Source organism: Paraburkholderia elongata (assembly GCF_013177735.1).
Taxonomy (GTDB): Bacteria; Pseudomonadota; Gammaproteobacteria; order Burkholderiales; family Burkholderiaceae; genus Paraburkholderia; species Paraburkholderia elongata.
The window spans coordinates 57,209-113,863 of sequence record NZ_WOEZ01000086.1; the positions used below are offsets into that span (position 1 = coordinate 57,209).

Below are 56,655 nucleotides of genomic sequence, written 5' to 3' on the forward strand. Positions count from 1 at the left end.
TACGGCTCGCGGGAGCACCAGCCAGGTCGTAGCCGACTGGCATCGCATCCGCAGTGGCCGGCGCCATCTGCGTTACCGGCGCGACGGGTTGCGTCGTGGCGGCCACGTTACCGGCGTCGCCGGTCAGGCGAGCGACACCGTCGGCGTCCACGTCTGCGTAGCCAAGCGCGCGCACGACGGATGACGTTTCGTCCAGATCGAGCTGCGCGACATATAGGTGCCAGGCATCCGCATTGACCGCAGGCGCGACGGCGAGCAAGCCGCGCGCGCCGCGCAGCAACGATTCTCCGGTGACGAATTCGCGCTGCAGATCAGCGGTGATTTGCGCAGTGCGCTGATCGAAGCGGCTGTTGGCGGCGCGTAGTGACTGCTCGCCGACCCAGCGCCACGCGCCGAGCGCAGCCACAAGAACGACAGCAAATGTGACCGCCGCGACAAGCACGGGACGCCGCTCAGGTGGGACAACACGCGTGGGCGAAAGCGATTTTTTGGCGAAGGGCGTCTTACCGCGAAAGAGCATGTGCGCCTCATTGGATAGTGGGCAATCCGCAGCGCTGGCTGATGGCGCAGGCGCGGATCGGGGAACGTCACTATGATTTTCTTTGTTTGCGACCAACCGGTATAACGCGTGCGTTGCCTATTGTGCGCGATCCGCACGGATCGTGCCAGCATGCCGCGAATTCACCATGGGAGTCGCGCCGTACACGAAGGTGGGCAGGCAGCAAGCCGTCGGCACTTGATGATCGCCAAGCATATTCCGCGCTGCGAACCGCAGACTGAAAGTTCGTCGCCGCCCAAATAGCCGTGGCCGTTCAGGACAGCGGCGAATTCAAGGAGAAGGTCATGTACAAACGTGTAGCAGAAGAATGTGAAGCCGATCTCGTTGTAATGGGCACGCATGGGCGGCGAGGCATCGGCCGGCTGTTTCTCGGCAGTGTCGCCGAGGCGTTTGTGCGGCGTGCGGAGATGCCCGTTCTACTGGTTCCGCGCGAACGTGATGCGGACGAAATACCGTCGAACCTATAATTGTGCGGTGGTGCGCCGGGGGAACCGAGGCTCCCAAAAAGTAGCGCCCTGAAAACCGGGCGCTTTAATTTGCGCGAGGGTTTTTTTCGCGCAATTCCTGAATTGTCAGATCAGTGCGACATCAGCACCGGCACGGTCATCGATTCAAGCATGGTCCGTGTGACGCCGCCGAGCAGCAGTTCCTGTGCGCGTGCATGCCCGTATGCGCCCATCACCAGCAGATCGATATGACGATCGGCCACCATGTTCAGCAGCATCGCGCCTGTAGGGACGCCGGCCACCTTGGGCACGGCCGAAAATCCCGCCTGGATGTTGTGCCGTTCGAGCCGCGCGGCGACCTCGATGCCGGCTGGCGCTTCGCTACCCTCGTGTCGCTGCACGGTCATCAAGGTGACGAATTTCGCACGTTTGATCACCGGTAAGGCATCGGCCATGGCCCTGGCGCTTTCGCGGCTGCCGTCCCACGCGATCAGCACGTTTTCGGCGAACGAACGGATAGTCCCGGCATAGGGCAGCACAATGCCGGGGCGGCCCGAGCTCATCAGCACGTCCTCGACAAAGTGGCGTGCAATGTAGGATGAAGGGTCGTCCGGATCGTATTGGCCGAGAATCAGGAGGTCGGCGTGGCGCGCGTGCAGGACCGCCGTTTCCACAGCCGGTCCTGTCGGCGCCCGCCATTCCACGCTGCGCCCGGCTCGTTCGGCCGCCGCCAGGAAGCGCGCTTGCGCGCCTTTGAGGTTGTTATCGCGCTGCGCCTCGCGAGTCGCGACCCACGGGCGTTCGCCGTGAAGAAACATCGGCTGCGTTAGATCCTGACAAACCATGTACAGTCCGATCAGATGCGCGTCGTGCCGGCTGGCCATTTCAAACGCGAATTCGATTCGCGCAGCGCTATGGGTGCTGTCGTCGAGATGCACCAGCAGGGTTTTGCAGGTCATGACGGCTCCTTGATGGATTCTGTTGCTTGTGCGCCGCTTGTCACGGGTTTGCCGCCGTGCGCCGAGATCATCAGCACCGGGCACTGCGCAATGCGCAGAAAACGTTCGGCGACACTGCCGAGCACCAACCGCCGGAAACCCCGCCGCCCGTGCGTGCCCATCACCACCACGTCGGCCTTGAATTCGCTTGCCGCGCGCAGTATGCAATGGGCAATGTCGTTGCCCGCCAGGTCGGTTTCGACGATGCGCGGCGTGCCCTGCACGCCGGCTCGCTTCATGCTCGCGACAGCGTCGTCCATCACATGTCTGCCTTGCTCCAATAGTGCATTGCGGGCATGGGTCAGGTCGGAACCGGGCAAGTCATATACCAGCAACGGGACGTCCACGACAAAAAGGGGCTGCAGTTTTGCGCCGGCGTCGTGCGCGAACTGCAACGCTGCGTCGAGGGCGCGCGTGGACGTTTCACTGCCCTCGACGGCGACCAGAATCTGCTGATACATGGCGAACTCTCCTGAATGGAACTGACCCGGTGCTTCCGTTCATCAATGCGACATCAGTACCGGCACGGTCATCGATTGCAGGATCGTGCGGGTCGCTCCGCCCATCACCAGCTCCTGCCAGCGAGCATGGCCATAGCCGCCCATCACGAGCAGATCCGCACCGATCCCGGACGCCTGCGACAGCAGCGCGTCGCCGATCGACGCGCCAGTGCCGGCTTCGATCTCCTTGACCTCGACGTTGACGCCATGCCGGGCGATGAGCGTCGCGATGTCCGCGCCCGGAATGCGTGGGCGCGGCTCGCCACGCGCGCCGTTGACGGTGACGACCGTGGTGGTTTTCGCCGCGCGCATGAACGGCAGCGCATCGTGGACCGCGCGGGTGGCTTCGCGGCTGCCGTCCCAGCAGACCATCACGTGTGTGCCGGGCGACGTGACGCTACTGGCGTAAGGCATCAGCAACACGGGACGGCCCGAGGACATGATCAGGTTTTCAGGAAAATAGTCGCCGACATACGACTCCGGATCGTTCGGGTCGTCCTGGCCGGCGATGATCAGATCGGCGCACCGGCCGCGATACGGCACGGCGAGGTTTGCCGGGGCCTCGACGGCAATCCACTCGCCGGCGACCTGCGCGCGGCTCAACTCCGCATGAAAGAGCCGCTCGAGCGCGCCGCGGCGTTCCGCGCGCAACTGCTCGTGCGTGCCGTAGTATTCGGCGGTTCCGGCCATCACGTAGAGCGAGCGCGGATCGGGCGTGAACACCGCAAACACGCCAGTCAGATGGGCACCGAACTGCCTGGCGAGCCGCAGCGCGAGTTCGAACCGGGGATGCGCGTGCTGACTCATATCCAGATGGACGACGATGGTCTTGTAGGTCATTGCAACGCTCCAGAAGTGGACGAGTGGCGCATGAACGCGTGATCTGAGTCTATGAGTTGGGTGGCCGGCGACGTTGATTCAGATCAACGGTGCGCTAGCGCCCGATTAGCGCCCGATACTTGATCTGCGTTGCGCCGAGCGCAATCCGCTGTCAGGCCACCACGTGAAAGCCCGCGTCCGTGTAAACCGTCGAGCCGGTCAGCGTCATGCCTGCCTCGCTCGCGAGCACGGCAGCGATCCGGCCGATTTCCTCGATCGTGACGAGGTGCTGTGCCGGCGTTCGCGCGCGGACCTCATCGAGCAATCCGTCGAAGTGGTCGATACCCGACGCGGCACGTGTTTTCACCGCGCCGGCGGAGATCGCGTGGACATGAATGCGGCGCGCGGCCAGATCGGCGGCCAGATAGCGGACGCTCGACTCGAGCGCCGCCTTCGCCGGTCCCATCACGTTGTAGTGATCGACTGCGCGCTCGGCGCCATAAAAACTCACGGTCATCAGGCTGCCACCGCCGGACATCAGCGGTAGCGCGAGCTTCGTCATGCGGATAAACGAGTGGCACGACACATCCATCGCGAGTGCGAAGCCGTCGGCGGAGCAATCGACGAGGCTCGCGTGCAGGTCGTCGCCGGGCGCGAACGCGATCGAATGAAGTACAAAATCAAGTCGTCCCCAATCGTTCGAGATATGCTCGAACACCGCTTCCAGTTGCCCGGCAACACGTACGTCGCAAGGCATCACAATTGCGGCCTCGAGCGCCTCGGCGACCGGCCGGACAAAAGGTTCGGCCTTTTCGTTCAGGTAGGTCACGGCCAGTTCCGCGCCGGCCTCGCGAAACGACGCCGCGCGGCCGGCGGCGATACTGTGCTCGTTGGCAATGCCGACAACGAGTCCGCGCTTGCCCGACAGATCGATGATTGGCTTCATGACTTGATCTCCTCCCGGTGGTGCACCGCGACAGCCTCATCGGCGATGATCTGCTCCTCGTCGGTGGGCAGCACGAGAACGGTGACCCGGCTGCACGCGCTGCTGATGACGCGGGCATTGCTGCCGTTGGCGTGCGGGTCGAGATCGACGCCGAGCCATGCAAGCCGCTCGCATATCGCGGCGCGTACTTCAGGCTGGTGTTCGCCGATGCCGGCCGTGAACACGAAACTGTCCAGACCGCCCAGCGTGGCGGCAAGCCGCGCCGTCTCGCCGGCAATGCGGAACGTAAAGAGATCGCGTGCTTCGCGAGCCTCGGGACGCTCGCTCGCGAGCAGTTCACGACTGTCCGCACTGATACCGGAAACGCCGAGCAGGCCGGACTGCTCATACAGCATCGTCTCGACTTTCTTGACGTCGAGGGCCTTTTGGTCGAGCAGATGGAGCACGACACCGGCATCGAGCACGCCGCAGCGGGTCGACATCGGGATGCCGTCGAGCGTCGAAAAGCCCATGCTGGAGTCGCGACTCATCCCCGCCTCTAACGCACACAGACTTGCGCCGCTGCCCAGGTGCGCGGCGATGACCTTGCCGCGCGCGCGGCGCGGGAACTGACGCGCGAACTCGCCAATGACGAACTGATAGGAGAGACCGTGAAAGCCGTAGCGCTTGATGCCCTGGTCGAAGAGCGGGCGCGGAATCGCAAAGCGCCGTACGAGATCGGTCTGGGTGCGGTGAAATGCCGTGTCGAACGACGCCGTCTGCAGAAGATACGGCCGCAGATGCCGGATGGCCCGGATGAGTCGCACGCTCTGCGGCTGGTGCAGTGGGGCGAGCGGCACGAGCGCGGCGATGGCCGCGAGCGTTGCGTCGTCGATCGCCGCGGGCCCGGCAAAACGATCGCCGCCGTGCACCACGCGATGGCCGACGCAAACCAGATCGTCGAGAGGAAAGTGCGCAGCGAACCGTCCGAGCGTCTCGTCGAGGACTTCGTGAAGGTCGTCGGTGACGGCCGCTTTGAGCGGAATGTCGTTCGCCCCGTCGCCGTGGACGAGATGAAGGCGCAACGGCTGATGCCGCAAATCGATTAAGCCATGACCGATTCTCGACGCCGCGCTGTCCAGTACGCTGTATAAGCCGATCTTGATGGTTGATGAGCCGGGATTGACCGTCAGCAGGGGTGGGGCGATCACGGTCGCCGTGCCTAGCAACACCACGTCGGCCGCCTGACTCGTGCAACAGGTGTCGAGCCGGACGATCCGCTTGTCGCAAAGCTACCGGCAGGTTCGTCAGGATGAGATCACGGCCGATATCGTGGAGCTCGCGGCGGGCGCCGTGGCAGGCGTCTGAACGTACAACCGTGCCGCGCGGTTCCAACAGGACGCGGCACGGTGACCACTAGCGGTCACCGAACGTCGAAAACGCCTTGTACACGATTCGCGGATCATGCTGGCCTTTGTAGACATCCGGTGCTGCAAGATCGAGCCCGAGCAGCGCGTACACCGCATTCTGCGCGGAGCGTACCGAGTATTCGACGGTGAAGACGACATCGTTGGGCAACTCGCAGAACTGTCCCGTGAACGCCAGATTTTGCCAGCCGTCCGGCACCACGTGCGGCCGGTCGCCTTTGCTGCGCCGCAGGAACTGGCTCGTGATGAATGGCATCATGCATGGAATGCAGTTGGCGTGCTCGAGAATGCGGGATGCCTCTGCGTCGATCCGCAAGTGGCCAAGGATTTCGGTCAGAATTTCGCGGCCGGTACATGCCGACATCGGCTTCCCCACGAAATCGCCGGGCTGGTCGACCCGCAAGCCGTAGCCCCACAGCACCTGCACGTCCGCGGGTTGGCCGATGAAATGCGGCTGATGCGGCACCACGATAGAGGCAAGCCAGCTCGACTCCGCAAACGTAATCAGGCCGCCTTCACCTGGCGTATTTCCCGTCATGTCGCGGATCAGCCGGAACAGCGTCGGGTCGCGCAACGTCACCGTGAACGACAGCCACTTCGACTCGTCGATATGATCCGCGAAAACGGAAGGGTGGCCGAACTCGGGGCGGCCCGCTGCGATCGTCTTCCACAGGTGCCAGGCGCCCGTGCTGTCGACAGTATTCAAAGGCGCCGGGTGATCCATGCCGCCCAGGCTGGAGCTGGCGGTCATCGATCCGAGCGTGACGATGACCTTGTCTGCCGCTCCGACCGGTATCTCGAGGCGCCGACGCGCGGTTTCGCAAACGATGCCGCGGACCCGGTTTTCCACGCCAGTTTCGTCGACCAACAGATCGGTGATCCGGGTGTTCGGCTGGAACGCAACGCCGTGGTCATCCAGCCAGCGGCGCAGCGGCCGGACCATCGAGTCGTACTGGTTATAGACGGTGCGCATGATGCCGTGCAGCTGGTTGAATCCGGAGGACATATGCGCGAAGCGCAGCAGATAGCGCCGGAATTCGACCACGCTATGCCACGGCTGGAAAGCAAACGTCGTACACCACATCAACCAGAAATTGGTCTCGAAGAAAGACGAATCGAAGTGATCGGAAATCCGGCTGTTACCGAGCATGATTTCGGGTTCGATCGACAGACGGCCCAGCGTCAGCAGGTGGTGTTCATCCAGTCCGTAAGCGGGAGAATCCTCGCGTTTGCCGTTCCTGAGGAGCCGCGACCTTGACGAGGTTCTGATGGTTTCGTTCCAGTCGAAGATCTCCTGTGTCACGCTTTTGCTGCCGTTCAGAGCCGGTATCGACGAGAACAGGTCATAGGTGCACAGATACTTGCTTTCGAGCATGCGGCCGCCGCGCACGACGTAGCCGCTTTCCGCAGAACCCGAACCGTCGAGGCTGCCGCCCGGCTTGTCGAGCGCTTCCAGAATGGTGATGTCACAGCCGCGCACATGCCCATCGCGGATCAGGAAGGCAGCCGCAGCTAACGAAGCGATGCCGCCGCCGACGAGGTAGAACTTGGCGTCCTCTGCGTGGTTGCGGTCAACTTCAGCGGTAAGGGATCGTTCGGGAAGCTGATCAGAGTTTTGCACGTCGATATTCCTTTTCATGTTCGTCGCCATCCGAATGCAACCGGGCCGCCCGGAGGCGCACGGCAGATGTTGATCCACCATACCCGCGGCGCCGGCGTACCGATTGAGTTGGATCAAGCACCGATCACGAGCACGCGCGCTTGATTGCCCCGATATCGCGCGATCGGGTTCATGCTCTGCTGCGGCCAATTGCCGGCTCGGATTCGGCATATCTCGTAACTTCATGATCCGTGTCAAAGCCGGCCGGGGTCGCGCCCATACGATGGCTCAGCAGGTCGCGTTATCCCGCTTACCGAAGCGGCGGCTTAGTGAACAGACGCTGGCCGGGATCAGCATTGCAATTCAGCGTCGTAACCTCGGATGCGGTGGCGAAATGAACGATAGTGTTCGCATAGCCGGCCTGGGCGGTGTCGATCCGCGTGACAACGCACGGGCTGTGCGCACATGGCGTTGGCTCCAGTGGGTGCTGTTCGGCTTCAGCCTGCTCGCCATTCCCGCCTTTTATTTCGAACTGGCCGTTGGCTCGCCTTCGCTTCATCAGGCGGGCCGGGCGCTATACGTATGCATGGTGGCCGGTTTCGTTGCTTCTCTGGGCTGGATGACGCATCTGAGCCGCAAACCCAGGCGGTTTCTCATGCGAAACCGCTGCGACGTTCTGATCGCGGCCGGCGCGGGGGCCAGTGTCGCGTGGGGCGTCTCCACCTGGTCGTCATTCGAGTGGGTTCTGCGCATGCTGTTCATGGGGCTGGTGGCGGTGCGAATAGCGGTATCGCTGCGCGGATTCTTCTCGCCCAACCGATTGCTTCTGTTGCTCGCAGCGGCCGCAGCCCTGCTTGCGTCGGCGGGCGCCGGGTTTTACTGGCTCGAACCAAGCGTGCATACCTATGCCGAGGGTGTCTGGCTCGCGTTCGAAAGCAGCGCGACAGTCGGGTACGGAGACATGGCGCCGACGACCCCGGCATCGCGCGTCTTTGCCGCTTTCGTCGTATTGCTCGGCTACGGTCTGCTATCGCTCGTGTTCGCCAGCATTGCAGCCATCTTCGTCGAACAGGAAGAACGTCTGCTGCGCCGTGAGATGCATCGCGACATCAAGACGTTGCAAGCGGAAATCGCTTCGCTGCGAAGAGAAGTATGCAGCCTGGGCGTCAAAGTGCATGTCGATGAAGATTCCGTCGGACAAGATCGGCCTTCCGGTGCGCGCGACTGATCCATGTGTGCCAGTCCAGCGCGCAGCTAGCCAATGCCTTGACACAAGTCAATTGCCTCATGCCGTTCGCGCCGATGATTCAATCATGCCGCCAGTCGTACGCCGCTACCGCGGAGACCTGACTGCGCAGGGAGAAGAGCTCGACCGCCCACGCACATCCTGCGAATGAATCTGAAGTTCCACAAAAAACGCTGGAATCGGCAGCACCGTCGGACCCTGCCGGCAACGAAGTACTGCCGATCTTCCTGTAGTCGCGAAAGAAGCCGGCCTCACCAGAGAAATCGCGCCATGTATGGGAGAACACTGATGGGTGTCTGCATGCAAATCGTCTATCTCGGCTTTGCCGGGACCTCGCAGATCGAAGGCGAGGCGGCTACGCAACTGGTGCGCCTCGAACGGTTCAGCAAGTCGATCGCGGGTTGCCACCTGGCGATCGAGGCTATTCGTGAACGGCCTAAAGGAGCTGGAACCAGCGCGCCTGCCGCTGACATCCGCAGTCCGGTTTTCGACGCGCGGCTCGACCTGATCATGCGCAACGGGGAGCTCGTGCCGATCGAGCATTGCTTGAACGCCGATCCAGACATAGCGGTACGGGCCGCATTCGATGTCGCTGAGCGGAAACTCGACCGACGCCCGATTTGAACGCGGTGCGAGGCAAGCTTGCGTCCGTTGCGGCGTTGTGCCTGTTTTTTCAACGCTCCATGAGGAGGGAGTCATGTACGCAAATATTCTGGTTTGCCGCCGCGCGTCGTACGCTTGATACACGTCAACCGGCCTCTGAGCGCGTCGCCTACATTGAACGCACTGCTGCCGCGAACACGACTGCGAGATAGCCGTGCGGGGCGTACGCCATTCATCTGGACACGACTGGAGGGGCACCATGACTACTGAAGCCACCACACCGCTTGATGTATATCGAGCGAACCTGGAGCTCGCGCTCCGGATGCTGAGCTGCGGCCACAAAGCCCGGCAACAGGCATGCGAGTTCGCGATGCAGCGCGTCAAACGCGACCTCACCGCAATAAATACCACTCGCGAAGCAGCGGCAGGCGCGCACGACTGGAACGATTTCGGCGAGAGTTGCCAGGTGATGCTGCGCGATTACATCGAGGCCACGACGAATCTCTGGCAACAGGGTTGGGTCTCGGCGCTGCGGCAACAGAGCGCGTACAGCGACGGAATACGCGAAGCGCTCGCGAACTGGCAATCGACGTGGACTGATCAATGGAAGAAAAGCATCGGCATGAATCCCGCGGCGATACCTATGCAGGAATGGACGCAACATTTCGAGCAGGCGCTCGGGGGCGTACTGGAAGGGCGCGCGCCGGTCGCGGTGCCGCCGTTTGCGACGCTCGACGATTCAGCACAGGGAGAACGACATGTCGGCTAAGCGAGTTGCTTTCATCACTGGCGGTATGGGCGGGCTCGGCGCCGCCATCAGCCGGCGCTTGCATGATGCCGGCATGGTTGTCGCCATGTCGCATTCCGAGCGCAACGATCACGTCGCCACGTGGCTCATGCACGAACGCGATGCCGGCCGCCGTTTTCATGCGTACGAGGCGGATGTGACCAGCTTCGAATCGTGCGCGCATTGCGCTGAACGCGTGCTCAAAGAGTTTGGCTCTGTCGACGTGCTCGTCAACAATGCGGGTATCACGCGCGATTCGACCTTCGCCAAGATGAACAAAGACAATTGGGATGCGGTGCTGCGCACCGATCTCGATTCACTGTTCAATATGACCAAGCCGTTACTAAACGGGATGGTCGAGCAAAAGTTCGGACGTATCGTCAACATCGGCTCGGTGAACGGCGCTCGCGGCGCGTTCGGTCAGACCAACTATGCGGCGGCCAAGGCCGGCATTCACGGCTTCACGATGTCGCTTGCGCTGGAGGTCGCAAAACATGGCGTGACGGTCAACACAGTGTCGCCAGGCTATCTGGCGACTGCGATGACCGCCGCGATTCCCAAGGACGTCATGGACGCCAGAATCCTCCCGCAAATACCCGTCGGCCGGCTCGGTCAACCTGACGAGATCGCGGCGCTCGTTGCGTTTCTCTGTTCGGACGACGCGGGTTTCGTCACAGGTGCGGACTTCGCGATTAACGGCGGCATGCATATGCGGTGACAGCCGGAGTTGGCTGGGGTCACACTTTCCGCCGCGCTTTGGACGACGAGTATCGCTTGATACATTTCAATCGTCGCGTCGTCCGTCATCCTGAAGTCTGTCATACAGCAGGTTCGTTTCGATCAACGGAGGCAGTAGATGAAAGCACTTGTTTATCACGGTCCCGGCAAGAAATCGCTCGACGAAAGGCCCGTTCCCACGCTCGCCGCGGCGACCGACGCGATCGTCAAGATGACGCGTACGACGATTTGTGGCACCGATCTTCACATTCTGAAAGGCGATGTGCCGAGCTGTGAGCCGGGGCGCATCCTCGGCCATGAGGGGGTTGGCATCGTGCAGCAGGTCGGCTCGGCGGTGTCGTCGTTCAAGTCGGGCGACCGGGTATTGATTTCATGCATTTCGTCGTGTGGCAAATGCGATTATTGCCGGCGTGGCATGTATTCACACTGCACCACCGGCGGCTGGATTCTCGGCCACAAGATCGACGGCACCCAGGCCGAATATGTGCGCATTCCGCACGCCGACACGAGCCTGTACCCGATTCCCGCCGGCGCCGACGAAGAGGCGCTGGTGATGCTGTCGGACATCCTGCCGACCGGCTTCGAATGTGGTGTTCTGAACGGAGGGTACAGCCCGGCAGCACGGTGGCAATCGTCGGTGCCGGACCGATTGGGCTCGCCGTGCTCCTGACCGCGCAGTTTTATTCGCCTGCGCAGATCCTGATGATCGATCGTGATCCGAACCGCCTTGAAGTGGCGCGCCGATTCGGGGCTACCGGGTGTATCGACATCGGCCGGGCGGATCCGGTCGCCGAAGTCATGAAGTTGACCGAACAAACGGGCGTCGATTGTGCGATCGAGGCGGTCGGCATACCCGCAACGTTCGAGCTGTGCGAAGCGATAGTCGCGCCCGGCGGCGTGATCGCGAATGTCGGCGTGCACGGCGTAAAGGCCGATCTGCACCTCGAAAAGCTTTGGGATCGCAACATCGCGATTACGACGCGCCTTGTCGATACCGTCAGCACGCCGATGCTGCTCAAGACGGTTCGCGCCGGCCGCATAGATCCCGCGAAACTCATTACACACCGTTTCCAACTCTCGGATGTTGTCGGCGCTTACGACACGTTCGGCCGCGCGGCCGAGACGCATGCGCTGAAGGTAATCATCGAGGTCGCGTAGAAAGCGCCCGTTGCGCGGACAGATCCGACGGGCTGTTCCGGAGAGTGGCGAGGCCGGGTGAGCAATGCGGCAGAGCCACTCAATCCAGTCCAAAGTCCATGACGTTCATGGATGAATCAAGGAGGTACACGATGAGCAACTTGACCCGTTTTGACCCGTTTCCGCTCGAACCCATGTCGGAACTATTTCAGGGCCTGTTCCGTCCGCTGCGCGGCGCGGGCGGCGATGCGCCATTGGCCGACATCAAGGTCGACGTAACGGAAAGCGACACGGCATACGCAGTGAAGGCCGAACTGCCGGGCGTCGAAAAAAACGATATCGACGTGAAAATCGACGGCAACCTCGTATCGATCAGCGCCAAGGTGGAACGCGATCAGGAACTGAAGGAGGGCGAGCGCGTGATACGGCGCGAGCGGTATTCCGGCGCGGTCAGCCGGTCGTTTTCGCTCGCGAGCGAGATCGACGAAGCCACGGCGGCTGCGGAGTACAAGGACGGCGTCCTTTCGTTGACGCTGCCCAAGAAGGCGGCGTCCGAGCGCAAGCGTCTGCCGATCGCGTGATTGACCCCGCGCCGGGCTGGTGGCTGCACGTCCGGTGCGCGGCGGCATCTTTGCATGCCATCAAGGAGCGGGCAATGAAATCGGACATGGAACTGAAACGTCAGGTCGAGGACGAGCTGGCGTGGGATCCTGCGGTCGACATCACGGACATCGGCGTCGAGGTGCGCGACCGTGTAGTGACGCTCTCCGGGCACCCGGCCAGCTACGCCGAGAAACTCGCGGCGGAACAGGCGGCACAACGGGTGGCGGGCGTGAAGGCGGTCGTCGTGGAAATGGACGTTCGCCTTCTGCATACAGACGTACGAACCGATGAAGACATCGCCAACGCCGTTCGCACGATCCTGCGCTGGACCGTCGCTCTTTCCGAGGACTCCGTCAAGGTGCAGGTCGAAAAGGGCTGGGTGACATTGAGCGGAGAGGTGGACTGGGCTTATCGGAGCCACGTTGCAATGCGCATCGTCGCGCACATGCGGGGCGTCACGGGTGTGTCGAACATGATCCGGATAGGCGGCGACGCGGCCGCCCAGGATATCGGCGATCAGATTAGCAAGGCATTGCAACGGCACGCCGAACGTGAAGCGAGACACATCGAGATCAAGGTGCACGAAGGTACCGTCACGTTGACCGGCAAGGTCGACTCCGCCGCCGAGCGATCGGCCGCGCGCGGAGCGGCATGGTCGGCGCCGGGCGTGCACGCGGTCGTCGACAATCTGACGATAGGCTGACTTACGCTTCGGGGCCGGGTGCGCTTCTTTGGGGCGGCTTCGGCTTTGCGCGGCGGAAGAAATCAGGAGGCACTCATGGCACTTTCGGGTAACGTCTGCGACAACGATTGGTCAGTGTCGGTGGTAACGCATCAGACGGCTGGCGGCTTCTATTGCGCGATCCAGCTCAGCCACAATTCGCCGGAAGGCGTTTTCCATCACGAGTTCACGCACAGCAGTATTTTCCCGACCGAGCGTGAAGCAGTGCTCGCGGGGTTGCGCGAAGGCATGGTCTGGGTGCACCTCAAGATGTCGAAGACGCTGTCGGTTTAGGGCGGTAAATGGCGTGCGGAAAACACCGCAACCATCGTTCGGACAAGAGGGTTCGTCGCAATGAACGAGGGTCGTGCGGTGTGTTGCGGCTCGCCACCACGGTTGCTATCTCGTGCTGAGCGAGCTGTCGCCATTGCGAGGTTGCACAACACAGACGCACGCCCCTGGTGCGTCGCTGGTTGATCCGCATCAAATGCTGGCGATCGAAGCTGCAAATGAGTCGTCGACGACATCGCGTTCGTGGCCGCCGCCGAGGGTCCTCAGTTGTTTTTTGAGGCTGATGATCCGCTCGTTGACGTATAGTCCCACCATACGTTCCGACGTCCACGGTGAGGAACGAGCATAGGATGACCAGGTTTTGCAGGAAACGATATATGACTGACGCATTTGAACGCCGAGCTCTGTTGATCCACCTCGGAGACGTGCTTGAGGCGATGAACTCCCTGCTAGAGCGCGGTAAGGACCGCGCGATCGTCCGCGAACTGGCGGCAGAAAACGAGTCGCTGGCAGGCCGGCTGCTGCTTATGCAGATAGCGCCGCAGATGACTTCGCGGGAGTTTTTTACGCGGGCTGTCCGTGCGTTTTCCATATGGCCGCAGGCGCTGCTTGATGCCGATCTGGATGAAGAGCGCCTCGTCACTTCAGTTCAAGAAAATCTTTTCCCTGACAACCCGGACGGATGGCTCGCCTATGTCGCCGCCATGCAGACTGAAGTGCCGTGGTTCGGAAAGTACGCTTATTCCGATCGCACACAAGATGAAGCTTCAGCTGGCTTAGCGGCTAACGATCTCGACAGCGCCACGGAAGACCAGGCCGAGCGGACAGTCGATGTCGAACGTAACGGTGCTCAAGCCGAGGTTCGACGAGAAAGCGTTGAAAGCACTGTGCCGATCTATCCTTCATGGCCGTGGAAGACACGGCCCTAGCTCGCTGCAAGCGCGGATCCTATTGCCGGTAATCGGCGTCGGAATGCAGCGCGACGCGCGCCGGTCGCGGGGATGATCCAAGTCAAATCGCAGGACCCCTGCCACGCATAATCTGAAGACATGCGAGGCCAGATCGCTTGCTGATTGCCACGCCGCTTGCACTAGGCACCCTCGAAAGTGCGGTGCGTATGGCAATGGTCCGGCCTCGTAGGGAAACAGGGAATGGACAGTTAAGGAGACTTGTCATGCGTGCATCCGATGTAATGACCAGCAACGTGATATCCGTCATGTCCGACATGACTGTACGCGAAGTTGCGAAGATTTTTGTCGATAAAGGAATCAGCGGCGCGCCGGTTATAGATACGGAAGGCCATGTCGCAGGCATGATCAGCGAAGGCGACTTGCTGCGCCGGGTGGAACTTGGCACAGACGCGCATCGGCGTGCGTCGTGGCTTGAGTTCTTTTCATCGGGCGATGACGCGAGGGACTACATTAAGACGCATGGGCCGAAAGTTCGAGACGTGATGACTGCCGAAGTCGTTTCTGTGAGCGAAGACACGCCTCTGAGCGAAGTAGCCAGCATTCTGGAAACACGGCGTATCAAGCGGGTTCCCGTGACAAGGGCGGGTCAGCTTGTCGGTATCGTGAGCCGTGCCAATCTTGTTCAGGCGTTGGCCAGCATTCCCGAAGAGCCAGTGGCGGATGTGGCCCTCTCGGATGGGGATATCCGTGCGACCCTAATGGGTGAGCTGGCCGGCCATAAGTGGGCCTTCGCCGGACGAAACATTGTCGTGAACGATGGTGTCGTGCATCTGTGGGGTATCTTTCACTCGATGGAAGCAGTCGAGGCAGTTCGCGTCGCGGCAGAAAGTATTCCCGGAGTGAAACGGGTGGAAGACCATACCGAACCTTACCCGGTGATGCCGGGTATATAAAAGATCAAACGCGAAGCGTCTCGATCCGGAGTTTTGTGATTGAATCGCGCGATTCTTGGGGCACAAGATCATGTACCGCAAGATCGCATTGGCCGTCGACGGAAGTGACGCGTCGAAGCGCGCGTTGGGCGAAGCGCTCGACATCGCAGCGCTCGCTCAAGAGCGGCTTCATGCCGTATATATCGACCCATGGTGCGTTTCGCCGTACGGCGGCTATTACGACTCGGACACACTGCACAAAATTGTTTCTCCGTCCGACGATGGGCCGGCAGATTGCGCGATGAGGGCGCCGCGATGGCCGTGGCGCAATGTATCGAGCGCGATTTTGCAACGTGCAGGGCATGGCTAATAGGATTTCAGAGGACCGCTGCTCGGCCGTTGCGGCCATTGCCCCTGCCTCACTCGTGACTGCCAGTGAATGACCGCTTCCGCGTAAAGCCAACGTCCTGCATCGACCTAATGCCGGCCTCGCCCCCGAGACTCACCCTGGTCAGGACGAAGGCGCTCAGCCTCCTAATGCCGGAACGGCGTTCTGCAAGATCGCTTCGATCCTTTTCCATACGTTGTTACTCAGCAGTGTTCGGGGCATTCCGTCTCACGCGCAAAAAGCAGTGTGCAAACACATTTCAGCGAATGCAATCAGAACCTCCAGAAGAGGAAGTGTCGATGCCGTCGCGCATGGACCGTGCGGGGTGGCCAGGTCTCGGGGCCGAACCGCGCATCCGGATCAATGACCCTCGCGCGCAGCGCCATGTCGTAGAACGCGCCCACCATCGGTAAGGCGCTGTGCGCGCCCTCGCCCCAATAGTCGTTGCCGAGCGTCACACGTGCATCGTCGAAACCCACCCATGCGCCTGCAACCAGTTGCGAATGCATCAGGATGAACCAGCTATCCGTGTTGTCCTGCGTCGTGCCCGTCTTGCCGGCCACATCGGCGCGAATCCCGAAGCGCGTCCGGATGCCTGCGCCGGTGCCCCGGTTAACGACGTCGCGCATCACGTCGACGAGCGTTTGCGCGGCGCCAGCGGGCAGTGCCTGTTCCGGCGATGTGCTCGCGAATTCGGCGAGCACCTTGCCGTCGTGATCCTCGATGCGCGTGACCATGCGCGGTTCGAGATAGGCGCCGCGGTTCGCGATCGTGCTGTACGCCGAGACCATTTCCTTGAGCGTGACGGGGCTCGTGCCGAGCGCGAGCGACGGCACCGCTTCGAGCGGACTCTCGCGCACGCCCATCGCACGCGCGAGCTGTGCGACCTTTTCGGGGCCTTCCTTTTGCATGAGCTGGGCGGTGACACGGTTGCGCGAATACACCAGCGCATCGCGCAGCGTCATCGGTCGGCCAGTGGGCGGTTCCGCGTCGCTAGGCCGCCAGCTCGCATGCCCGGTCAGCGGAATGGCGACGTTCCGGTCGACGAACGTATCGTCCGGCCGCGCGCCGTCCGCAAAAGCCGCGCCGTAGACGAACGGCTTGAACGTCGAACCTGGCTGGCGCCGCGCCTGCTGCACGTGATCGAACGGCTCATCACGGAAGTCGCGGCTGCCGACCCATGCCTTGATATCTCCGTTGCGCGGATCGATCGCGACAAACCCCGCCTGGATCTGCGTCTTGCTCCGGCAGAGCGCGCGGACGAACGTGGGGTTCGTGCCGAGCTTCCTGAGCGCGGCCGGATCCGATTGACCAGCATCGCGTGCGGCGCGGTAATCGGGCGTCTGCCGGATGAATGTCTGGAACAGGTCGTTGCCCGGCCAGCAGCCCGTGCGTTCGTTCCATGCGTCGTTTGCGATCGATTGCAACTGGTTCGTCTGCCAGTCCATCGCCTGCGTCGCCATCGCCTGCAGTCGGGAATCGATGGTCGTGCGCACGACCAGCCCGTCGGCATAGATGTTGTAGCCATTGCGATCGGCCCACGCGATCAGCCACTTGCGCAACTGCGCCGAGAAATGAGGCGCGGCGCCCGGTAGCGCGGTCTGCAACTCGAAATCGACGTTGAGCGGTTGTCGCTTCAACCAGCTGTAGGCGTCGGGCTTGAGCTTCCCATACTTGTTCATCTGCCCGAGCACTGTGTTACGCCGCTGCAACGCGCGCTCGGGATTGAGCACAGGGTTGTAGGCACTGTTGGCCTTCAGCATGCCGACGAGCGTCGCGCTTTCGAGGATGTCGAGCTGATCGGCCGATTTGCCGAAGTAGGTGCGTGCGGCCATTTCCACGCCGTAGGCGTTGTACAGGAACGGCACCGTGTTCAGGTACGTCTCGAGGATCTGATCCTTGCTGTACACGGCTTCGATCTTGAACGCCGTGATCGCTTCCTTAAGCTTGCGCGTGAGGGTCGGCGCGCGGCCGATTTCGTCGGGATACAGGTTGCGCGCGAGCTGCTGCGTGATCGTCGAGCCTCCTTGGCGGTCGCCGGAGAACGTATGCAGCGCGGCCGACGCGGTGCGCTTCCAGTCGATGCCGTGATGCTCGTAGAAGCGGCGGTCTTCGGTCGCTATCAGTGCATCCACCATGTACGGCGAGATCTGTTTGAGCGACACCCACTCGCGATTGACCGGCTTGAATTCCTCGAGTAGTTTGCCGTCGGCCGAGAGAATCTGGGCCGGCTGCTCGATTTTCGCCTTGCGGATGTCGCCGATGCTGGGGGTGAACGGGATCAGGGCCAGGACATACACGAGGAAGAGCGCCGGGATGGCGGCGCAGGCCCATGCCGCGCCGCGCAGCGTGGGATGGCGCAGGTGCCATAGGGCCCGGGCGACGGGTTGGTTCGCCAGGGTTAGCCCTTTTTCTAGGGTCTGTAGGAATTTGGGGATCAGGCGCTTCACTCGGGGGTACCGTTCTGCTTAACGAAGGCAGCATCGTATCAAGATGCTGAGGGGGCCTGGTCGGCGGGTTTCGGTTGTGTACCTACGGCGTTGGGCTTTCCTTGATCTGTTTGCCTGCTCGGCGCTTTTTTCTGTGCGCTTACGGTGTTGGCCTTTCCTTGCTTTGTTAGTGGTTTATTAGCGTTCGCCCCTGTGCGGGGCAGGCACTTACTTTCTTTGCCGCCGCAAAGAAAGTAAGCAAAGAAAGCGGCTCCAACCGCTAATTCTTAAGCGGGTCCCCTGGCTTGGAGGAGGTAGTGGTGCATCTGGAATCCGTGCCCTCGCACATTCCGCGTTAGTGACAAAGGGCTCATCAGTTCCCACTCCGCACTGCGTGCGTCGCGGATGGGTATACCTGGCAAACCAGGGGCTTCGGTTCAGCGCAGTGAGGGCCATCGCAAAACGTGAGGGCCAAAACGCAGCGAGCGGTCTTATGGAGTGCTCTTCGGCGCGCGCAGCGCCGCCGGAAGTATGACTGCCTTGTCACCAGGGCTGAATGTGCGAGGGCACGGATTCCAGATGTTCCACTACCGCTACTGTGCGAGAGACCCGCTTAGCAGGGGGTTCGAGCCGCTTTCTTTTGCCTACTTTTCTTTGCGGCAGGCAAAGAAAAGTAGGTGCCTGCCCCGCACAGGGGCGACGCTAATAAACCAATATCAATTCAAGGAAAGGCCAACGCCGCAGGCAAACAGACAAAAAGCGCCGCGAAGGCAAAAAAAACCCATTTCACTACACCTTCTAAGAATCAACCAAATACTTAGTTGCTAGCAACCCAGCCCCTCCCTTACCGTTCTCAAATTGCGCCCGGCGCCCCGCGCCACTCCGCCCCGCATTGGAGAACTCATGCCAGCACCTGAATCGCACCAAAACCCAAATCACCCAACCGCGGACGCGGCTCAACTCTTCGACGAAGACGCCCTAACCCACCGCTTCGCACCCATTTTCGCCCGCATCGCCGAAGGCGCCGTCCACCGCGAACAGAACCGCGAACTTCCCTACGCCCCTGTGGAATGGTTACGCGAAGCCGGCTACACCAAACTGCGCGTGCCAAAGCGCTACGGCGGCGAAGGCGTCACGCTGACAGCATTCCTCGCCTTAGTCACGCGCCTCGGCGAAGCAGACTCGAACCTTCCGCAAATCCTGCGCGTCCACGGCGGCTTCATCGAATCGCTACTGGAAAATGACGACGAACCGCTGCGCGATCGCTGGCTCACGCGTATCGCACAAGGCCAAATCATCGGCGGCGCCGTATCCGACCGCTCCAGCGTCACCAACAACAGCGTGCGCCTCACGCAAACCAACGGCGCGTGGCATCTCGACGGCGAGAAGTACTACACCACCGGCACGCTCTACGCAGACTGGGTCGACGTCACCGCACACGACGGGCAAAGCGACGTGCGCGTACTCGTCAAAAGCGATGCGCCCGGCCTCGCCCGGATCGACGATTGGGATGGCTTCGGGCAGCGTCTCACCGGCAGCGGCACGGCGCGTTTCGAGCACGTGCCGGTCTCGCTCGACAATCTGTACCGCCGGTATAGCGCCGCAGAACCTCGCCGTAACAGTCTGCTTACCGCGTACTACCAGGCGCTGCACGTCGCGAACCTGGCAGGTATCAGCCGCGCGGCGCTGCGCGATGCCGTGGCGTTCACGCAAGGCAAAACGAGAACCTTCGGTATCCCGGGTGAATCGAGCCCGCGCGACAATCCACTGGTCCATCGCGTCGTCGGCCGCCTCGCGAGCCTGGCTTATTCCACACAGAGCATCAGCGCGTCGCTCGCCCGCGCGATCGATGCAGTGTCAGTGGCGCGGCAGGAAGGTCGCACCAACGAGCAAACCTATATTCACCTGGACATCCAGACGTTCCAGGCGCAGCAGATCGTCATCGAGCAGACGCTGCAAGCGGCCACGCTGCTGTTCGAAGTGGGCGGCGCATCGGCAACCAGCGAGACGCGCCGCTTCGATCGCTACTGGCGCAATGCGCGCGTGCTGGCGTCGCACAATCCGGCGATCATCCGCGAAGCTGCAATCGGTGACTTCTATCTGAATGGCAACGCGCATAACGAGCGGTTTGGTGTGGCGAGGCACCCGGCCGCGGAAACACTAGCTGCGGAATCTTGAAGTTCTACTGTGACCGGTGAAGCAGCGGTCGGGGCGCAGCGAAAGGCATTCCGCGCGTGCGCCGCCAGTTCGCGCGATTCGGCGCGGCTGCCAGCGCGTTCAGGTGATCGCCCTCATGTGGCACAGTATCGTCAGACGCATGCGCTACGCTTGCGACACTGGACAGCCCTGACGAGCGACATGAAGAACCTGACTGCCTACGAGCCCCCGGTCGACGAAGACCAGCTTCTGCTGAAGTGGATCCGGCGCGCGCGTGAATCCCAGATGAGCCATTACGACATGGCCGACCTGCTATCGGCGCGAGACCGCAGCGTCGGCTGGCTAGTCACCGCATTGACTGCCTTTGTGGGCACGGCAGTGTTCGCGTCGTTGAGTTCGACCTCCTTCTCGCCGGCGCTCAGGATCTTCGTGGGCTTCGTGAGCGTGGCGGCGGCGGTCTCCGCCGCGCTGCAAACTTTCCTCAGATACGCGGAGCGCGCGGAAAAGCATCGCGCGGCCGGTGCGCGCTATGGCGCTGTGCGACGCAGGCTGGAAGCGATCTTCGCCGGTGACGCCGATGCACGCGACGGCCACTATCTCACCGCAATCCGCGACGAGCTCGACCGGCTCGCTGAAGATTCACCGAACGTGCCGCCGCGCGTCTTCTATCGCACGCAGCGAACCCTTTCCGACGAACCGCGGCGAAGTCGCGATGCATAAGACCCTATTGGCTGGCGTCGCGGAAGAATGTGGGGTCGTCGTAAATGTTCTGTGTCATTTGTAAATGGCATTAACTTCAATTGAAGCAACGGGGCCGCCTGAGGTATATGTGTGGAACCCGGCGGCGTGTCATATGCCCATGCAGTTTCGATAGCAGTGCCCGACCACGGCTCCGGGCAAGCTGGCTGAAGGTCCGGTAGAAGCCGCTTTCCGCCATTTAAGCGTTACTTAAGCGTCGCCTAAGCTTCACTTAAGCGCACCGCCTGCACAATACACGCCGGTGAGAATACCCCTATTCGAGGACATGTCTTTCCATCAGACATTCGAACCACGATATCCCCGCCCGGCCTTCCGGTACTTACATTTCTACGGGCCTTTGCTTCTGCCCGATTATGGTATTGTCCGACCTGCGCTTTAAAGCGCATTGCCACACTCAATCGGGAAGCGCAATCGCTCCCCAAAAAAAAGATTATGGAAGTCCAAAACGCCCGTCGTTGGGCACCACGGGGAACACGCGTCTGGCTCACCGCGGCCGCCGCATTGGCGATCGCCAGTGGCGTGCGCATGTTGCTCCATCCGTTTCTCGGACCGATCATGCCGGGCACCGCGTTCTGTATCGCGGCGGCGCTGGTCGAGTATTTTTGCGGGCTGGCTCCGGCGCTCACGGTCATGCTGCTCGGCATGGGTATTGCCGACTATCTGTTCGTCCCGCCCTACGGAGCCATCGCCGTATTCGATCGCGCCGACCTGGTCCTGCTGATCTCGTATCCGTTGGTGACGCTGCTCGTCATCATGCTGATGGAACGCCTGCGCCGCTCGCAGTTTCGGGCGGAACTGATCGCGTCGGTTGCGCAGTCGCGCTATGAAATGCTGCTGCGTCACGACAACGAACGCTTGCTCGCACGCCGCGCAGTCGACGAAACGCACCGGCTGCTGCGCCATCTTTCGCATCATCACAAGACCTTCATTTTTATTCAGGCGCTCGAGCGCAACGCGCTGCAACCGGCGGACGACGTCAAGCCGCAAGGTGTGCTGCCCCGTCTGCCCAACGAAATTGCGCCAGGCCCGCGCTTTGCCGATGTCGATCCCGAAGACATCCAGCGGCTTAGCAAGGCGCTGTGGCCCGGTAGTCATCGCGTGCGCCTGAAAAGCGGCGATGGCGCGTCGAAGCTGACCGAGTGCGTGTGCGAACGGTTCACCACCCATGCCGGCGAGTTCCTCGTGCTGCGGATCGGGGCCTGATCCATGAGCCAGCCGACGAGTCTCCTCTTACCCGGCGACGATCATGCCGTGCTGATGCTGCACGGCCTGTCGAGCTCGCCGCTCGAATTACGTTTTCTAGCACGCTATCTGAACGCCGAGGGCTTCACCGCCTGCGCACCGGTCTTGCCGGGCTATAGCGCAGGCTCCGAAGAAGCGGCCATGGAACTATGGCTCGAGGCCGCCGTGCGCGAGTACGACGCGCTGGCCGCGCGCTTTGCACGTGTTTCGATCTGCGGGCTGTCGATCGGCGCGGCGTTAGCGCTGGCGCTGGCGCATCGCCGTCCAGCGGCGCAGTCGCTCGTGTTGTTGTCGCTGACGCTCTCATACGACGGCTGGGCGATCCCCTGGTATCGTTTCCTGCTCAACTGGGCGTACTTCACGCCGATGCGCAAACGCTGGCGCTACCGCGAGGAAGCGCCGTTCGGCTTGCGCAACGAAGCGCTCAGAGCGAAGATCGCCCGCGCGATGCAGCGCAGCGACTTCAGCGAAGTCGGTCCGTCGACGATTTCATTGCCGGCCTTGCACCAGGCGAGCCGTCTCGCCGCGAGCGTGCGCACGCAGGTGCGCGACATCAAGACCGATTGCCTGATTGTCCATGCGATCGACGACGAGACGTCGAGCCCCCGCACCGCCCGTTTTGTCGCCGCGAATATCGGCGCTGCCTTCTTACGCACAATCTGGCTGGATGATTCGTATCACATGATTACGTCGGACAACGAGCGCGAAATCGTCGCGCGCGAAACCGCGCTATTTTTGCGCGAGAGCGAAGTTGCCCACAGCGGCGACGACGGCGGCAAGCAGCAGGTCGTCTCGAAGGCCCTGGCGCGGCGCCTCAGGCAACTCGCAGCGCTTGGCAAGGAGCGCGCATGACGGCGCATACCACGCGGAGAAACGACCACCCCGTGCGCGCGACACTGCACACCCCGCTCAGGTTCGGCAAACCCGCACACATGTCACTGCTGTTCGCCGCTGCGCTCGGCCTTTGCACAGCGCGCGCTGCCTACGCGGACGATGCAAGTCCGAACGCGACGACTGACGCGAGCACCGGCGCGGCCACCGACAGCAAATGGAAAATCGGCGTAGGGCCTGGCGTGGTGATCACGCCCAAGTACCCGGGATCGCGACAGTTGAGCGTATTCCCGTTCCCTGCGCTGGACATCTCATACGACGACCGGATTTTCTCGCAGGGCCCTGACGTGCTCGGCGTCAACGTGCTGCGCGGTCCTGCCTATCACGTGGGCGCGGCGTTGAGTTTCGACTTCCAGACGCGCAAGGAGTCCGACGACCCGCGGCTGCATGGACTTGGCAATGTGGATGGCGGGCCGAAACTGAAGCTTTTCGCTGATTACACGTGGTGGGCGTTTACTGGGTCGGTGGCGTTGTACCAGGATATCGCCGGGCATCACCAGGGAACGACGGTCAGCACGGATCTCGTGGCTTCCGCGCCTGTTGGCGGCTGGTTGTTCTCGGTGGGCCCAGGCTTTACCTGGGCGAATGGGACCTATACGCGGACGTTCTTCGGCGTGAACGGGCAGCAGAGCGCTGCGTCAGGATTGCCGACGTATAGCACCAGTGCGGGTGTGCGGGACGTCCATATGAACGCCATGGTGACTTACGACTTTTCCAAACACTGGAATGGGTCGGTTTCCGCTACGTTCGGACGACTGGAGCACGACGCGGCAAATAGCCCGATTACCGAAAAAAGATTCGAGCTCAATACACTCGCTTCGGTGAACTACAAGTTCTAGCTTCTGGCTTCTGGCTTCTGGCTTCTGGCTTCTGGCTTCTGGCTTCTGGCTTCTGGCTTCTGGCTTCTGGCTTCTGGCTTCTGGCTTCTGGCTTCTGGCTTCTGGCTTCTCGCGCGCTTGCAGCGCGCGAGAAGCCAATAACGCTTCAATCCCCCGTGCCAAGCTCTCCAGCTTCGATTCCCAATTCAGCGGCCATGCGCCGTACTACTACCTGAAGCCGGCTCACCTCATTGGCAAGCCGCTTCTGTTCAGCTTTAACCGCCTCGAACGCCGACAGCGGCACAAGCTCATCTTCCCCGTCCGCCGGTGCAAGATCACTTGCGCTGACTTCGCCGCATAGCAGATGCGCCCAGCGATTTTCGCGCTCGCCCGGCGTGCGAGCCAGCTTCACCACCCGCGCCGGATCGTTGGCAGCCAGCTCGTCGAGAAACGCCTCGACTGACGAGATGTCGGCAAATCCATGCAGGCGCGCGCTGTTCAAGCGCAACTCGGCCGCGGTCTGCGGACCGCGCAGCAGCAACGTGGTCAGCAACGCAGCCGACTGACTCGGCAAGCCCAATACCCGATTCATGTTGTGCTCGAAGCGCGGCACGCGACTGCTGCTGCCCTCCATCACCAGGCTCAGGCGCTTCAACCCGTCGATGGCGGTCAGCACCTCGGCTTCGGTCGCATTCATCACGGGTGCGCGGCCGGTCTTCTGATTGCAGCCCAAGGTCAGCGCGTTCAGCGAAAGCGGATAACTGTCCGGCACTGTGTGCTGCTTTTCGACTAGCACGCCGAGCACGCGCCCTTCGAGCAAGGTCAAAGCGCGGATGGAGGGACGGGAAACAGCGTGGGGAGTGGAGTTCATAGAGGATGTCGCGGCATGCGCCGCCGGGTCTCGTGGATGGTGTGCCTTAGCGTTGCACAGCCGGGCGGCGGGTTTTAGTTTGTGGGCACTATGATAAACGCCCCGACCGCTCGCGGTGCACGAATCTCCGCGATGACGGGGCGCGTGCCGAACGCGTCCGCACCCCTCCAGGCACATTTTTGTTTCGTTGACGATTTTCCATATTCGAGATAATTTCTCAGATATGGAAAACACACACGCCGACGACAACGCCATCGACCGCCGCATCGCTCAGCGTCTGCGAGGGCTGCGCGCCGAACGCAACTGGTCACTCGACGATCTCGCAAAGCTCAGCAACGTCAGCCGCGCCACCCTGTCGCGCCTCGAAAACGCCGCCGTGAGCCCCACAGCAAGCGTGCTGGGCAAGCTCTGCGTCGCTTACGGCTTGCCGATGTCGCGCCTCATGCACATGGTCGAAGAAGACTTCGCGCCGCTGGTGCCGCGCGAGGTGCAGGCGGTCTGGACCGACGCGAGTGTCGGCTTCCGGCGCCGTTCGGTGTCGCCACCGGCACAAGCGCTGAACGGCGAGGCGCTGGAATGCGAGCTCGATGCCGGCGTGCGGATCAGTTACGACGCATCGCCGAGAGGCGGCCTCGAACATCATCTGATCCTGCTCGAAGGGCAATTGCAGATCACCGTCGACGGCCGAAGTCACGACCTGCAACCCGGCGACTGTCTGCGCTATCAGCTATTCGGTCCGAGTGCTTTCGTCACGCCCGCGCACAGCGCGGCCCGCTACATCCTTTTCATCGTCTGAGTTCGAGCCACCATGAGCGCGACCACCATCACGACATTTTCCGCCGACGACCTCGTTCGCCATCTGCCCGAACTCGGCGCGCTGCTACGTGCCTGCGTCCACGATGGCGCGAGCGTCGGATTTGTACTGCCGTATAGCGTGGAAGAGAGTGAGGCGTTCTGGAGCGGCAAGGTGCTTCCGTCGCTGCGCGCGGGCGCGCTTGTGCTGTTCGTCGCTCGCCATGGCGAGTCGATCGCCGGCACCGTGCAACTGGATTACGACACGATGCCGAACCAGCGTCATCGCGCCGAGGTCCGCAAGCTGCTGGTCCACCCCGCGTTTCGCCGCCAGGGCATCGCCAAAGCGCTGATGACGGAACTGGAACGCCGTGCGCACCAGTTACAGCGCAGCCTGCTGACGCTCGATACGCGCACCGGCGACAAGGCCGAGCCGCTCTATGCCGCGCTGGGTTATCAGACGGCCGGTGTGATCCCGCAGTTTTGCCGCGACACTGTGGAGGAGCGGTTTGATTCGACCACAATCATGTACAAAACGTTATGAGCGTAACGCCAGCGGGCCGCCCGTGATGCACGCTCAAGGTGAGCGATACGCAGTCAGGAAGCCCGCGATGAAGACTCAGGCGAGTCTTCAAGGTGCGCTTTAACGGCGCGCGTCGAACGCGATCCGCACGGCCAGACCGGCGAGCACGGTACCCATCAGCCAGCGTTGCACCAGCAGCCACATCGGCCGCCCGGCGAGAAACGCGGAGATCGAACCCGCCATGCTCGCAATCAGCGCGTTGATCGTGACGGCGATGACGATCTGCACGCAGCCCAGCGCGATCGACTGCGTGAGTACGCTGCCGTGCTCCGGTGAAATGAATTGCGGCAGCAGCGACAGATACATCACCGCGATCTTCGGATTCGCGAGATTCGTGACGAGGCCCATCGTGAAGAGCTTGCGGCGGCTGTCGTGCGGCAGGTCGCGCACCTGGAACGGCGAGCGGCCGCCGGGCTTGACCGCCTGCCACGCCAGATACAGCAGGTAAAGCGCGCCGCCGAAACGCAGCGCGTCGTACGCGTAAGGCACCGTCAACAGCAGCGCCGTGATACCGAACGCCGCGCAAAACATGTAGAACACGTAGCCGAGCGCGACGCCGCCGAGTGACACAAGCCCTGCGCGCCGCCCCTGGCAGAGCGATCGCGAGATCAGATAAATCATGTTCGGGCCGGGCGTAAGAACCATGCCGAGTGAAACCAGGGCGAAGGCGAGCAGGGTTGTGACAGCGGGCACGGCGGTCTCCTCTGTGAATTGAAGTCGGGCAATGTCGCCAAATATAGCCGATGTCGCGGATTCAAGCCCTCAATCGTGCCGATTGGGCGCTGCATTACAGGAAACACTTGCGGTGAAGTTTTTTGCCCGGTATTGTCGAGCCGTTCTGCAATGCAGCGCGGGAGAGATCGTCAGAGGATTGTGACGACGCCGACGGAGCAACCGCCCCGGAAACTCTCAGGCAAAAGGACCGCGCAGCTGGAACATCTGGAGAGCGGCGCCGTGCGCGCCCACCGAAGGGGATTCCCTGCATACCGCTTGCATCGCGCGCGTATGCTCACGGGGAGAAACTCTCAGGTACATGGACAGATGGGGCATCGACGCCGGTTTCGACACGAAATCGACACCGGTGATGCTCAACTACTCTGGATCATGTCATGTCACGAATCGCCATTATCGGCGGCGGCATTACCGGCGTCACGACTGCTCACGCCCTGGCTCAGCGCGGCCATTACGTCACCGTGTTCGAACGTCATCGCTATGCGGCGATGGAGACTTCGTTCGCCAATGGCGGCCAGTTGTCCGCCAGCAATGCCGAAGTCTGGAACAGCGCTGCCACCGTGCTGAAGGGCTTGCGCTGGATGCTCACGCGCGACGCCCCACTGCTTCTCAATCCGATGCCCACATGGCACAAGTATTCGTGGATGGGCGAATTTCTACGGCAGATTCCGCACTATCGCGCGAATACGGTCGAAACGGTGCGGCTCGCAATTGCCGCGCGTGAGCATCTGTTTTCGATTGCCGAGCGCGAGGGGATCGATTTCGATCTGGAGCGGCGCGGCATTTTGCACATCTACAAGACCCAGAAGGAATTCGACGCGGCGAGCAAGGTGAATGCATTGCTGCGCGAAGGCGGCCTCGACCGCAATCCGGTGACGTCGAGCGAGTTGCACGCGATTGAGCCCACGATAAACGGCGAGTTTTACGGTGGGTTTTTTACGCCTTCCGATTCGACCGGCGACATTCACAAGTTCACGCGCGGCCTCGCGGACGCCTGCGTGCGGCACGGCGTCGAGTTTCACTACGATGCGGAAATTATGTCGATCGAGCAACCGGCTGAGGGGCGGTTCTCGTTAAGCGTGAATCTGGCTGGTGAGCCGCAGCAGTTTGCTTTTGAGCGGATCGTGGTATGTGCCGGCGTGAAGAGCCGCGACTTCGCGGCCATGCTTGGCGATCATGTGAACGTGTACCCGGTTAAGGGGTATTCGATTACCGTTTGTCTCGACGATGAAGTGAGCCAGCAGCGCGCACCGTGGGTGAGTCTGCTCGACGATAGCGCGAAAATTGTCACGAGCCGGCTCGGCGTGGATCGGTTTCGCGTTGCCGGCACGGCGGAGATCAATGGGTTCAATCGGGATATTCGGTCAGACCGGATCGCGCCTTTGGTCGACTGGACTCGACGGTATTTTCCTGAAGTATCGACTTCCAGGGTGATTCCGTGGGCGGGCTTGCGGCCTATGCTGCCGAGTATGTTGCCAAAGGTTGGGCGCGGGAAACGGCGCGGCGTTTTTTATAACACCGGGCATGGGCATTTGGGGTGGACGTTGTCGGCGGCTACGGCGCAGGTTGTGGCTGGTTCTATTCAATAGGTCTTACTTGCCTGCGCGGCGCTTTGTTCGTCTGTATGCCTGCGGCGGTGGCCTTTCCTTGCTATGTTAGTGGTCTATTAGCGTTGCCCCTGTGCGGGGCGGCACTTACTTCTCTTTGCCGGCCGCAAAGAGAAGTAAGCAAGAGAAAGCGGCTCAAACCGCTAATTCTTGAGTGGGTCCCCTGGCTTGGAGGTGGCAGTGGTGCATCTGGAATCGGTGTTCTCGCACATTCGACGTGAGTGACAAAGGCGTCATACTTCCGGCGGCGCTGCGCGCGCCGTCGCGGTTGTTCGTCAAACACGTCGTCGCGATTTCGCGATGAGGTGTGTATCAGCCCGGACCGATTCGCCGATCCCTCGTGAACACCAGCAAATCAATCCCGCCCAGGAGCGCCGCGTAAGCGCCAATTGTCTTGCGCACAGCAGTAGCAAACTTATCCAGCGCCAGCGATTCATTCGCATCCCCCTCCGCCGCGCGTTTTATCAACTGCGTCTCCGGTGCATCAGTATCGATGCTTCTCCACACGCATCAGATACAGCAGCACGCCCGGGTCAAGGTCGCCGCTGCGCGTGCCCACCGGCACGCCGTCGGTCAGCAGCGCGCTGTTAATATTGCGGCGAAAGGCGGTGAAAGATTGGATCGAAGCGAATACTACCGGCAGACGGTCTGCAGTGGCGTAGATGAATGACGAATAAGCGGTCTTTCTCTTCTGCTGTCACCTACCGCATTGCGCGGTAGGTGACAGCAGAGATTTTCGCTACAGTCATCCCCGTGACTTTGAAATTACCCAGACATTTAGGGTTTCAGCAACCTGTAGACCTTCGCCGACCTCCGCCAGGAGAATAGCGTCCAGGCGTTCATCGCTACGACCGCGATAATCCAAACTACGACGCGCGTACTGGCGTCGCCGCTGTGAGCTTCGTTTATCCATTTAAGGTAAAGCAGGGCTGACATCAGGATACCCGCCACAAACCACCAGAAGGAAATCTCGGGTGAATCGACGCCGCAAATCTCGCCCGTAGCGTGGTTTAACCATCCCACGAGTGTTTGCCAGTTATCCGTATCGCGCAGTACCGCCGTCACGACCATGCCGTTTTCAAGTCGAGGCGCGCCGCGCATTTGTACAGCGTACTGACGTTTGCCTGCAACCGTGACGTTAAAGGCTGTTCTGATTGTTCTCCTGCCATATTTGTCTTTCTCGGCGACTATCCCGCCGATGTTTTGAAGCGTGACGGTAGTGGCATGGTAGGTCATGGGCAGATCGTGCGGTAACTGCGTTGATGAACATAGCTGTGTCCGAGAGCGTGAATATACCCCGTGCAGCATCTTGTATTAGTTTGTGATTGACCTATGCACTACGCCGCCACGTCGTGCTCGATTCGACCGTTCTCCCAGGTATTAGCCTGAACTTGATTTGACAGGTAACCGGCGAAGCGTCCCCAAAGGCAAAACCCGCTACATCTGCTAGTGTTGTCCAATTGCTGTCCACTCTAGAGGGAATCTCCATGACTAGATCCCGCTCCGCCGCGCGCGGCAACGCAAGCACGCGCCTCACCGATGAACAGATCGGCGCAGAAGCGACGAGGCGCCTGGCCTGGGATGCCGCCGTGCCCCCAAACGCCCTGCACGTCAAAGTCTCTCACGGACGTATCACCCTGCTCGGCGTACTTCAACTCGACCAGCAACGAGCCGCGGCACTCGAAGACGTCTCCCGCCTGTTCGGTGTTACCGGCGTCTCCGATCTCGCCATCATCAAAGCGAAATTGCCCTAGCCCGCTTCCGCGTGCAACAGCGCCCGGCAATGCCTCGCAATCTGCTTTTCCTCCTCGGTATGAATCACCCTCACCTTCCCCGCCGGATCGCCCTTGGATAGCCCCAAAAACGCGAGCCCCTCGCACACTCGCCTGCGAATCTCCTCACTGTGTTCGCCGATGCCACCCGTGAACACCAGCAAATCGATCCCACCCAGCAACGCCGCATAAGCGCCAATCGTCTTGCGCACAGCAGTAGCAAACGCATCCAGCGCCAGCGACGCATTCGCATCGCCCGCCGCGGCGCGCTTCTCCAGCGCCTGCATGTCGCTCTCGCCATCGGCGTAACCGGCCAGGCCGCTCTGGCGATTCAGCAGCGTCTCCAGCGCGTCGGCATCGAGTTTCTCCACGCGCATCAGATACAGCAGCACGCCCGGGTCGAGATCGCCGCTGCGCGTGCCCATCGGCACGCCACCGGTCGGCGTCAGGCCCATCGATGTATCGACGGATTTGCCGTCCTGCAAGGCACATAAGCTCGACCCGTTACCCAGATGCGCAAACACCGCTCGCGGTGGCAAATCGGCGCCAAGCCGCGTCACCAGCGATTCATACGACAGTCCATGAAAACCGTAGCGAATCACGCCCGCATCCACATAGCGGCGCGGCAACGCAAGCTGCGCCGCGCGTGGCGGCAGCGCAGAATGAAACGCCGTATCGAAGCAGGCGAAATGCTGCGCGTCGCTGAATATCTCTGACGCCTCGTCGATCAATGCCAGGGCCGGCGGAATATGCAAAGGCGCAAAGTGCACGGCGTTCTGCAAACTCTGCCGGACTTCAGGCGTCAATCGCTGATGCGTCCGCAGATGCGGCCCGCCATGCACCACGCGATGCCCAACCGCCGCAGGCCGCTCGTGCTTCTGCTCCGCGAGTACGCGCGCGAGCATCTGCAACGCGTCGGTCTGCGACTCCAGCACATGTTCCTGTTGCACAAGCACGCGGCCGTCGGGCGACTTGATGCGCAAGCTGCCGTCGCCCCGCCCAATACCATCGGCGCTGCCTTCCAGCAGCAATGCTTCGTCACCGCCGGAGTCCGCGGAGTACGCGGAGTACGTAAAGAGGCCGAACTTCAGCGACGACGAACCGCTGTTCAGCACCAGAATCGTCGGTGCCTGCGTCGGGTCGCCGGTCTTCTCATGAGTCTCCATGGCACGCTCCGCTCAGCCTTTCCACGTCCAGTTGCGGATCTCTTCCTTATCGATGCCCTCGGCATGCGCATAAGCAAGATGCTCGATAATCTGGTCACGCAGCCATTCCTTCGTATGGTCGCCGACGCCACGCAGAGCCGGCACGCGATCGATCACGTCGATCGCCAGCGAGAAACGGTCGACCTGGTTGATGATCGCCAGCTCGAGCGGCGTGTTGATGTTGCCTTTCTCGTGATAGCCGTGCACGTGCAGGTTGTCGTGATTGGTGCGGTTGTACGTCAGCTTATGCACCAGCGACGCATACGAATGAAAGTTGAAAATCACCGGCTTGCTGGTCGTGAACAGCGAATCGAAATCGCGGCTGGACAGGCCGTGCGGATGCGCATGCTCAGGCATCAGGCGGAACAGATCGACCACGTTGACGAAACGGATCTTCAACTCGGGAAAACGCTCCTTCAGGATCTGCACGGCGGCGAGCGCTTCCATTGTCGCGATGTCGCCCGCGCAGGCCATCACCACGTCCGGCTCAACCCCTTGATCGGTCGACGCCCAATCCCAGATACCGATGCCCTTGGTGCAATGCGTAACCGCCGATTCCATGTCGAGGTACTGCAGATGCGGCTGCTTGTCGGCGACGATCACATTGACGTAATCGCGCGAACGCAAGCAATGATCGGCGACGCTCAACAGACAATTCGCATCGGGCGGCAAGTAAATACGCACGACGTCCGGGCTTTTGTTGGTAACGACATCGAGAAAACCCGGGTCCTGGTGCGTGAAGCCGTTGTGATCCTGGCGCCATACCAGCGAAGTGATCAGCAGGTTGATCGACGGCACCGGTTGCCGCCAGCCGAGATCGCGCTTTGCTTTCTCCAGCCACTTGGCGTGCTGGTTGAACATCGAATCGATCACGTGGACGAACGCTTCATAGGTGGCGAATAGCCCATGCCGGCCGGTCAGCACGTAACCTTCGAACCAGCCTTCGAGCGTGTGCTCGCTCAGCATCTCCATCACGCGACCGTCCACCGCGAGTTCGCCGCCGTCGGCGTCGCTTGCCATCGTTTCGGCCAGCCAGGTTTTCTCCGAGACCTCGTAGATGGCCGTCAGCTTGTTGCTGGCGGTTTCGTCGGGGCCGAATACGCGGAAGTTCGTCATGTTGTTGCGCATCACGTCGCGCAGAAACGTGCCGAGCACCTCGGTGGGCGACGTGTACGAGCCGCCGGGCTTTTTCACCGCCACCGCGTAGTCGCGGAACGCTGGCAGGTCGAGCGTTTTGCAGAGCAAGCCGCCATTCGCGTGCGGATTGGCGCTGATGCGGCGCGTGCCTTCAGGGGCGAGTTCGCGCAGTTCTTCGACTAGACGCCCTGCTTCGTCGAATAGCGACTCCGGTTCATAACTGCGCAGCCAGCTCTCGACGAGCTTCAGGCTCTCGCTATTGGTGACCGGATCGAGCACCGGCACCTGGTGCGCGCGCCACGAGCCCTCCACTTGATGCCCGTCGACTTCCTTCGGCCCGGTCCAGCCTTTCGGCGAGCGCAGCACGATCATCGGCCAGCGCGGGCGCGTTGCGTCATTGGTCTCGCGTGCATGCTGCTGGATCGCGCGGATTTCGCCGACGCATTGTTCGAGCGTCGCGGCCATCTGTTGATGCATGGTGTCCGGATCGTCACCTTCGACGAAATACGGCTTGTGGCCGTAGCCGGTCAGCAAGGCTTCGAGTTCCTCACGAGGAATTCGCGCGAGGATCGTCGGATTGGCGATCTTGTAGCCGTTCAGATGCAGAACCGGCAGCACCGCGCCATCGCGAATCGGGTTGAGGAATTTGTTCGAATGCCATGAGGTGGCGAGTGGGCCGGTTTCCGCCTCGCCGTCGCCGATCATCACCGCGACGATCAGGTCGGGGTTGTCGAACGCGGCGCCGTAGCCGTGCGACAGGCTATAGCCTAGTTCGCCGCCTTCGTGAATCGAGCCCGGCGTTTCGGGTGTGCAATGCGAACCGATGCCCCCGGGAAACGAGAACTGCCGGAAGAAGCGCCGCATGCCGGCTTCGTCCTCGCTGCGGTCAGGATAGATTTCCGAGTAATGGCCCTCGAGGTAGCAGTGCGCCAGCGTGGCAGGCGCGCCGTGGCCCGGGCCGGCGATATAGATCACGTTCAGATCGAGCTTCCTGATTAGCCGGTTCAAATGCACCAGCAGGAAGCTCTGCCCAGGGTCCGAGCCCCAATGGCCCAACAGGCGGTTCTTGATGTGTTCGGGTTTGAGCGGTTCGCGCAACAGCGGGTTGTCGCGCAGGTAGATCATGCCGGCCGAGAGGTAGTTGCAGGCGCGCCAGTAGCGGTCCATCTTGCGCAACGTATCGGGTTCTAATGTTTTCGGCGGGGTCGGATGGGAGGTTGCTTCGGCCATGGCGTCACTCCTTGGAAAGGACTGTCAGGCAGGTTAGCGGGTGCTGCAGCGGTTGTTCGTGACGCGGCCGATGGAGAAAAACCAGCAATGTCGGCCGCCTTGTCATGCGCATGACATAACGAAGGCGTAGCGACAAAGGTCCGCTGCTCAAGGCTTTCGGGAATCGGGCCGGCTATCGTCAGGCGTGTGACAGGAAGCGCGCATCATGGTTCGACGCGATCGTCCAAAGCTTGATCTTGCGACGCGCGTGCGTCGCTTTCGTGTATGCGCGGGAAGTGTGGAGTGTGGAGTGGCCGATCCGATTGCCGGCCCGAACGTTGGCTAGCGCCCGTTCGTTGGTGTTCAGTTGAAGGGCTCTACGCCGGCTCTTTCTCGTTCCGTTGTGGTGGCTGGTAGCGCCATTTGCTGGCATTGGGGTCGTTGCGCGCGTCGTCGCGTTCGCGTTGTTCGGCGCGCGCTTCATCGGCGCGGCCGAGTTCGGTGCGCCGGTCGCGCACGGCGGCGGGCGAATCGGCTTGACGCAACGGCGACGGCGAGCGCCGCGGAGAAGGTGTTAGTGACATGGTGCCTCCCTTTTCGAGGATGTGGAGCGAATTAGTGTTTTTTTCCTGTCCAGCGCCGGTCCGGGCGATGTAGGAGACGCAGCTGACGCAGGTACATCGAAGCGCCGACCATCAGCGCCATGCCGGCCACGATGCCCCAGATTGCGGATGTCATGATTTTTCCTTGGCCCGCCCGCCGCACGGCGCTTGATCGCCTGCGACGTAAAAGTGGGTATCCAATTGAGCGCGCGGCTGATTTTGAGCAGACCTGATTACGACGCACGCCAAGCAAGGATCATGCGCTCAATTGGGCGCCGTGTCTGTACGCGGTTGAAATGTTGGGATGTTGGGCCTCTGGCGCGCCAGAGGCTGCCTGTCTTGCGCTAGACTTTAAGTGAGCATTAAGTGTCGGCGATTAAGCTCTTCATGCTAAATGCGCGACGGCGGACCGCATCTGGCGCGTCCTTTATTGCTCGCCCATTATCTGAACGGCCATCATGTCGACACCCAGCCGCTTCAAAGCGCCCCTGATTCTTGTTCTCTCGCTCGCGCTGTTGTGCGCCGGCGTCGCCGTGCTGGTGGGCGTGTTCGGCTTGCTGGTCAAACTGCTGGGCCCGGCCTAGCGCGCCGTTGGCGGGCGCCGAAAGGCAGAAGACCTAAGCGCCCCCTGCCGTCCCGCCGCTCAGAAGCAGATTGACGTCGATATCAGCCAGCTCCCCAATCATCTCAATCGTCACATCGGCGGGCGGATTGCTGGAGATCTCTTTGGGATCGAAAGCGTAATGCCCCTGGCGAGGAAAAACCGTAGTCAGCCTCTCCCCCCAGGCCTTCTTCATGGCCGTCAAAATCCGCAACTTGTCATCCACCATCACGTACTGCCGGGCCGGATAACACTCCATCACCTGATCGAGCATCTGCTCCTTATGGATGTAGATCAAAACCCGTCCCTCGACCTCTTCCCATAAGCCCGAGCGGGCGATCTTGCGCGGCTGGAACACCACGTCGCCGTCGGACAAAATCACGGCGGGGCCATGCTTCGACACGTGTTTGATCGCATCCAACGCCCCCGGATACAGCCGGTTCGCAAACGGATAATCGATCAGAAACGACGACATCAACAACAGGTGCGTGTCCCGAGGGTGTTCCTGCCGATAGCGCTGCAACGCCCCAAGGTAATCGGCGTAGCCAAGCTCCGCGCGCAAGTCTTCAAAAATTTCCCAGTACCGCGCGCTGTTCTGCTCGCCGAACTCCCGCATCATGTGCGCGCGTAAATCCGCCAGCACATGATCGTTGTCCAGCAACGTGTTATCGCAATCGAACAGAAACACGACGTTGTGAGGCGCGGTATTAGCGGCTTGGTTAGCGGCTTCCATTACGGCTCCCGTTAATTAGCTCTTGTGCCCATCGGCCGGCGTTGCCGCTTTCTCGACGTGACCGCCGAAATCGTGCCGCATGGCCGACAACACCCGGTTTGCAAAATCCGCGTCGCCCCGCGAGCTGAAACGCGCGAATAGCGCCGCGCTCAGCACCGGCGTCGGCACGCCCTCGTCGATCGCTGCCGCCACGGTCCAGCGCCCTTCGCCCGAATCCGATACGCGTCCTGCGTAGCTTTGCAGATCGGCGTCGCTGACGAGCGATCCTGCTATCAGGTCCAGTAGCCACGAACCGATCACGCTGCCGCGCCGCCATACCTCGGTGACCTCGGCGAGATTCAGCTCGTACTGGTAAAGCTCGGGACGGCGTAGCGGCGACGTTTCGGCGTCGGCTTCGCGCGCGTGTTTGCCGGCGTCGGCGTGGCGCAGAATGTTCAGGCCTTCGGCATACGCGGCCATCATTCCGTATTCGATGCCGTTGTGAACCATCTTCACAAAGTGCCCCGCGCCCTGCGGGCCACAATGCAGGAACCCCCGATCGGCCGTGCTTGCGCCGGCTGTGCGGCCCGGCGTGGCAGGCGCCGCGCCCGCACCCGGCGCAAGCGTCGAGAAAATTGGTTCGAGCCGCTTCACGACCTCAGGCTCGCCGCCGATCATCAGACAGTAGCCGCGCTCGCGGCCCGCGACGCCGCCGCTCGTGCCGACGTCCACATAGTGAAGCTGACGCTTGGCCAGATCGGCGCTGCGGCGAATGTCGTCGTGGTAATAGGAGTTGCCGCCGTCGATCACGATGTCGCCGGGTTCCAGCAAGGGCACGAGGTTCTCGAGCGTCTTGTCGACCACCGCTGCGGGCACCATCAGCCACACCGCGCGCGGTTTTTGCAGTTGCGCGACGAGGTCTTCGAGCGATGCTGCACCCGCGATGCCCTCCTGCTTCAGCTTGTCCACCGCCGCCGGTTGCACGTCGTAAGCGATGCATTGCTGACCGCCCTTCGTCAGGCGGCGCACCATGTCCGCGCCCATGCGTCCCAATCCAATCATGCCTAGCTGCATATCTCGCTCCGGAAAGTGTCTCGTTGCGCGCTTCGATCTGGTGACGATACGCTTCTTTGCAGAGATTTTGCGCAGCCTAAAGTTCCAGACGTGCGTCAGTGCGAGCCGTAGTCAAGACGCGGCTTTCGATTTAGCTAACTGTCTTCTTACACAACGCTGCACCGCGCGCCACATCTGCGGATAGCGGTAACCCGGCACGGCGAACAGCACCAGCGCGCAAAGCGCCAGCAAACCGCAGAACAGGAACGTGCCGCGATAACTGAACGCCTGCACCAGCAAACCCGACAACACGCCGGAGAGAATCGAGCCGACCCGCGCCGCATTGAAGAACAGTGCGGTCGCGCGGCCCGGCGATCGCGGCATCAGATCCTGCACGTAGGTCATGCCGAGGCACGAGGTCACCGCGACTACAAATGCATTGAGCATCTGCATCGGGATCAGCACGTGAACACTCCCCGCCAGCGACATCGCGATGAAATACGCGGCGTGAACTGCCGCGCAGGCGGCCAGCCAGTTGGGCTTGTGCAGCGTCGACGACTTCGCGCCGAGCGCGAGCATCATCGGGATCTCCGTCAAGGCGCCGAGGCCGAGCATGATCGACACGTCCAGATGCGTGCCGTTCAGGCCGTGCACGATGTAAAGCGGCAGCACGATCATGGTGGCGTTCGCGGCGAGACCGAGCAAGGTGAGCGCGGCCACGGCACGGCGAATGTCGTTCGGTGAAGCGACGCCCGGCAGGTCCTCGTGCGCCTCTTCGCCGGGCGCGGTCAGCGGCGGCACGGTGATCGAGGCTGACGGCTCCGAGGCGGTGTCTTCCACCGTGTGATCACCCAGATGACCTTGCGGCTCCTGCATGCGCCAGACGATGGTCGCGCAGGCCGCGAAACTCGCCGCCGCGAACAGGAAGAGCCCATAGAAGCCCGCACCGGCGAGCACCAGCGCGCCCACCGACGGACCGAACACCCACGCCGCCGAGAGGATCGTCCGCAAGGTCGCACTGGCGAACGCGCGCTCGGCAGGGTCCGGCACCGGCAGCGCCGCGCGGCTGAACGAGAACACCATTGAGATCGCCGAGCCACCCGCGCCGATAAAGACAATGCCGACTGCCAGCAACAGCCGGTAGTCACGCACCACGCATAAACATAGATAGCCCAGTGCGGCGGCCACCAATGCCGCCAGCAATAATGGCCGGTGCCGTCCGCTCGCATCGCTCCACCTGCCGGCGAGGGTGCTGGCGAGCACCCCGCTGGCGGCGATCAGCGTCATGAAGATGCCGAGCTTGAGCGGCGTCATGCCGGCGCGTTCAACGCCGAACAGCGACAGATACGGAGCGGTGAACGACATCGCCACACCGAGCATGAGGGTGGCGGCGGCCAGCGGCTTGAAGCCAGGGATGCGCAGCAGGTCGAAAAAACGGGAGGTTTTCAACACGGGGGCGGGGAGTCAGGGAAAGCGAGCCGGCGACGCGCGAAGCGCGCCGCAGACTTCGTGGCCGGAACAACCGGGGCATTATCGGCCTGGCTTGCAGGAACGTAAACCTGCGTCCCTGCATCCCAAATTTGTGTTGCGCGCCGTTACGGACGAACTGACGGTATAGACGAGACTATTTGCCCTCGCCTGCCGGCTGCATGACGACGTATCCGCGCTTTTCGAGCGTCCAACGGTGCCACTGGTTGCCATAGACGCCACAGGCAATGCCGAACAGCACGGACAGCACCAGTCCGATCGTGCCGGCCGTTTCCCCCCACAAGCCCGTGAAAAACAGCAACGTGTTGACCGCCAACATGATGAACGTGGCAAACCACATTCGCTTCGACATAGCCCAGATGAAGCCCAACAACAACGCGCCCCAACTGAAGCCCGTGGCAACCGCAACCGTGTCGTCCTTGCCGGGGCGCTGAAGGTAGATCCTTTCTGCCATTTCCTTTCCTGAACGCGATGATGCCTCTAGAGCGAATCATGACGTTTAACATGTCACGCTGGCAAGAATATGAGTTTGTGTGAAATTTGCGCGACGACGCACCCGCTGGTAGCCCTCGCTGACGATCCCCGCCATAGCTGATACTCTTTATCTGATCCACGCGCAGCAGGGCGCGCGCCAAGCGTAAACCGCTGTCTGCGAAGGTAAAAAACACCGGAGCATCTATGGCAACCCAAACACCCTATTCCGCCCACGCCCCCTCTCGAGCCGAGGTCGACGCCCTGCCCGGCACCACGGTCATAGAATTCGGCACGAACTGGTGCGGCTTCTGTCAGGGCGCGCAAGTGTCGATTGCTAAAGCCCTCGAACCCCATGCCGGCATCCGGCACCTCAAAGTCGAAGACGGCCCAGGCCGCCCGCTTGGCCGCTCTTTCAAGATCAAACTCTGGCCCACGCTGGTCTTCATGCGCGATGGCGCCGAAGTCGCACGTATCGTGCGTCCGACCGACGCCACGGACATAGCCGAGGCTTTCGCTTCGCTCTGATGCAAGACTTCATCCGCAAACCGGATTAAAGGGAGCACACCTCATGGACACCCGTAGCGAGCTGCAAGCCACCGTCAATGCGATGGCCCAACCCGGCAAAGGTCTTCTCGCCGCCGACGAAAGCGGCCCGACCATCGCCAAACGCTTCAAGACGATCGGCCTCGAATCCAGCGAGGAAAACCGCCGCGCCTACCGCAACCTGCTGCTCACCACACCGGGCCTCGGCGCATTCGTGAGCGGCGTGATCCTTTACGAAGAAACACTCGGGCAGAAAGCGGACGACGGCACGCCTTTCCCGCAACTCGCCGCCCGAAACGGCATCGTGCCCGGCATCAAAGTGGACCTCGGCAAGATTCCGCTTGCGCTCGCCCCTGGTGACGAAATCACCGAAGGTCTCGACGGGCTCGCCAAGCGTTTCGTCGACTACAAGCGGCAAGGCGCGCGCTTCGCGAAATGGCGCGCGGTCTACAACATCACGGCGAGCTTGCCGAGCCGCCTCGCCATCGAAGCGAATGCCGACTCCCTCGCGCGCTACGCGGCGATCTCGCAGGAAGCGGGCATTGTGCCGATCGTCGAACCGGAAGTGCTGATGGACGGCGATCACACCATTGGACGCTGCGCGGAAGTGACCGAGGCCGTGTTGCACGAGGTGTTTAATGCGCTGCACCGGCATCGCGTGGTGCTCGAACATATTCTGCTGAAGCCTAGCATGGTGCTGGCGGGCGCTGAACATGCGCAGCAATCATCGACTTCGGATATCGCGTCGCACACCGTGCGGATACTCAAGCGCACGGTGCCGTCGGCGGTGCCGGGGATCGTGTTCCTGTCCGGCGGGCAAACGCCGGAAGAGGCAACGGCCAATCTCGACGCAATGAATCGCCTCGGGCCGCTGCCGTGGAATCTGAGCTTCTCGTATGGGCGTGCCTTGCAGGAACCGCCGCTGCAAGCATGGAAGGGTCAGGCGAGCAACGTCAAGGAAGCCCAGGAGGCGTTGCTCAAGCGCGCCCGTCTGAACGGCGCGGCGGCACTCGGCAAGTACGACGCAGCGCAGGAAAAGAGCTAGGCTCTATGGCGAGCGGCCCGCGCAATCCTGTCGAGCAGTGCCTGCAACGAAACCGGCTTGCCGAGGTGGCCTTACGGCTCGCAAACCACCAGTGCGTGCAGCTCGTCGATATTGAAGGGTTTGGCGAGTATCGCTACACCGAGCCGGCGCGCCCGTTCGAGTTCGTCGGCGTAGCCCGTCATCAGCGCGATCTTCTGCGCGGGCCACGCGTTGCGTACCTTCTCCGCGAGGTCGATGCCGTTGAGCCTGCCCGGCATCTGGATGTCGGACAGCACGAGTTCGAACTTCGCGCCGCCGGTCAGCACGTCGAGCGCCTGGTCGGCGGTCGGCTCGTGGCGAACTTCGCAGCCGAAGGTTTCCAGCACGGCAGCAACGCCTGCCGCCACGTCTTCGTTGTCTTCCACCAGCAGTACGGCGCCCTTTGAAGTCGGCGCCCCTTGTTGGATTGTTGCTACGTCCGGCGCCGACGGCTTTTGCCGCTCGCGATAGCGCGGCAAATAAAGTCTGACCGTCGTGCCGCTGCCCTGCACGCTGTCGATTTTGGCCATGCCGCCTGCCTGTTCGCACATCGCGAGAACCTGAGCGAGGCCGAGGCCGGTGCCCGAGCCGCGCACCTTGGTGGTGAACAGCGGCTCGAACGCGCGACGGGCGACGCCTTCGGACATCCCTTCGCCGTCGTCGGAGCAGGCGATCAGCACGTATTCGCCATCGGGCAGCAAGGTGTCGCTGCCCGCCAGACGGTTGTTCTGGCAACGGATCACGAAGCGGCCGCCGCGCGGCATCGCATCGCGCGCGTTGAGCGCCAGATTCATGATCGCGAATTCGAGGTCAGTCGAATCGGCCAGCACCTGCCAGACGTTCTCGACCATGTTCAAGGCCATTTCGATGTTGTCGCCGAGCGCCGCGTCGATTAGCGGTGCGGCGCTCGGCAGCCATGTGGCGAGGTTGACCGGTTCCTGCTTGAGCGGCTGCTTCTTCGCCACGCTCAGGAGCTGCCGCGTTAGCGATTCCGCCGAGGCCGTGGCGCGCTCAACGGCTTGCACCTCTTTTTCCAGATTGTTGTAGCGCTTCAAACGCGCCAGTTCGGTGTTAGCCGATACCACCATCAGAAGATTGTTGAAGTCGTGCGCGACATTGGCGACGAGATTGCCGAGCGCGCCCATGCGCTGTAATTGCCGGCTCGACGCCTCCGCGGAAAGACGCATGGCCACTTCGCCTTGCCAGCGCTCCCACGCGCGGCGCTCGCCGGCGAGCTGGCGCAGCGAGAAAAACACCAGTAGCCAGATCGCGACGCAAGGCACGGCCGTGATCGCCGCGATCGCCATGAAGTGCTGGCGCCACGCAGCGCCGATCGAGGCAGTCGCATACGCGCTTATTACATAAAGCGGATAGTCGCCGACGCGGCGAAACGCCAGCAACCGTTCCACGCCGTCGACCGTGGAAGTCAGACGGATATGGCCGAAGAGCTGCTTGTCGCGCATTGCCGCGGTGAATGCGCTCTGCTGGGTGGGCCTCGCGCTGGTCGGCCACGCCGGATAACGCACCAGCAGACTGCCGTCCTGGCGGTACAGCCCCAGCGAGAGCGAGGTATCGCCATTCGTCAGATCACTGTAGAAGCGCGAAAAGTACTCGGTGCGCAGCGCCACGGACACCACACCGAGGAATTGTCCGTTCTCGCCTGAGCGTCCGGTCGAAGTGTTGAACACATTGGTCTGCGACAGTGGCCCGAACATGGCCCGGGAGAAATACGGCCGCGGCCGCATCGCCTTGGCGGCAGTGAAGTCTTCGCGTTGACTCGTCGACATGGCCGGCGCCGGATAGGCGCGGCTCGACACCAGCAAATCGCCGTTCGCGCCGAGCAGGTAAATCGACGCAACCTGCGGAAAGTCGCCGCCGATTTGCCGCAGACGGTCGTGCAATCCGGCTTCCTGCGCGCGAATCTGCGCGTCGTTGTCATTACCGAGCAGGTCGACGATGCGCGAGGCCATCTGCTGGTTAAGGTCCAGCACCTTGACGGCCTGTTCCTCGGTCACGCGCGCGAGCCGGTCGATCATGTCGTTCGAATCGGCAATCCGGCGCTGGTAATCGAAATACCCGTAACCCGCGAGGCAGGCCAGCGGAAACACAATCGAAACGGCGAGCACGATCAGAAGCATGCGCCGCGTCGCCGCGAAATTACGCGATGGCATGGGGAAATCGACTGCGACACGCTCCGCACGTTGCACGGTCACGATCTCCATGAAAGATGAGTACAGGTCGGGGTGGCAGTGCACAACGCGCCTCACGTTGTTCGTGCGCTATTTCCTTTCCCCGGAATTTACAGCACTTCCGCCGTTCTCCATAGGGTGCCTCTTCACGTTGCCGCGGAACGTGCAAGCACTGCGCGTGACGTGTTCGGCATGGACATGAATGGAGGCAGGAATGACGCGGGCCAGGAGAGCGTCCGTTGAGCCGGCTAGCCGGTCAAGCGATTAACCGGCGAGGACATCGCGGTGTGATTGACGCATCGGGCATGACGCGTTTTGTGACCATACGCCGCCGATAACGCGCTTTGTGCTAAGGGTTTTTGCTTAAGGGCACACCACAGCGAACGGTGTGTATCGATTATTTGCATCGAACTGCTAAAACTACGAGAAAGCGTCACTAAGCATTCTTCTTCAACCGTTACGCCATTTTTACGGCGGCCCGATTGCATGCAGCGCGGCGGCCGACTCGAGCAAGCGCAAGAGGCGCTCCGGTGTCAGGGGTTTGGCACAATGCGCGTCGAAACCCGCTGCCCTGGCACGCGCCCGATCTTCGCGCGAAGCAAAAGCCGTACAAGCCACCAGCAGCATGTCCGAAGTCAACGGGTTGGCTCGCAGGCGACGAGCCAGCTCGAGGCCATCGAGGCCGGGCATCTTGATGTCGAGCAGAACGGCAAACGGCTGCCACGCACAGGCCATATCGCAAACGGCAAACGGATCTAGCAGCGCGCGGCACTCAAAACCGTCGGCATTCAGGAGCATCTGCAAAGCTTCGGCCGCTTCCTGGTAATCGTCGACCACAAGCACGCGACGGTTTGATGCCATCGCATACTGAATAGGCCGCCAAACCACGACGTCATCGTTCTCGTCGATTGTGTTATCGAACGTCACCCTGGTCTCCCTGCTTTTATTGGTGCCGTTTTGGGCACCGATGAATATGCGCGCAAGATTCGCACCCACCGCGCGGCGAGCGCTTATCGCTCGCCTGGCATTCGCTTCGGTTTTCGCCACGCCGCCCCGATCCGCTGCCACGCACGCGCTACCTCATCACCATAGCTCACTGGGCGCACGGCCGCTTCCTGATTTATGCCGTCTTGACTCATCCCCATACATCGTGCGCAAGTGCGCGATATTGCGTTGAAATATGGACGAAACGCACTTCCGTCATGCATGCCGCCCGTGCTGCGTGCATTGCGCATAACTTCGTGTTCACCTCGGCATCATCAGTCCGTTGTATACGGCCGAATATAATCGCGCGAGCTGGGGAAAACACCCAAACGTCAGTTGAATGCGAACGCGAAATCTGTCCTGCGGTAACATTCCCCATCGATGCCGGGCCTGGCGTATTCGCCGCTGATCCCGACAGGCCACAGGACTCGACGATGAGCTTCAGCAAACGCAACAACATAAAGATTTTCGGTAGCGGCAAGCGGCCCATGGTGCTGGCGCATGGCTTCTGCGACCAGAACATGTGGCGCTACTTCGAACCGCTCGGCCTGTAAGACGATGCAGAGCACGCACCGTTCGTTGCCGTCCTCCGATGCCTTGTTCGAGCACGCCGCCTGCGGCCTGCTCGTGACCACCCCTGACGGCTGGATCCTGCGCGTAAACACCACCTTCTGCGGCTGGCTCGGCTACAGCGCGCCGGAACTCGCCGGGGCGTTGCACATTCAGGATCTGCTGACTGCCGGCGGCAAGGTGTTCTATCAGACGCACTGGACGCCGTTGCTGCACATGCAGGGTTCGGTGGCCGAGGTCAAACTGAACATGATGCATCGGGACGGCCACATGGTGCCGATGCTGCTCAACGCGGTGAGCCGCAGTCACGGCGAAAGCAGCTACCTCGAAGTGGCGGTGCTGATCGTCCCGGATCGTCACAAGTACGAGCAGCAGTTGTTGCTTGCGCGACGCAACGCGGAAGCCTCGGTCGCCGCGCATCAACTCGCGCAGAAAGAGTTGCAGGAAAGCCGTGACGTGCTGAGTCTCGCCATGCGCGGGGCACGCATGGGTGCGTGGTCGCACGAGCCGAACTCAGGCAAATTCTGGTGGAGCCGCGAACTGGAGGCGCTCGCGGGCTATGCCGAGGGACGTTTTGCGAAAATGCCCGGAGGCTTTTTCGAACTGGTTCATCCCGGCGACCTGATCGCGCTCAACGAGGCGGTCGACCATGCAGTCGCAGGCGGCGGCGACTACGTCGCCGAATTCCGCTTCCTGCATGCAAGCGGCGACTGGTGCTGGATGGAAGGCCGCGGCCGTGCCACCTACGACCACCACGGCGAGCCGCTGACGATCTACGGCCTCGGCATCGACATCACCGAACGCAAGGACGCGCAAACTGTGCTGCTGCGCCAGGCGGCAATTTTCGAACACCTGAGCGACGCGATCGTTATCACCGATCTGCGAGGCAACATCACCGATTTCAACGCCGGCGGCGAGCGCATGCTGGGTTATCGCAGGCGCGACATTCTCGGCAAGCCGATCGCGATGTTTCATCCGCCGGAAGACGCCCTGCGCATCCGCCGGGAAGCGCTCGCCGCCCTTGCCGCCAACGGCACGTGGCGCAGTGAACTGACTTTCGTGCGGCGCGACGGCACACACGGAGTTTGTGAAACGGTGGTCAAACCGTTGGCGAACGCGCGCGGCGACGTCTACGGCGCGGTCAGCGTGAGCCGCGATATCACCGGGCGCAGGCGTGCCGAACAGCAATTGCAGCGGCTGAATCTGGAACTCTCAAAGGCCGATCGCCGCAAGGACGAATTTCTCGCCACGCTCGCGCATGAGTTGCGCAATCCGCTCGCGCCGATGCGCAATGTGCTCGAAATCCTGCGTCTCAAAGACTTCGCCGACCCGCAACTGAGCTGGTCTCGCGACGTGTTCGACCGGCAATTGCAACACATGACCCATCTGGTCGACGACCTGCTGGAAGTGTCGCGCATCACGCAGGGCAAGCTCGAATTGCGCAAGCAGCGGCTCGAACTCGCTCGCGCGATGCAGGCCGCGATGGAAGCGGCGCGGCCCACCGTGCAGGCGTCGGCGCATCATCTGAGCGTGACGTTGCCGCGCGAGGCGCTCTACCTCGACGCCGATCCCACGCGCCTGTCGCAGATGATCCTGAACCTGCTGAACAACGCCGCCAAGTACACGCCGCCTGGCGGCAACATCTCGCTCGCCGCGGCGCGCGAGGGCGATGAAGCCGTGATCGTCGTGCGCGATTCAGGCATCGGCATTCCGCGCGAGCATCTGGACAGCGTGTTCGAAATGTTCTCGCAACTTGCCCCGGCGCTGGAGCGCTCGCAAGGCGGCCTTGGCATCGGACTCGCGCTCGTGCGCGGCCTCGCCGAACTTCACGGCGGCACGGTCGCCGCGTTCAGCAGCGGTCCGGGCACCGGCAGCGAGTTCGTGATCCGTCTGCCGCTATCGAAAGCGATCCCGGAGCCGTCGAATAGTGCGCCGTCCGAGGTGCCGCGCTCGGCGGGCTTGCGCGTGGTGATCGTCGACGACAATGCAGATGCCGCCGATAGCCTCGCCATGGTGTTGGAACTCGAAGGCCACGAGGTACGCACGGCCGGCGACGGCATCGCCGGGCTGCAAGTGATCGGCGAATTTGCGCCGCAGGCGGTGATTCTCGATATCGGCTTGCCGAGCCTGAACGGCTATGAAGTGGCGCGGCGCATTCGCCGCGATCATCAGGACACCGGCATTTTGCTGATCGCCGTCACCGGTTGGGGCCAACGGCAGGACAAGCAGACCGCTGAAGCGGCCGGCTTCGACCATCATTTCACCAAGCCGGTCGACCCGCGAGAATTGCAGCGGGTATTGAGCCGATAACGCGGTTAAAACTCACGGCAGCACCTTCGGCAGGGTTGGGATCGAAGCAGCGCAGACGGTCGCACAGCCGTGAGAGCTGCGCGAACGTCTGCAAACATACCCTACCCCTGGCCGCTCTTCCCCTTCACCCGCGCAATCTGCTGCTTCGCCGCGTCGTACACGTGCTCGGCCGTGAAGCCAAACTTCTTCTTCAGGTCGGCGAACGGCGCGGACGCGCCGAACGTATGCATCACCACCTGCGCACCGAGCCGCCCGACATAGCGATCCCAACCGAGCGTTGCCGCCTGTTCGACCGCGACGCGCGCATCCACATCGGGTGGCAGTACGGAATCCCGATACGCGTCGTCCTGGCGCTCGAAGATGTCCCATGATGGCATCGACACCACCCGCGCCGCGATCCCTTCGCTCTTGAGCTTTTCGTAGGCATCGACACAGAGCGACAGTTCGCTGCCTGTGGCAAGCAAAATCACCTCGGGCTCCTGCCCGTCGGGCGCATCGGCGAGCACATAAGCGCCCTTCTGCACGCCCTTGGCCGACGCATAGCGAGTGCGGTCCAAGGTCGGCAACGCCTGACGCGACACGACAATGCACGACGGGCGCCGCGGATCCGACATCGCTACACGCCAGGCCTCGGCGACTTCGTTCGCGTCGCCCGGGCGCAGCAAGGTCAGCCCCGGCACGCCGCGCAGCGACGCCAGTTGCTCGATCGGCTGATGGGTGGGACCATCCTCGCCGACGCCGATCGAATCGTGCGTGAACACGAAGATGGACGGCACTTCCATGATCGCGGAAAGGCGAATCGGCGGCTTCATGTAGTCGCTGAAAATCAGGAAGGTCGAACCGAACGGCCGCATATTCGACAACGCGAGGCCATTCACCGCGGCGCCCATGCCGTGCTCGCGAATCCCGAAGTGCAGGTTGCAGCCGCCATAGTTGTCGTGTTCGAAGCTGCCCGCGCCTTCGAATTTCAGATTGGTCTTGGTGGACGGTGCGAGATCGGCCGCACCGCCAATCATCCAGGGCACGCGCGCGGCAATCGCATTGAGCACCTTGCCCGACGAGTCGCGCGAGGCGAGGCCCTTCGGGTCGGCATCGAACGTGGGGATGTCGCTGTCCCAGCCCGCCGGCAATTCATGCGCTTCCATCTGCGCGAATTCGCGTGACAGGTCCGGGTATTGCTTCTTGTACGCGTCGTACTTCGCCTGCCATTCCTCGCGCGCGGCCTTGCCGCGCGCGCCGATGCCCTGCGCGAAGCGTTCGTGCACGCCGTCCGGGACATAGAAGAACTTGTCCTCGGGCCAGCCATAGAACTTCTTGGTCAGCGCCACCTCTTCGACACCGAGCGCTTCGCCATGCGCGGAGGACGTGTCCTGCTTATGCGGCGCGCCCCAGCCGATGATGCTGTGCACCACGATCAGCGTCGGCCTGTCCGAGATGCTTTTCGCTTCGACCAACGCGGCTTCGAGCGCCGCGGCGTCGTTCGCGTCGTTCACACGCAAGGTGTGCCAGTTGTAACCGCGAAAGCGGCTTTCCACATCGTCGCTATACGCCAGATCCGTGTGGCCTTCAATCGTCACGCGGTTACTGTCGTAGATCCAGATCAGATTCGACAGCTTCAGATGCCCGGCGAGCGACGCCGCTTCGTGCGAGATGCCTTCCATCATGTCGCCGTCGCCGCATAGCGCGTAGACGCGGTAATCGAACAGCGGCGCGTCCGGCTTGTTGAAGTGACTTTCGTGCCAGCGCCCCGCCATCGCCATGCCAACGCTATTGCCCAGCCCCTGGCCGAGCGGCCCGGTGGTCGTTTCCACGCCGGTGGTCAGGCGGAATTCGGGGTGGCCCGGCGTGTTGCTGCCGATCTGGCGAAAATGTTCGATGTCGTCGAGCGAGACGGCGGGCGCACCGGTCAGCTTGCCATGGTCGTCCACGGCCTTCACGTTCGCCAGATGCAGCAGCGAGTACAGCAGCATCGACGCATGCCCCACCGAGAGCACGAAGCGGTCGCGGTTCGGCCACAGCGGCTCGTCCGGATCATAGCGAAGGTGGTTTTGCCACAGATGATAGGCAACCGGCGCGAGTGCCATCGGCGTGCCGGGGTGACCGGAATTGGCCTTTTGCACCGCGTCCATCGATAGCGTGCGAATCGTGTTGATGCACAGCTGATCGAGGGCAGGATCGTTTTGCATGGGGACACTCCTTGTTCGGCGGTTGGGAACGTCGCCGGAACGCCCTGTATGGGCGTGGCCGGCGAACCGTGTTCGCGTGGAAGAACGTGGAAAGAACGCATGAGGACCGCAAGGCTCATCGATGATGCGCCGATGCGCGCAAAACTGCACGGTGCTTTACATCCGGTGCCACGTTGTACCGATGATCGGAGACAGTCCTTTCAAGCGGCTTGCGGTTTTGATCGCGGCGTTAAAACTGGTGCAGCATCCCGACATACGCGCCGGTTTGCGATTCGCCCGCGAGTGGACTCGTGTTAGTGGTGGCATCGCGCGGCGACGCTTCAAGCGAGAAATTCGAGTTGCTGCCGTTGTGCACGTAGCCCACCGTGCCGTACACGAAGGTGCGCTTCGAGAGGTTGTAGGTGGTGCCCAGCACGTACATCATCGCGTGACCGGACGGGTCGTGCGCGGCATCGCTGCTGCCGTCGCCGACCTTGATGTAGTAACCGCCCGCCGTCACGGCCCAGCGCGGCTGGAGGTTGTACGTGGCGCCGAGCCAGTAGTGATCGGCGCTGTCGGCTACGCCCGCCGGCGAATCCGGCGCCGCGTAATGCGTATACGCGCCCTGGATCTTCACCGCGTCGAAATGCACATTCGCGCCGACGAAATATTCGCGCGAGCTCTGGAAGATGTTGCTGAAGCGGCCGTTGCTGTCGCGCAGTTCGTCGTAGATGCCACGCACGTCGAAGAGCGGCGAGTGATACGTGAGCATGATGCCGTCGGAGCGGCCGAACTCGCCCGTCGCGCCGCTGTTGAACGCGCCCGGCTGATTACCGAAGGCGTATTGAGCCTGTACGTCGAAGCCCCACAACACCGGGCTGTGATACTCGACGTTGTTGCTAGTCTGCTGCCAGTTGCGCCCGCGCACGAGCGATGCCGACGAAAATGCCTGCTGCACGAACGGGTCGAATTCCCACACCCCGTCGCTATCGATAAACAGATTGCGCCCGGCCTGCAGCGTGCCCCACTGGTCGCTCTTGAGGCCAACGAACGCACGCCGCGACCACAACCGTCCACCACTGGTGGTGCCGTTCATGACTTGCAGACCGGTTTCCAGGTTGAAGATCGCATTCAGCCCGCCGCCCAGATCTTCATTGCCTTTCAGGCCCAGCATGCTGGTGCCCCAATCGCCGCCTTCAGCACTCCAACGGCTCGAACTGCCGCCCGTGCCATTGTTGATGTGATTCAGATATTCCACGCCGCCGTCGAGACGGCCATATAACGTCACGCTGGTTTGACCATATGCCAGAGGACTTGCCACCGCGAGAGCAGCCATTAATTTTGCATGTAGTCTCATTGTTTTTGCCTTGAGTTTCTTCTGTCGAGACGATGGGCAAAGCCGACTGCCGATGACTCAAAACTACTCACCGCGTTACACCCTGCCACCAAACGAAACCCCTGTCCGGGAAGATCGAAAGGTACTCACGATAAGATAGTCGGTCATTCGGCCTCAGCCAAATCGAAACGCATTATTCGTTAATCGACCATTCATCATTTGCCACTTGCCATGAACGCGCCTGAACTGACCGAAGACGAAAACCTTGGCCTTTACCAACGCGCGACCGAAACCGGCGCGGAATGGTGGCGCGTCAGCGTGGCAGACCGGCCGGAAAACTATCGGCTCGAGCATGGGGTCGACGAAGGCAACGGCACCGGATCGATCGATATCGATCTGGTGGTCGATGCAGAAAACCTGCGCGCGAAGCTGAAGAAGTGGCGCCGCGAGGGCTTTGCGATCGATACGCCCGATGTCTCGGACGAAGCGGACACGGCAGAACGAGTGGCCTTCATGCCGGAGTTGCAGCGCGTGGCGGCGCGGGCCTCGGCGGCGAAGCGCCATTTGCAGGTAGAGGACACGAGCAAAACTGTGCGCATCGGTCATGTCGACGTGCCTTGCGGCGTGGACAATCCGCTCGTGCCGCGCGTCAATCCCGCCTATCTGTTCTCCGAACGCTTTAACGACATTGTCGAAGATATCGTGGAGAACCGGCGCGTCATGCTGATCGGTCACACCGGCGCGGGCAAGACCAGCCTGATCGAACAGGTCGCCGCTCGCTCGCATCACGGCGTGTTGCGCTCGAACATGAATGGGCAAACCACCGTCGGCGATTTTGTCGGCTTCTGGACGGTCAAGGGCGGCGAAACGATCTGGGTGGACGGCGTGCTGCCCACGGCGATGCGTGAAGGCCTCTGGCTGATCGTCGATGAAATCGATTTCGCCGAACCGTCGATTCTCGCCGCCCTCACCGCCGTGCTCGAACCGCACGGCCGCCTCGTGCTGAAAGAGAAAGGCAATGAGATCATCGCGCCGCATCCCGCGTTCCGGCTGTTCGCGACCGCAAATGCGGTCGGTGCGATGAGCCAGTTCCGTCATCTGTATCAGGGCGCGAATCTGATGAACGAGGCGTTTCTCGATCGCTGGCGCGTCTATATGCTGGACTATCTGACGCCCGCCGAAGAAGCCGACGTGCTGATGCGCACCCTCGCCCCGCATATGACACGCGCGCTCGCCACCACGCTCGCCGCGATTGCCGCCGACTGCCGCGCGGCGTTTGCCCGCGAAGACCTGTCGAGCGCATTCTCCACGCGGCGCCTGCTCGACTGGGCCGAGTTGATGCTGCGCACCGGCGACCCCGAACGCGCCGCCGGTCCTGCGATTTACGCCAAGGTCAGTCCGGAAGACGCGGCGTTGATTCGCGGCATTGTTCGCCATCACATTGCGCCGGCCGCCTGACGGTAAGCGGAAGCAATGAGCGGAAGCAATGAGCGTGAACAATAAGCGAGCACAACAAGCACTATGAGCGCCATGCACCTAACGCGCGACACGCGCGGCTTCGCGTTCGAATCGACGCTCGGTAAAGTGGCGCGCGTGTTGACCGGGCAATACGGCGTGACGGTCGCCTTCAGTCCGGATGGTCCGCGTGTCGAACCCGGCCGCATTGTGATTCCCGACTATGAGTTGAGCGGTGGTGTCGAACGCGACGTGCTGATCGGCTATCTGGATCTGCTGGTGGCACGCGCCAAGCACTCGTCGCTCGCGCAGATGGGCGCGCTGCCTGCCGGCGTGGCGGCGAATCTCGCGCAGGTGATCGAGGACCGCCGCGTCTCTACGCAACTGCTCGACGAGTATCCGGGCGCGCGCTGGTTCATCGGCAAACTGCGTGTGCATGCCGCCGAACAGGCACGGCAGCGCTGGCCGAAGCTGCATTGGCGCGACCGGCTGGTCTGGCTGGTGGAGCGTGCGCTGTGGGACGAACAGCCGACCCTGACCGAAGCGAGTCATTCACTGCTGGCCGCGCTGCACGCTGCGCAGGATCTGCTGGACGAGGCGCGCAGAAGCCGTTCGACCGCGCATAGCATTGCGGCAGCGCAGGCCTTGGTGGCCCGCGTGCGGGCTTTGTCGGCGGGTGATGTCAACAGCATGGTGTTCACAGCGGACCCGGTTGAAGACATCGACACGGAAACCGCCGCTGCTTCGTCCACGTCGTTCAATGATGACGACACGGCCCTGCCCGACCAGGACAACGCAGCCGCACCGCCGTCCGATAAAAGCGGCGGCGCACAAGCGGAGAATGCGGTCGGCATGGGGCAATCGCTAGCCGATGCACAGCAGCCATCCGCACGTTCCGATGGCGTTGCCGGCGCAGCGTCAGATGCCGCTCGCACGCGACTATCGATTCCGCTCGCCACCGAATTCGACGAAATCACCGACGTCACCGGTCAGGGCGACAGCGCGACATGGCGCGAGCTTCGCGCGCAGGCCCGCGCAGATACGGCGCCGCTCAAGGAGAAACTCGAACGCGCGCTGAGCGCCGACGAACGCACCCGTTGGCGCCGCGAGCAGGAGCGCGGCGAAATCGATCGCACCGCGCTGGCGAAGCTCGCCACGTCGCCCGGTTACCGTACGCCGTTTCGCACGCAGCGGACGGCCAAAGGGCGCGACGTCGCCGTGACCTTGCTGATCGATCGAAGCGGTTCGATGGCCGGGCGCAAGATCGAACTCGCGCGCCTGTGCGCGACCGCGCTGTGCGATGCACTGACGCAGTTGTCGTTCGACTGCGAAGTGCTCGGCTATTGCTCGCTCGAGTCCGCGCCGATGAAGCAACTGTATGAACGGCAACTGGCAGCCGGTGCGGATTTGCGGCGCTATAACCGCTTCGTGGAGCGGCTCGATCTGAAAGTCTACAAGCGCTTTGGTGCGACGGATCTGAGCGGCATCGCCGGGATCGATTGCGGTCACGAGAATCCGGACGGCGAGGCGCTGGCCTGGGCTGCGACGCGGCTCGCGGATCATCAGGCCGAGCGGCGCATCCTGATCGTTTTCTCAGACGGCTATCCGTCGACCGGCGACGGCGACCCGCAGGTGCTGCGCCACGATCTGCGCGAACGCGTCGCGGCGATCCAGAAACGGGGCATCGAACTGGTGGGGATCGGCGTGCTGACCGATGCGGTCGAGGATTTCTATCCGCACAACGTGGTGGTGAGCCGCCTTGCGGAATTGCCGTCAACGGTGTTTTCGGTGTTGAGTTCGATGCTGCTGACGCGCTAGCCCATTAATTTAGGTTCGAACGGATACTGGTCGATCTCGCCGCCCCGCGCGACTATGGCCGTGCTCTCCGGAATCTCCTCCCACCAGCCCGGCAAATCCGCGAGCGGCTCCGACAACACCAGGAAGGCGTCTTCACCCGCCGCCGCGATGCGCGGGTCGTCCGGATACAGTTCGTGCAGATGCCGGAACGAGGTGCTGTGAAAGAGCGAGCGCGACTGCCTTTCGCTCGAATAACGAACCGCGACGATCTGCTCGCCGTCGGTGGCGCACACGGTCATGTTCAGCGGCTCATCGACCCCATGTTTGCGCCCGACGTCTTCGACGAAACCCACCATCCGCTCGAGCGCGGTAACCGGCGCGAGTTCGAGACCGAAGGTCAGCGCGAGAAAAAACAGCACCTCGGAATCCGTCGAGCCTTCGACCGACGCAAACAACTCGGGATCGATCGCCAGCATCAGATCGCGGCGCACCACCGGATAGTCGCGCACCAGTCCGTTATGCATAAAGAGCCACCGGCCATGGCGGAACGGATGACAGTTGGTTTCCTGCGAGGGTGTGTCGGTGGCCGCGCGCACGTGCGCGACGAACAGCGGCGCGCGGATGGCCCGCGCGGCCTCGCGCAGGTTGCGGTCGCTCCATGCGGGATGGACGCTGCGGTAGCGAAACGGGATGTCGGTGGGATGACCGTACCAGCCGATGCCAAAGCCGTCGCCATTCGTGGTGGTCTGGCCGAGCCGCGAATGCAGGCTCTGGTCGATCAGGGAGTGTTTGGCGTTGAACAGCACGGTCTCGAGATGAAGCGGGTTGCCGGTATAAGCGAGCCAGCGGCACATGAGTTTCTCTCCTTTCGCGACGAGATTCGACGAAATGCGACCAGATGTCCGACGAACCTCGCTCAGCCTCGAATAGGCCGGCGCGCCGCCGTTCGCTATTTGACCACGGGTTGCATCTGTGCGATCGGAATCAGGAACTCCGAAAAACCGGTCAGGATAATCTGCACGCCGATGCACAGCAGCAGAAACGACGAGACCCGCATCGCGACCTTGGTGCCGTCCACGCCGAGATACTTGGCGAAAACCACGGCCCGGCTGTAGATCAGGTAGACCGTTAAGGCCACCAGGATCGAGATTGCCACCGACGCGATGCTCGACAGCACGAACGCCGAGAGCTTATGCGTACGATTTGCGGTCAGCGCAATCGCGGTGGCGATCGAACCCGGCCCGGTGGTGAGTGGCATGGTGAGTGGGAAGAACGCCTTCGACATGGCGTTATCCGAATCCACGCGCTTGACGGCCGGCTGGTCGGCCGGTTGCGTGTCGGGCGCATTGAGCATCTGCCAGCCGCCGACGGCGACCGCGAGGCCCCCGCCGATCCGCAATGCCTCCATGGAGATGCCGAAGAAATGGAGAATCGGGGTACCGACAAAGAAAGCGACGAGCATCACGCACATGACGTTGAAGCCAATTTTCTTGGCGAGCGCGGTGCGGTCTTCTGTAGTGAGCGATGCGGTCCGGTCGAGAAAGACGAACGCCATGCCGATTGGGTTGATGATGCTGATCAGCCCGGTGAAACCAAACAGGATATCCGCGACCAGACTTTCGACCATATGCGATCCGTTTGTAATCCGTTTTGTGCAGCGGCTCGGGCGGGCTGATCGACTGACGGCTCCACCTGAGCACCGCGCTGAGTTGATGTGCTGGACGCCTTCGGGCTACCCAGATTGATGCTCGCGTTGCGTGGGTCAGATGATATCGCGGCGCGGCAGGCATATTGGTAAAAAAGGGGGCGATGCAAGCAGCGCGCGGCGTTGCACTGCAACAGACGAGCGCCGAAAGATGCGCACGCAACTTTCAGAAAGCCTACACTTTTTTGACTTACTTTACGTACTCAAAGCATCAGGCATAAAGTCCTCGGCGAAGCTGCACTTTCAACGAGACGTACTTACCGGTTCGAGGAGTTGCCCCCATGTTGCTTCGTGTACTCGCTGCGCTGCCGTTCGTCGGCATTCTGCTCGGCATCCCGTTTGTGAATCGTGTCGAGCCGCTGGTGCTCGGCATGCCATTCGTGCTGGCCTGGATCGTCATGTGGGTGGTGCTGAGTTCGATCATCATGGCGATCATCTACCGTCTGGATCCGAGCAACCGCCAGCTCGCCGCGGAAGGCGAGGAGGCCCGTTCATGAGCGCACTCGTCATCATTGCGGCCATTACGTTGTTTGCGCTGTACCTGGGCGTGCGCGCGCGGCGTGGCCACGACATGAGTCTCGAACAGTGGACTGTGGGCGGCCGCAGTTTCGGCACCGCGTTCGTGTTCCTGCTCATGGCGGGCGAGATCTACACGACCTTCACCTTCCTCGGCGGTAGCGGCTTTGCTTACGGCAAGGGCGCGCCGGTCTACTACATTCTTTCCTACGGCACGCTCGCGTACATCCTCTCGTACTGGATGCTGCCGCCCATCTGGCGCTACGCGAAAAATCACCACCTCGTCTCGCAGCCCCACTTCTTCGCTCGCAAATACGACAGCCCGGCGCTCGGCACGCTCGTCGCACTGGTCGGCGTGGCCGCGCTGATTCCGTACCTCGTGCTGCAACTCAAGGGCCTCGGCATCATCGTGGCGACTGCCTCGTATGGCGCGATTTCCTCGACGGCCGCCATCTGGATCGGCGCCGCGGTGGTGACGGCTTACGTGATCGTCTCCGGCGTGCGCGGCTCCGCGTGGAATTCGGTGGTAAAGGATGTGCTGATTCTGGCGATCGTGTTGTTCCTCGGTATCTATTTGCCGCTGCACTACTACGGCAGCCTCGGCGAGATGTTCCACGCAATCGATGTCGCGCGCCCGGGCTTCCTGACCTTCCCGGCCAAGGGTTCGAGCGTGACCTGGTTCCAGTCGACCGTGCTCCTGACCGCGCTCGGCTTTTTCATGTGGCCGCACACGTTCGGTTCGATTTTCACTGCGAAGGACGCGCGTATTTTCCGGCGTAACGCGATGGTGCTGCCGCTGTACCAACTCATTCTGCTGTTCGTGTTCTTCGTGGGCTTTGCGGCGACGCTGAAGGTGCCGGGCCTGAAGGGTGGCGACATCGACCTGTCGCTGTTCCGCCTGTCATTGCAGACTTTCGACCCGTGGTTCGTCGGTGTGATCGGCGCGGCTGGGATTCTGACGGCACTGGTGCCGGGATCGATGATTCTGACGTCGGCGTCCACGCTGCTTGCCAACGACGTGTATCGCGGCATGGTGAGCCGCAAGGCGTCGGATGCGACGGTGGCCAAGCTCGCGCGCTTTTTGGTGCCGGTGGTGGCGCTGGTGGCCGTGGGTTTCACGCTGCACGGCGGCGAGACGATCGTGGCCTTGCTGCTGATGGGCTACAGCTTTGTGACCCAGCTGTTTCCCGCGGTGATCTGCAGTTTGATGCCGCATAACCGGGCAACCAAGTACGGCGCGTTTTGCGGGATTCTTGC

Annotated in this window: 53 protein-coding genes, 2 pseudogenes and 1 riboswitch (2 of these 56 only partly in view); of the genes and pseudogenes, 29 read left to right on the top strand and 26 right to left on the bottom strand. The window is 62.0% G+C overall.

Annotated features, from left to right (window positions below; translation table 11 throughout):
* Positions 1–520: the 5' portion of a sensor histidine kinase gene (locus tag GNZ13_RS16565; RefSeq protein WP_172166243.1), read on the bottom strand. 1,616 nt of this gene lie to the left of the window's left edge; only the first 520 of its 2,136 coding nucleotides appear in the window; its start codon is at positions 518–520; its stop codon lies off the left edge, out of view.
* A gap of 323 nt (positions 521–843) precedes the next feature.
* Here GNZ13_RS16565 and GNZ13_RS16570 point away from each other — a divergent pair, with 323 nt between their 5' ends.
* The gene (locus tag GNZ13_RS16570) at positions 844–1,026 is read left to right on the top strand and encodes a universal stress protein (RefSeq protein WP_407945640.1); all 183 of its coding nucleotides are present in this window, start codon (positions 844–846) and stop codon (positions 1,024–1,026) included.
* Between the two features lie 110 nt (positions 1,027–1,136).
* Here the strand turns inward: GNZ13_RS16570 and GNZ13_RS16575 are convergent, their stop codons facing one another.
* From GNZ13_RS16575 to GNZ13_RS16600, 6 genes are all read right to left on the bottom strand, one after another.
* Positions 1,137–1,964 (bottom strand): universal stress protein, encoded by an 828-nt coding sequence (locus GNZ13_RS16575; protein WP_172166245.1) that lies wholly within the window; start codon positions 1,962–1,964, stop codon positions 1,137–1,139.
* Positions 1,961–2,464, bottom strand: a complete 504-nt coding sequence (locus GNZ13_RS16580) for a universal stress protein (RefSeq protein ID WP_172166247.1) — start codon at positions 2,462–2,464, stop codon at positions 1,961–1,963. Before GNZ13_RS16580 ends, GNZ13_RS16575 begins: the two co-directional genes overlap by 4 nt.
* A gap of 42 nt (positions 2,465–2,506) precedes the next feature.
* Positions 2,507–3,343 carry a universal stress protein gene (locus GNZ13_RS16585; RefSeq protein WP_172166249.1) on the bottom strand — a complete coding sequence of 279 codons (837 nt, stop codon included), beginning with the start codon at positions 3,341–3,343 and terminating at the stop codon, positions 2,507–2,509.
* 151 nt (positions 3,344–3,494) lie between these two features.
* Positions 3,495–4,256 carry an enoyl-ACP reductase FabI gene (fabI, locus tag GNZ13_RS16590; RefSeq protein WP_172166377.1) on the bottom strand — a complete coding sequence of 254 codons (762 nt, stop codon included), beginning with the start codon at positions 4,254–4,256 and terminating at the stop codon, positions 3,495–3,497.
* 8 nt (positions 4,257–4,264) lie between these two features.
* Entirely contained in the window at positions 4,265–5,458 is a 1,194-nt protein-coding gene (locus tag GNZ13_RS16595) for an acetate/propionate family kinase (RefSeq protein WP_172166379.1), read from the bottom strand.
* A 205-nt stretch (positions 5,459–5,663) separates the two neighbouring features.
* The gene (locus GNZ13_RS16600) at positions 5,664–7,295 is read right to left on the bottom strand and encodes an oleate hydratase (protein WP_407945641.1); all 1,632 of its coding nucleotides are present in this window, start codon (positions 7,293–7,295) and stop codon (positions 5,664–5,666) included.
* Between the two features lie 373 nt (positions 7,296–7,668).
* Here GNZ13_RS16600 and GNZ13_RS16605 point away from each other — a divergent pair, with 373 nt between their 5' ends.
* The 11 genes and pseudogenes from GNZ13_RS16605 (at position 7,669) to GNZ13_RS16655 (ending at position 15,613) form a co-directional block, all read left to right on the top strand.
* The gene (locus GNZ13_RS16605; RefSeq protein WP_172166253.1) at positions 7,669–8,502 is read left to right on the top strand and encodes a potassium channel family protein; all 834 of its coding nucleotides are present in this window, start codon (positions 7,669–7,671) and stop codon (positions 8,500–8,502) included.
* Between the two features lie 306 nt (positions 8,503–8,808).
* Positions 8,809–9,144: a hypothetical protein gene (locus GNZ13_RS16610; protein ID WP_172166382.1), complete on the top strand. Its 336-nt coding sequence runs from the start codon at positions 8,809–8,811 to the stop codon at positions 9,142–9,144.
* Positions 9,145–9,382: 238 nt separating this feature from the next.
* Positions 9,383–9,892 carry a hypothetical protein gene (locus GNZ13_RS16615; protein ID WP_172166256.1) on the top strand — a complete coding sequence of 170 codons (510 nt, stop codon included), beginning with the start codon at positions 9,383–9,385 and terminating at the stop codon, positions 9,890–9,892.
* Positions 9,882–10,628: a beta-ketoacyl-ACP reductase gene (locus GNZ13_RS16620; RefSeq protein ID WP_172166259.1), complete on the top strand. Its 747-nt coding sequence runs from the start codon at positions 9,882–9,884 to the stop codon at positions 10,626–10,628. The genes GNZ13_RS16615 and GNZ13_RS16620 overlap by 11 nt, the downstream gene beginning before the upstream one ends.
* Positions 10,629–10,766: 138 nt before the next feature.
* A pseudogene (locus GNZ13_RS16625) lies at positions 10,767–11,806 on the top strand (zinc-dependent alcohol dehydrogenase family protein).
* Between the two features lie 131 nt (positions 11,807–11,937).
* Positions 11,938–12,366: an Hsp20/alpha crystallin family protein gene (locus tag GNZ13_RS16630; RefSeq protein ID WP_172166262.1), complete on the top strand. Its 429-nt coding sequence runs from the start codon at positions 11,938–11,940 to the stop codon at positions 12,364–12,366.
* A gap of 74 nt (positions 12,367–12,440) precedes the next feature.
* On the top strand, positions 12,441–13,091 hold the full coding sequence (locus GNZ13_RS16635; protein WP_172166265.1) for a BON domain-containing protein: 651 nt from the start codon (positions 12,441–12,443) through the stop codon (positions 13,089–13,091).
* Between the two features lie 75 nt (positions 13,092–13,166).
* Positions 13,167–13,403 carry a UDP-glucose 4-epimerase gene (locus GNZ13_RS16640; RefSeq protein WP_172166267.1) on the top strand — a complete coding sequence of 79 codons (237 nt, stop codon included), beginning with the start codon at positions 13,167–13,169 and terminating at the stop codon, positions 13,401–13,403.
* A gap of 374 nt (positions 13,404–13,777) precedes the next feature.
* Entirely contained in the window at positions 13,778–14,329 is a 552-nt protein-coding gene (locus GNZ13_RS16645) for a hypothetical protein (protein ID WP_172166269.1), read from the top strand.
* Between the two features lie 245 nt (positions 14,330–14,574).
* The gene (locus GNZ13_RS16650) at positions 14,575–15,264 is read left to right on the top strand and encodes a CBS domain-containing protein (protein WP_172166271.1); all 690 of its coding nucleotides are present in this window, start codon (positions 14,575–14,577) and stop codon (positions 15,262–15,264) included.
* A 70-nt stretch (positions 15,265–15,334) separates the two neighbouring features.
* A complete protein-coding gene (locus tag GNZ13_RS16655) occupies positions 15,335–15,613 on the top strand; it encodes a universal stress protein (RefSeq protein WP_172166273.1) in 279 nt (92 codons plus the stop codon).
* A gap of 290 nt (positions 15,614–15,903) precedes the next feature.
* Here GNZ13_RS16655 and GNZ13_RS16660 read toward each other — a convergent pair whose 3' ends face one another.
* Positions 15,904–18,030, bottom strand: coding sequence for a penicillin-binding protein 1A (locus GNZ13_RS16660; RefSeq protein WP_216674882.1), 2,127 nt, complete (start codon positions 18,028–18,030; stop codon positions 15,904–15,906).
* A gap of 933 nt (positions 18,031–18,963) precedes the next feature.
* On the opposite strand from GNZ13_RS16660, the gene GNZ13_RS16665 reads away from it, so the two are divergent.
* From GNZ13_RS16665 to GNZ13_RS16685, 5 genes are all read left to right on the top strand, one after another.
* Positions 18,964–20,238: an acyl-CoA dehydrogenase family protein gene (locus tag GNZ13_RS16665; protein ID WP_172166277.1), complete on the top strand. Its 1,275-nt coding sequence runs from the start codon at positions 18,964–18,966 to the stop codon at positions 20,236–20,238.
* A 180-nt stretch (positions 20,239–20,418) separates the two neighbouring features.
* A complete protein-coding gene (locus GNZ13_RS16670; protein WP_172166279.1) occupies positions 20,419–20,937 on the top strand; it encodes an SLATT domain-containing protein in 519 nt (172 codons plus the stop codon).
* Positions 20,938–21,408: 471 nt separating this feature from the next.
* Positions 21,409–22,179 (top strand): DUF4118 domain-containing protein, encoded by a 771-nt coding sequence (locus GNZ13_RS16675; protein WP_172166281.1) that lies wholly within the window; start codon positions 21,409–21,411, stop codon positions 22,177–22,179.
* A 3-nt stretch (positions 22,180–22,182) separates the two neighbouring features.
* Positions 22,183–23,070, top strand: a complete 888-nt coding sequence (locus GNZ13_RS16680) for an alpha/beta hydrolase (protein WP_172166284.1) — start codon at positions 22,183–22,185, stop codon at positions 23,068–23,070.
* 80 nt (positions 23,071–23,150) lie between these two features.
* Entirely contained in the window at positions 23,151–23,948 is a 798-nt protein-coding gene (locus GNZ13_RS16685; RefSeq protein ID WP_172166384.1) for a MipA/OmpV family protein, read from the top strand.
* Positions 23,949–24,093: 145 nt separating this feature from the next.
* Here the strand turns inward: GNZ13_RS16685 and GNZ13_RS16690 are convergent, their stop codons facing one another.
* Complete coding sequence (locus tag GNZ13_RS16690) at positions 24,094–24,798, bottom strand: YceH family protein (RefSeq protein WP_172166287.1); 705 nt, start codon at positions 24,796–24,798, stop codon at positions 24,094–24,096.
* A gap of 223 nt (positions 24,799–25,021) precedes the next feature.
* On the opposite strand from GNZ13_RS16690, the gene GNZ13_RS16695 reads away from it, so the two are divergent.
* Positions 25,022–25,594 carry a helix-turn-helix domain-containing protein gene (locus GNZ13_RS16695; protein WP_172166290.1) on the top strand — a complete coding sequence of 191 codons (573 nt, stop codon included), beginning with the start codon at positions 25,022–25,024 and terminating at the stop codon, positions 25,592–25,594.
* A 12-nt stretch (positions 25,595–25,606) separates the two neighbouring features.
* Positions 25,607–26,134: a GNAT family N-acetyltransferase gene (locus GNZ13_RS16700; RefSeq protein WP_172166293.1), complete on the top strand. Its 528-nt coding sequence runs from the start codon at positions 25,607–25,609 to the stop codon at positions 26,132–26,134.
* A gap of 99 nt (positions 26,135–26,233) precedes the next feature.
* Here GNZ13_RS16700 and GNZ13_RS16705 read toward each other — a convergent pair whose 3' ends face one another.
* Positions 26,234–26,866 carry a LysE family translocator gene (locus GNZ13_RS16705; protein ID WP_172166296.1) on the bottom strand — a complete coding sequence of 211 codons (633 nt, stop codon included), beginning with the start codon at positions 26,864–26,866 and terminating at the stop codon, positions 26,234–26,236.
* A 148-nt stretch (positions 26,867–27,014) separates the two neighbouring features.
* Positions 27,015–27,108, top strand: a riboswitch (glycine riboswitch).
* A 174-nt stretch (positions 27,109–27,282) separates the two neighbouring features.
* Between GNZ13_RS16705 and GNZ13_RS16710 the strand changes: the two genes are divergently transcribed.
* Positions 27,283–28,494, top strand: a complete 1,212-nt coding sequence (locus GNZ13_RS16710; RefSeq protein ID WP_172166299.1) for a D-amino acid dehydrogenase — start codon at positions 27,283–27,285, stop codon at positions 28,492–28,494.
* Between the two features lie 357 nt (positions 28,495–28,851).
* Here the strand turns inward: GNZ13_RS16710 and GNZ13_RS16715 are convergent.
* Both GNZ13_RS16715 and GNZ13_RS16720 read right to left on the bottom strand, forming a co-directional pair.
* A pseudogene (locus GNZ13_RS16715) lies at positions 28,852–29,086 on the bottom strand (acetate kinase); the annotation flags it as partial.
* Positions 29,087–29,289: 203 nt separating this feature from the next.
* Positions 29,290–29,748, bottom strand: coding sequence for a hypothetical protein (locus tag GNZ13_RS16720; RefSeq protein ID WP_172166302.1), 459 nt, complete (start codon positions 29,746–29,748; stop codon positions 29,290–29,292).
* A gap of 251 nt (positions 29,749–29,999) precedes the next feature.
* On the opposite strand from GNZ13_RS16720, the gene GNZ13_RS16725 reads away from it, so the two are divergent.
* Positions 30,000–30,266, top strand: coding sequence for a BON domain-containing protein (locus tag GNZ13_RS16725; protein ID WP_172166305.1), 267 nt, complete (start codon positions 30,000–30,002; stop codon positions 30,264–30,266).
* On the opposite strand, the gene GNZ13_RS16730 is transcribed toward GNZ13_RS16725, so the two are convergent.
* The 4 genes from GNZ13_RS16730 to GNZ13_RS53485 form a co-directional block, all read right to left on the bottom strand.
* On the bottom strand, positions 30,263–31,450 hold the full coding sequence (locus tag GNZ13_RS16730) for an acetate/propionate family kinase (protein WP_172166308.1): 1,188 nt from the start codon (positions 31,448–31,450) through the stop codon (positions 30,263–30,265). The genes GNZ13_RS16725 and GNZ13_RS16730 overlap by 4 nt on opposite strands.
* Before the next feature lie 12 nt (positions 31,451–31,462).
* Positions 31,463–33,856: a phosphoketolase family protein gene (locus GNZ13_RS16735; protein ID WP_172166311.1), complete on the bottom strand. Its 2,394-nt coding sequence runs from the start codon at positions 33,854–33,856 to the stop codon at positions 31,463–31,465.
* 356 nt (positions 33,857–34,212) lie between these two features.
* Positions 34,213–34,419 carry a hypothetical protein gene (locus GNZ13_RS16740; RefSeq protein ID WP_172166140.1) on the bottom strand — a complete coding sequence of 69 codons (207 nt, stop codon included), beginning with the start codon at positions 34,417–34,419 and terminating at the stop codon, positions 34,213–34,215.
* A 31-nt stretch (positions 34,420–34,450) separates the two neighbouring features.
* Positions 34,451–34,573: a hypothetical protein gene (locus tag GNZ13_RS53485; RefSeq protein WP_268959160.1), complete on the bottom strand. Its 123-nt coding sequence runs from the start codon at positions 34,571–34,573 to the stop codon at positions 34,451–34,453.
* A 322-nt stretch (positions 34,574–34,895) separates the two neighbouring features.
* Between GNZ13_RS53485 and GNZ13_RS53490 the strand changes: the two genes are divergently transcribed.
* Complete coding sequence (locus GNZ13_RS53490; RefSeq protein WP_268959161.1) at positions 34,896–35,021, top strand: hypothetical protein; 126 nt, start codon at positions 34,896–34,898, stop codon at positions 35,019–35,021.
* A gap of 33 nt (positions 35,022–35,054) precedes the next feature.
* Here the strand turns inward: GNZ13_RS53490 and GNZ13_RS16745 are convergent, their stop codons facing one another.
* The 4 genes from GNZ13_RS16745 to GNZ13_RS16760 all read right to left on the bottom strand — a co-directional run bounded on the left by GNZ13_RS16745 (position 35,055) and on the right by GNZ13_RS16760 (position 38,745).
* Positions 35,055–35,771 (bottom strand): HAD family hydrolase, encoded by a 717-nt coding sequence (locus GNZ13_RS16745; RefSeq protein WP_172166314.1) that lies wholly within the window; start codon positions 35,769–35,771, stop codon positions 35,055–35,057.
* A gap of 15 nt (positions 35,772–35,786) precedes the next feature.
* The gene (gene gnd, locus GNZ13_RS16750; protein ID WP_328807239.1) at positions 35,787–36,923 is read right to left on the bottom strand and encodes a phosphogluconate dehydrogenase (NAD(+)-dependent, decarboxylating); all 1,137 of its coding nucleotides are present in this window, start codon (positions 36,921–36,923) and stop codon (positions 35,787–35,789) included.
* 12 nt (positions 36,924–36,935) lie between these two features.
* Positions 36,936–38,255, bottom strand: coding sequence for a sugar efflux transporter (locus tag GNZ13_RS16755; protein WP_172166317.1), 1,320 nt, complete (start codon positions 38,253–38,255; stop codon positions 36,936–36,938).
* Positions 38,256–38,427: 172 nt separating this feature from the next.
* Entirely contained in the window at positions 38,428–38,745 is a 318-nt protein-coding gene (locus GNZ13_RS16760; RefSeq protein WP_172166320.1) for a DUF2628 domain-containing protein, read from the bottom strand.
* A gap of 224 nt (positions 38,746–38,969) precedes the next feature.
* Between GNZ13_RS16760 and GNZ13_RS16765 the strand changes: the two genes are divergently transcribed.
* Positions 38,970–39,290 carry a thioredoxin family protein gene (locus GNZ13_RS16765; protein ID WP_172166323.1) on the top strand — a complete coding sequence of 107 codons (321 nt, stop codon included), beginning with the start codon at positions 38,970–38,972 and terminating at the stop codon, positions 39,288–39,290.
* 43 nt (positions 39,291–39,333) lie between these two features.
* Complete coding sequence (locus tag GNZ13_RS16770) at positions 39,334–40,353, top strand: class I fructose-bisphosphate aldolase (RefSeq protein ID WP_172166326.1); 1,020 nt, start codon at positions 39,334–39,336, stop codon at positions 40,351–40,353.
* A gap of 71 nt (positions 40,354–40,424) precedes the next feature.
* Here GNZ13_RS16770 and GNZ13_RS16775 read toward each other — a convergent pair whose 3' ends face one another.
* The gene (locus tag GNZ13_RS16775; protein ID WP_172166389.1) at positions 40,425–42,578 is read right to left on the bottom strand and encodes a hybrid sensor histidine kinase/response regulator; all 2,154 of its coding nucleotides are present in this window, start codon (positions 42,576–42,578) and stop codon (positions 40,425–40,427) included.
* Positions 42,579–43,028: 450 nt separating this feature from the next.
* Positions 43,029–43,487 (bottom strand): response regulator, encoded by a 459-nt coding sequence (locus GNZ13_RS16780; RefSeq protein ID WP_172166329.1) that lies wholly within the window; start codon positions 43,485–43,487, stop codon positions 43,029–43,031.
* A 615-nt stretch (positions 43,488–44,102) separates the two neighbouring features.
* On the opposite strand from GNZ13_RS16780, the gene GNZ13_RS16790 reads away from it, so the two are divergent.
* Positions 44,103–46,424, top strand: a complete 2,322-nt coding sequence (locus tag GNZ13_RS16790) for a hybrid sensor histidine kinase/response regulator (protein WP_172166332.1) — start codon at positions 44,103–44,105, stop codon at positions 46,422–46,424.
* A 101-nt stretch (positions 46,425–46,525) separates the two neighbouring features.
* Here the strand turns inward: GNZ13_RS16790 and tkt are convergent, their stop codons facing one another.
* Together tkt and GNZ13_RS16800 are read right to left on the bottom strand one after the other, a co-directional pair.
* A complete protein-coding gene (gene tkt, locus GNZ13_RS16795; RefSeq protein ID WP_172166334.1) occupies positions 46,526–48,610 on the bottom strand; it encodes a transketolase in 2,085 nt (694 codons plus the stop codon).
* A gap of 229 nt (positions 48,611–48,839) precedes the next feature.
* A complete protein-coding gene (locus GNZ13_RS16800) occupies positions 48,840–49,925 on the bottom strand; it encodes a porin (RefSeq protein WP_236002031.1) in 1,086 nt (361 codons plus the stop codon).
* Positions 49,926–50,156: 231 nt separating this feature from the next.
* Here GNZ13_RS16800 and GNZ13_RS16805 point away from each other — a divergent pair, with 231 nt between their 5' ends.
* Positions 50,157–51,383: an AAA family ATPase gene (locus GNZ13_RS16805; RefSeq protein ID WP_172166341.1), complete on the top strand. Its 1,227-nt coding sequence runs from the start codon at positions 50,157–50,159 to the stop codon at positions 51,381–51,383.
* Positions 51,384–51,455: 72 nt separating this feature from the next.
* Entirely contained in the window at positions 51,456–53,198 is a 1,743-nt protein-coding gene (locus GNZ13_RS16810; RefSeq protein WP_172166391.1) for a cobaltochelatase CobT-related protein, read from the top strand.
* On the opposite strand, the gene GNZ13_RS16815 is transcribed toward GNZ13_RS16810, so the two are convergent.
* Complete coding sequence (locus GNZ13_RS16815) at positions 53,195–54,031, bottom strand: class II glutamine amidotransferase (RefSeq protein ID WP_172166344.1); 837 nt, start codon at positions 54,029–54,031, stop codon at positions 53,195–53,197. The two genes, GNZ13_RS16810 and GNZ13_RS16815, sit on opposite strands and share 4 nt — an antisense overlap.
* 95 nt (positions 54,032–54,126) lie before the next feature.
* Entirely contained in the window at positions 54,127–54,804 is a 678-nt protein-coding gene (locus tag GNZ13_RS16820) for a MarC family protein (protein WP_172166347.1), read from the bottom strand.
* A 359-nt stretch (positions 54,805–55,163) separates the two neighbouring features.
* Here GNZ13_RS16820 and GNZ13_RS16825 point away from each other — a divergent pair, with 359 nt between their 5' ends.
* Both GNZ13_RS16825 and GNZ13_RS16830 read left to right on the top strand, forming a co-directional pair.
* The gene (locus tag GNZ13_RS16825) at positions 55,164–55,379 is read left to right on the top strand and encodes a DUF3311 domain-containing protein (protein ID WP_172166350.1); all 216 of its coding nucleotides are present in this window, start codon (positions 55,164–55,166) and stop codon (positions 55,377–55,379) included.
* The coding region annotated (locus tag GNZ13_RS16830) for a sodium:solute symporter family protein (RefSeq protein ID WP_172166353.1) crosses the window boundary (this coding region is incomplete at its 3' end): on the top strand, positions 55,376–56,655 show 1,280 of its 1,410 nt. The annotated region continues 130 nt past the right edge of the window. The genes GNZ13_RS16825 and GNZ13_RS16830, both read left to right, overlap by 4 nt.

What these genes read in the sequence shown, in the direction of transcription:
- GNZ13_RS16735 (WP_172166311.1), bottom strand. Translation starts at nt 33,856, where the DNA reads ATGGCCGAAGCAACCTCCCATCCGACCCCGCCGAAAACATTAGAACCC.
- GNZ13_RS16680 (WP_172166284.1), top strand. Translation starts at nt 22,183, where the DNA reads ATGAGCCAGCCGACGAGTCTCCTCTTACCCGGCGACGATCATGCCGTG.
- GNZ13_RS16650 (WP_172166271.1), top strand. Translation starts at nt 14,575, where the DNA reads ATGCGTGCATCCGATGTAATGACCAGCAACGTGATATCCGTCATGTCC.
- GNZ13_RS16720 (WP_172166302.1), bottom strand. Translation starts at nt 29,748, where the DNA reads ATGACCTACCATGCCACTACCGTCACGCTTCAAAACATCGGCGGGATA.
- GNZ13_RS16730 (WP_172166308.1), bottom strand. Translation starts at nt 31,450, where the DNA reads ATGGAGACTCATGAGAAGACCGGCGACCCGACGCAGGCACCGACGATT.
- GNZ13_RS16570 (WP_407945640.1), top strand. Translation starts at nt 844, where the DNA reads ATGTACAAACGTGTAGCAGAAGAATGTGAAGCCGATCTCGTTGTAATG.
- GNZ13_RS16575 (WP_172166245.1), bottom strand. Translation starts at nt 1,964, where the DNA reads ATGACCTGCAAAACCCTGCTGGTGCATCTCGACGACAGCACCCATAGC.
- GNZ13_RS16635 (WP_172166265.1), top strand. Translation starts at nt 12,441, where the DNA reads ATGAAATCGGACATGGAACTGAAACGTCAGGTCGAGGACGAGCTGGCG.
- GNZ13_RS16640 (WP_172166267.1), top strand. Translation starts at nt 13,167, where the DNA reads ATGGCACTTTCGGGTAACGTCTGCGACAACGATTGGTCAGTGTCGGTG.
- GNZ13_RS16685 (WP_172166384.1), top strand. Translation starts at nt 23,151, where the DNA reads ATGTCACTGCTGTTCGCCGCTGCGCTCGGCCTTTGCACAGCGCGCGCT.
- GNZ13_RS16790 (WP_172166332.1), top strand. Translation starts at nt 44,103, where the DNA reads ATGCAGAGCACGCACCGTTCGTTGCCGTCCTCCGATGCCTTGTTCGAG.
- GNZ13_RS16615 (WP_172166256.1), top strand. Translation starts at nt 9,383, where the DNA reads ATGACTACTGAAGCCACCACACCGCTTGATGTATATCGAGCGAACCTG.
- GNZ13_RS16630 (WP_172166262.1), top strand. Translation starts at nt 11,938, where the DNA reads ATGAGCAACTTGACCCGTTTTGACCCGTTTCCGCTCGAACCCATGTCG.
- GNZ13_RS16765 (WP_172166323.1), top strand. Translation starts at nt 38,970, where the DNA reads ATGGCAACCCAAACACCCTATTCCGCCCACGCCCCCTCTCGAGCCGAG.
- GNZ13_RS16760 (WP_172166320.1), bottom strand. Translation starts at nt 38,745, where the DNA reads ATGGCAGAAAGGATCTACCTTCAGCGCCCCGGCAAGGACGACACGGTT.
- GNZ13_RS16605 (WP_172166253.1), top strand. Translation starts at nt 7,669, where the DNA reads ATGAACGATAGTGTTCGCATAGCCGGCCTGGGCGGTGTCGATCCGCGT.
- GNZ13_RS16825 (WP_172166350.1), top strand. Translation starts at nt 55,164, where the DNA reads ATGTTGCTTCGTGTACTCGCTGCGCTGCCGTTCGTCGGCATTCTGCTC.
- GNZ13_RS16700 (WP_172166293.1), top strand. Translation starts at nt 25,607, where the DNA reads ATGAGCGCGACCACCATCACGACATTTTCCGCCGACGACCTCGTTCGC.
- GNZ13_RS16740 (WP_172166140.1), bottom strand. Translation starts at nt 34,419, where the DNA reads ATGTCACTAACACCTTCTCCGCGGCGCTCGCCGTCGCCGTTGCGTCAA.
- GNZ13_RS16745 (WP_172166314.1), bottom strand. Translation starts at nt 35,771, where the DNA reads ATGGAAGCCGCTAACCAAGCCGCTAATACCGCGCCTCACAACGTCGTG.
- GNZ13_RS16670 (WP_172166279.1), top strand. Translation starts at nt 20,419, where the DNA reads ATGAAGAACCTGACTGCCTACGAGCCCCCGGTCGACGAAGACCAGCTT.
- GNZ13_RS16675 (WP_172166281.1), top strand. Translation starts at nt 21,409, where the DNA reads ATGGAAGTCCAAAACGCCCGTCGTTGGGCACCACGGGGAACACGCGTC.
- GNZ13_RS16610 (WP_172166382.1), top strand. Translation starts at nt 8,809, where the DNA reads ATGGGTGTCTGCATGCAAATCGTCTATCTCGGCTTTGCCGGGACCTCG.
- GNZ13_RS16585 (WP_172166249.1), bottom strand. Translation starts at nt 3,343, where the DNA reads ATGACCTACAAGACCATCGTCGTCCATCTGGATATGAGTCAGCACGCG.
- GNZ13_RS53490 (WP_268959161.1), top strand. Translation starts at nt 34,896, where the DNA reads ATGTCGACACCCAGCCGCTTCAAAGCGCCCCTGATTCTTGTTCTCTCG.
- GNZ13_RS16620 (WP_172166259.1), top strand. Translation starts at nt 9,882, where the DNA reads ATGTCGGCTAAGCGAGTTGCTTTCATCACTGGCGGTATGGGCGGGCTC.
- GNZ13_RS16695 (WP_172166290.1), top strand. Translation starts at nt 25,022, where the DNA reads ATGGAAAACACACACGCCGACGACAACGCCATCGACCGCCGCATCGCT.
- GNZ13_RS16710 (WP_172166299.1), top strand. Translation starts at nt 27,283, where the DNA reads ATGTCACGAATCGCCATTATCGGCGGCGGCATTACCGGCGTCACGACT.
- GNZ13_RS16820 (WP_172166347.1), bottom strand. Translation starts at nt 54,804, where the DNA reads ATGGTCGAAAGTCTGGTCGCGGATATCCTGTTTGGTTTCACCGGGCTG.
- GNZ13_RS16805 (WP_172166341.1), top strand. Translation starts at nt 50,157, where the DNA reads ATGAACGCGCCTGAACTGACCGAAGACGAAAACCTTGGCCTTTACCAA.
- GNZ13_RS16725 (WP_172166305.1), top strand. Translation starts at nt 30,000, where the DNA reads ATGACTAGATCCCGCTCCGCCGCGCGCGGCAACGCAAGCACGCGCCTC.
- GNZ13_RS16690 (WP_172166287.1), bottom strand. Translation starts at nt 24,798, where the DNA reads ATGAACTCCACTCCCCACGCTGTTTCCCGTCCCTCCATCCGCGCTTTG.
- GNZ13_RS16810 (WP_172166391.1), top strand. Translation starts at nt 51,456, where the DNA reads ATGCACCTAACGCGCGACACGCGCGGCTTCGCGTTCGAATCGACGCTC.
- GNZ13_RS53485 (WP_268959160.1), bottom strand. Translation starts at nt 34,573, where the DNA reads ATGACATCCGCAATCTGGGGCATCGTGGCCGGCATGGCGCTGATGGTC.
- tkt (WP_172166334.1), bottom strand. Translation starts at nt 48,610, where the DNA reads ATGCAAAACGATCCTGCCCTCGATCAGCTGTGCATCAACACGATTCGC.
- GNZ13_RS16770 (WP_172166326.1), top strand. Translation starts at nt 39,334, where the DNA reads ATGGACACCCGTAGCGAGCTGCAAGCCACCGTCAATGCGATGGCCCAA.
- GNZ13_RS16800 (WP_236002031.1), bottom strand. Translation starts at nt 49,925, where the DNA reads ATGGCTGCTCTCGCGGTGGCAAGTCCTCTGGCATATGGTCAAACCAGC.
- GNZ13_RS16815 (WP_172166344.1), bottom strand. Translation starts at nt 54,031, where the DNA reads ATGTGCCGCTGGCTCGCTTATACCGGCAACCCGCTTCATCTCGAGACC.
- GNZ13_RS16655 (WP_172166273.1), top strand. Translation starts at nt 15,335, where the DNA reads ATGTACCGCAAGATCGCATTGGCCGTCGACGGAAGTGACGCGTCGAAG.
- GNZ13_RS16665 (WP_172166277.1), top strand. Translation starts at nt 18,964, where the DNA reads ATGCCAGCACCTGAATCGCACCAAAACCCAAATCACCCAACCGCGGAC.
- GNZ13_RS16645 (WP_172166269.1), top strand. Translation starts at nt 13,778, where the DNA reads ATGACTGACGCATTTGAACGCCGAGCTCTGTTGATCCACCTCGGAGAC.
- GNZ13_RS16580 (WP_172166247.1), bottom strand. Translation starts at nt 2,464, where the DNA reads ATGTATCAGCAGATTCTGGTCGCCGTCGAGGGCAGTGAAACGTCCACG.